At 69.0% G+C, this 54,742-nt stretch carries 53 protein-coding genes and 1 tRNA gene (2 of these 54 running past the window's edge); 25 read left to right on the top strand and 29 right to left on the bottom strand.

Annotated elements, in window-relative coordinates; genetic code table 11:
- Nucleotides 1–87, bottom strand: the start of a protein-coding gene (locus H8R02_RS08600; protein ID WP_187080974.1) for a hypothetical protein. It extends 633 nt beyond the left edge of the window; 87 of the gene's 720 nt are visible here — the first part of the coding sequence; its start codon is at nucleotides 85–87; its stop codon lies off the left edge, out of view.
- A 134-nt stretch (nucleotides 88–221) separates the two neighbouring features.
- On the opposite strand from H8R02_RS08600, the gene H8R02_RS08605 reads away from it, so the two are divergent.
- Complete coding sequence (locus H8R02_RS08605; RefSeq protein ID WP_187080975.1) at nucleotides 222–923, top strand: SDR family oxidoreductase; 702 nt, start codon at nucleotides 222–224, stop codon at nucleotides 921–923.
- Nucleotides 924–938: 15 nt separating this feature from the next.
- Here H8R02_RS08605 and H8R02_RS08610 read toward each other — a convergent pair.
- The 8 genes from H8R02_RS08610 to H8R02_RS08645 all read right to left on the bottom strand — a co-directional run bounded on the left by H8R02_RS08610 (nucleotide 939) and on the right by H8R02_RS08645 (nucleotide 7,242).
- A tRNA-Lys gene (locus H8R02_RS08610) sits at nucleotides 939–1,014 on the bottom strand.
- A 49-nt stretch (nucleotides 1,015–1,063) separates the two neighbouring features.
- Nucleotides 1,064–1,846 (bottom strand): tRNA threonylcarbamoyladenosine dehydratase, encoded by a 783-nt coding sequence (locus tag H8R02_RS08615; protein ID WP_187080976.1) that lies wholly within the window; start codon nucleotides 1,844–1,846, stop codon nucleotides 1,064–1,066.
- A complete protein-coding gene (locus tag H8R02_RS08620; RefSeq protein ID WP_187080977.1) occupies nucleotides 1,843–2,934 on the bottom strand; it encodes a YeeE/YedE family protein in 1,092 nt (363 codons plus the stop codon). The genes H8R02_RS08615 and H8R02_RS08620 overlap by 4 nt, the downstream gene beginning before the upstream one ends.
- 59 nt (nucleotides 2,935–2,993) lie before the next feature.
- A complete protein-coding gene (gene ybgF / locus H8R02_RS08625) occupies nucleotides 2,994–3,776 on the bottom strand; it encodes a tol-pal system protein YbgF (RefSeq protein ID WP_187080978.1) in 783 nt (260 codons plus the stop codon).
- Nucleotides 3,776–4,300, bottom strand: coding sequence for a peptidoglycan-associated lipoprotein Pal (pal, locus tag H8R02_RS08630; RefSeq protein ID WP_187080979.1), 525 nt, complete (start codon nucleotides 4,298–4,300; stop codon nucleotides 3,776–3,778). Before pal ends, ybgF begins: the two co-directional genes overlap by 1 nt.
- Nucleotides 4,301–4,331: 31 nt before the next feature.
- On the bottom strand, nucleotides 4,332–5,615 hold the full coding sequence (gene tolB / locus H8R02_RS08635; protein WP_187080980.1) for a Tol-Pal system beta propeller repeat protein TolB: 1,284 nt from the start codon (nucleotides 5,613–5,615) through the stop codon (nucleotides 4,332–4,334).
- 17 nt (nucleotides 5,616–5,632) lie between these two features.
- The gene (locus H8R02_RS08640; protein WP_187080981.1) at nucleotides 5,633–6,478 is read right to left on the bottom strand and encodes a glycosyltransferase family 2 protein; all 846 of its coding nucleotides are present in this window, start codon (nucleotides 6,476–6,478) and stop codon (nucleotides 5,633–5,635) included.
- Nucleotides 6,475–7,242 (bottom strand): glycosyltransferase family 2 protein, encoded by a 768-nt coding sequence (locus H8R02_RS08645; protein ID WP_187080982.1) that lies wholly within the window; start codon nucleotides 7,240–7,242, stop codon nucleotides 6,475–6,477. The genes H8R02_RS08640 and H8R02_RS08645 overlap by 4 nt, the downstream gene beginning before the upstream one ends.
- 2 nt (nucleotides 7,243–7,244) lie before the next feature.
- On the opposite strand from H8R02_RS08645, the gene msbA reads away from it, so the two are divergent.
- The 3 genes from msbA to H8R02_RS08660 are packed head-to-tail and all read left to right on the top strand — an operon-like array spanning nucleotide 7,245 to nucleotide 11,304.
- Nucleotides 7,245–9,050 carry a lipid A export permease/ATP-binding protein MsbA gene (gene msbA, locus H8R02_RS08650; protein ID WP_435531267.1) on the top strand — a complete coding sequence of 602 codons (1,806 nt, stop codon included), beginning with the start codon at nucleotides 7,245–7,247 and terminating at the stop codon, nucleotides 9,048–9,050.
- Nucleotides 9,047–10,252 carry an O-antigen ligase family protein gene (locus tag H8R02_RS30770; protein WP_187080983.1) on the top strand — a complete coding sequence of 402 codons (1,206 nt, stop codon included), beginning with the start codon at nucleotides 9,047–9,049 and terminating at the stop codon, nucleotides 10,250–10,252. Before msbA ends, H8R02_RS30770 begins: the two co-directional genes overlap by 4 nt.
- A complete protein-coding gene (locus tag H8R02_RS08660; RefSeq protein WP_187080984.1) occupies nucleotides 10,249–11,304 on the top strand; it encodes a glycosyltransferase family 9 protein in 1,056 nt (351 codons plus the stop codon). Before H8R02_RS30770 ends, H8R02_RS08660 begins: the two co-directional genes overlap by 4 nt.
- Here the strand turns inward: H8R02_RS08660 and rng are convergent.
- On the bottom strand, nucleotides 11,301–12,764 hold the full coding sequence (gene rng, locus H8R02_RS08665; protein WP_187080985.1) for a ribonuclease G: 1,464 nt from the start codon (nucleotides 12,762–12,764) through the stop codon (nucleotides 11,301–11,303). The two genes, H8R02_RS08660 and rng, sit on opposite strands and share 4 nt — an antisense overlap.
- 63 nt (nucleotides 12,765–12,827) lie before the next feature.
- On the opposite strand from rng, the gene H8R02_RS08670 reads away from it, so the two are divergent.
- Complete coding sequence (locus H8R02_RS08670) at nucleotides 12,828–13,856, top strand: PAS domain-containing protein (RefSeq protein WP_187080986.1); 1,029 nt, start codon at nucleotides 12,828–12,830, stop codon at nucleotides 13,854–13,856.
- On the opposite strand, the gene H8R02_RS08675 is transcribed toward H8R02_RS08670, so the two are convergent.
- Genes H8R02_RS08675 through H8R02_RS08705 form a run of 7 tightly spaced genes read right to left on the bottom strand, consistent with a single transcriptional unit; the run spans nucleotide 13,853 to nucleotide 18,983 of the window.
- Nucleotides 13,853–14,449, bottom strand: a complete 597-nt coding sequence (locus tag H8R02_RS08675; RefSeq protein WP_187081118.1) for a Maf family protein — start codon at nucleotides 14,447–14,449, stop codon at nucleotides 13,853–13,855. The genes H8R02_RS08670 and H8R02_RS08675 overlap by 4 nt on opposite strands.
- On the bottom strand, nucleotides 14,442–14,909 hold the full coding sequence (gene rlmH, locus H8R02_RS08680) for a 23S rRNA (pseudouridine(1915)-N(3))-methyltransferase RlmH (protein WP_187080987.1): 468 nt from the start codon (nucleotides 14,907–14,909) through the stop codon (nucleotides 14,442–14,444). Before rlmH ends, H8R02_RS08675 begins: the two co-directional genes overlap by 8 nt.
- Entirely contained in the window at nucleotides 14,906–15,481 is a 576-nt protein-coding gene (gene rsfS / locus H8R02_RS08685; RefSeq protein WP_187080988.1) for a ribosome silencing factor, read from the bottom strand. The genes rlmH and rsfS overlap by 4 nt, the downstream gene beginning before the upstream one ends.
- Nucleotides 15,481–16,071 carry a nicotinate (nicotinamide) nucleotide adenylyltransferase gene (nadD, locus tag H8R02_RS08690; protein WP_187081119.1) on the bottom strand — a complete coding sequence of 197 codons (591 nt, stop codon included), beginning with the start codon at nucleotides 16,069–16,071 and terminating at the stop codon, nucleotides 15,481–15,483. The genes rsfS and nadD overlap by 1 nt, the downstream gene beginning before the upstream one ends.
- Nucleotides 16,068–16,982 carry an oxygen-dependent coproporphyrinogen oxidase gene (hemF, locus tag H8R02_RS08695; RefSeq protein WP_187080989.1) on the bottom strand — a complete coding sequence of 305 codons (915 nt, stop codon included), beginning with the start codon at nucleotides 16,980–16,982 and terminating at the stop codon, nucleotides 16,068–16,070. Before hemF ends, nadD begins: the two co-directional genes overlap by 4 nt.
- Nucleotides 16,975–18,261: a phosphoribosylamine--glycine ligase gene (gene purD / locus H8R02_RS08700; protein WP_187080990.1), complete on the bottom strand. Its 1,287-nt coding sequence runs from the start codon at nucleotides 18,259–18,261 to the stop codon at nucleotides 16,975–16,977. Before purD ends, hemF begins: the two co-directional genes overlap by 8 nt.
- Nucleotides 18,258–18,983, bottom strand: a complete 726-nt coding sequence (locus H8R02_RS08705) for a YebC/PmpR family DNA-binding transcriptional regulator (RefSeq protein ID WP_187080991.1) — start codon at nucleotides 18,981–18,983, stop codon at nucleotides 18,258–18,260. Before H8R02_RS08705 ends, purD begins: the two co-directional genes overlap by 4 nt.
- Nucleotides 18,984–19,034: 51 nt before the next feature.
- Between H8R02_RS08705 and H8R02_RS08710 the strand changes: the two genes are divergently transcribed.
- Complete coding sequence (locus H8R02_RS08710; RefSeq protein WP_187080992.1) at nucleotides 19,035–20,540, top strand: helicase HerA-like C-terminal domain-containing protein; 1,506 nt, start codon at nucleotides 19,035–19,037, stop codon at nucleotides 20,538–20,540.
- A gap of 7 nt (nucleotides 20,541–20,547) precedes the next feature.
- On the opposite strand, the gene H8R02_RS08715 is transcribed toward H8R02_RS08710, so the two are convergent.
- Nucleotides 20,548–21,072, bottom strand: coding sequence for a PaaI family thioesterase (locus H8R02_RS08715; RefSeq protein WP_187080993.1), 525 nt, complete (start codon nucleotides 21,070–21,072; stop codon nucleotides 20,548–20,550).
- Entirely contained in the window at nucleotides 21,065–22,240 is a 1,176-nt protein-coding gene (locus tag H8R02_RS08720; protein WP_187080994.1) for a radical SAM protein, read from the bottom strand. The genes H8R02_RS08715 and H8R02_RS08720 overlap by 8 nt, the downstream gene beginning before the upstream one ends.
- A gap of 119 nt (nucleotides 22,241–22,359) precedes the next feature.
- Between H8R02_RS08720 and H8R02_RS08725 the strand changes: the two genes are divergently transcribed.
- The 6 genes from H8R02_RS08725 to H8R02_RS08750 are packed head-to-tail and all read left to right on the top strand — an operon-like array spanning nucleotide 22,360 to nucleotide 28,780.
- The gene (locus H8R02_RS08725; protein WP_187080995.1) at nucleotides 22,360–23,319 is read left to right on the top strand and encodes a threo-3-hydroxy-L-aspartate ammonia-lyase; all 960 of its coding nucleotides are present in this window, start codon (nucleotides 22,360–22,362) and stop codon (nucleotides 23,317–23,319) included.
- Between the two features lie 18 nt (nucleotides 23,320–23,337).
- On the top strand, nucleotides 23,338–24,582 hold the full coding sequence (locus tag H8R02_RS08730) for a GTP cyclohydrolase II (RefSeq protein WP_187080996.1): 1,245 nt from the start codon (nucleotides 23,338–23,340) through the stop codon (nucleotides 24,580–24,582).
- On the top strand, nucleotides 24,579–25,856 hold the full coding sequence (locus tag H8R02_RS08735) for a URC4/urg3 family protein (protein ID WP_187080997.1): 1,278 nt from the start codon (nucleotides 24,579–24,581) through the stop codon (nucleotides 25,854–25,856). Before H8R02_RS08730 ends, H8R02_RS08735 begins: the two co-directional genes overlap by 4 nt.
- 7 nt (nucleotides 25,857–25,863) lie before the next feature.
- On the top strand, nucleotides 25,864–26,496 hold the full coding sequence (gene upp / locus H8R02_RS08740) for a uracil phosphoribosyltransferase (protein ID WP_187080998.1): 633 nt from the start codon (nucleotides 25,864–25,866) through the stop codon (nucleotides 26,494–26,496).
- Complete coding sequence (locus tag H8R02_RS08745; protein WP_354004886.1) at nucleotides 26,493–27,653, top strand: tetratricopeptide repeat protein; 1,161 nt, start codon at nucleotides 26,493–26,495, stop codon at nucleotides 27,651–27,653. The genes upp and H8R02_RS08745 overlap by 4 nt, the downstream gene beginning before the upstream one ends.
- Nucleotides 27,650–28,780, top strand: a complete 1,131-nt coding sequence (locus tag H8R02_RS08750; protein ID WP_187080999.1) for a HupE/UreJ family protein — start codon at nucleotides 27,650–27,652, stop codon at nucleotides 28,778–28,780. Before H8R02_RS08745 ends, H8R02_RS08750 begins: the two co-directional genes overlap by 4 nt.
- On the opposite strand, the gene H8R02_RS08755 is transcribed toward H8R02_RS08750, so the two are convergent.
- Together H8R02_RS08755 and H8R02_RS08760 are read right to left on the bottom strand one after the other, a co-directional pair.
- Entirely contained in the window at nucleotides 28,777–29,868 is a 1,092-nt protein-coding gene (locus H8R02_RS08755; RefSeq protein WP_187081000.1) for a class I SAM-dependent methyltransferase, read from the bottom strand. The genes H8R02_RS08750 and H8R02_RS08755 overlap by 4 nt on opposite strands.
- 9 nt (nucleotides 29,869–29,877) lie before the next feature.
- Complete coding sequence (locus H8R02_RS08760; RefSeq protein WP_187081001.1) at nucleotides 29,878–30,270, bottom strand: CesT family type III secretion system chaperone; 393 nt, start codon at nucleotides 30,268–30,270, stop codon at nucleotides 29,878–29,880.
- Nucleotides 30,271–30,407: 137 nt separating this feature from the next.
- On the opposite strand from H8R02_RS08760, the gene H8R02_RS08765 reads away from it, so the two are divergent.
- Nucleotides 30,408–31,898 (top strand): M81 family metallopeptidase, encoded by a 1,491-nt coding sequence (locus H8R02_RS08765; RefSeq protein ID WP_187081002.1) that lies wholly within the window; start codon nucleotides 30,408–30,410, stop codon nucleotides 31,896–31,898.
- Here H8R02_RS08765 and H8R02_RS08770 read toward each other — a convergent pair.
- Genes H8R02_RS08770 through H8R02_RS08790 form a run of 5 tightly spaced genes read right to left on the bottom strand, consistent with a single transcriptional unit; the run spans nucleotide 31,895 to nucleotide 38,542 of the window.
- The gene (locus tag H8R02_RS08770) at nucleotides 31,895–33,409 is read right to left on the bottom strand and encodes a M81 family metallopeptidase (RefSeq protein ID WP_187081003.1); all 1,515 of its coding nucleotides are present in this window, start codon (nucleotides 33,407–33,409) and stop codon (nucleotides 31,895–31,897) included. The two genes, H8R02_RS08765 and H8R02_RS08770, sit on opposite strands and share 4 nt — an antisense overlap.
- Nucleotides 33,410–35,047 carry an ABC transporter ATP-binding protein gene (locus tag H8R02_RS08775; RefSeq protein ID WP_187081004.1) on the bottom strand — a complete coding sequence of 546 codons (1,638 nt, stop codon included), beginning with the start codon at nucleotides 35,045–35,047 and terminating at the stop codon, nucleotides 33,410–33,412. It abuts the gene before it with no gap.
- Nucleotides 35,044–35,985, bottom strand: coding sequence for an ABC transporter permease (locus H8R02_RS08780; RefSeq protein ID WP_187081005.1), 942 nt, complete (start codon nucleotides 35,983–35,985; stop codon nucleotides 35,044–35,046). Before H8R02_RS08780 ends, H8R02_RS08775 begins: the two co-directional genes overlap by 4 nt.
- Before the next feature lie 6 nt (nucleotides 35,986–35,991).
- The gene (locus tag H8R02_RS08785) at nucleotides 35,992–36,933 is read right to left on the bottom strand and encodes an ABC transporter permease (RefSeq protein ID WP_187081006.1); all 942 of its coding nucleotides are present in this window, start codon (nucleotides 36,931–36,933) and stop codon (nucleotides 35,992–35,994) included.
- A gap of 13 nt (nucleotides 36,934–36,946) precedes the next feature.
- Nucleotides 36,947–38,542 carry an ABC transporter substrate-binding protein gene (locus tag H8R02_RS08790; protein WP_187081007.1) on the bottom strand — a complete coding sequence of 532 codons (1,596 nt, stop codon included), beginning with the start codon at nucleotides 38,540–38,542 and terminating at the stop codon, nucleotides 36,947–36,949.
- Nucleotides 38,543–38,642: 100 nt separating this feature from the next.
- Here H8R02_RS08790 and H8R02_RS08795 point away from each other — a divergent pair, with 100 nt between their 5' ends.
- Nucleotides 38,643–39,893, top strand: a complete 1,251-nt coding sequence (locus tag H8R02_RS08795) for an amidohydrolase family protein (RefSeq protein ID WP_187081008.1) — start codon at nucleotides 38,643–38,645, stop codon at nucleotides 39,891–39,893.
- A 180-nt stretch (nucleotides 39,894–40,073) separates the two neighbouring features.
- A complete protein-coding gene (locus H8R02_RS08800) occupies nucleotides 40,074–41,102 on the top strand; it encodes an IS110 family RNA-guided transposase (RefSeq protein WP_187081009.1) in 1,029 nt (342 codons plus the stop codon).
- Nucleotides 41,103–41,401: 299 nt separating this feature from the next.
- Here the strand turns inward: H8R02_RS08800 and H8R02_RS08805 are convergent, their stop codons facing one another.
- Nucleotides 41,402–42,151 carry a GntR family transcriptional regulator gene (locus H8R02_RS08805; protein WP_187081010.1) on the bottom strand — a complete coding sequence of 250 codons (750 nt, stop codon included), beginning with the start codon at nucleotides 42,149–42,151 and terminating at the stop codon, nucleotides 41,402–41,404.
- A gap of 87 nt (nucleotides 42,152–42,238) precedes the next feature.
- On the opposite strand from H8R02_RS08805, the gene H8R02_RS08810 reads away from it, so the two are divergent.
- The 9 genes from H8R02_RS08810 to H8R02_RS08850 are packed head-to-tail and all read left to right on the top strand — an operon-like array spanning nucleotide 42,239 to nucleotide 51,911.
- On the top strand, nucleotides 42,239–43,609 hold the full coding sequence (locus H8R02_RS08810) for an acyclic terpene utilization AtuA family protein (RefSeq protein WP_187081011.1): 1,371 nt from the start codon (nucleotides 42,239–42,241) through the stop codon (nucleotides 43,607–43,609).
- 10 nt (nucleotides 43,610–43,619) lie between these two features.
- The gene (locus H8R02_RS08815; RefSeq protein ID WP_187081012.1) at nucleotides 43,620–43,925 is read left to right on the top strand and encodes a DUF4387 domain-containing protein; all 306 of its coding nucleotides are present in this window, start codon (nucleotides 43,620–43,622) and stop codon (nucleotides 43,923–43,925) included.
- 28 nt (nucleotides 43,926–43,953) lie between these two features.
- Complete coding sequence (locus H8R02_RS08820) at nucleotides 43,954–44,940, top strand: Bug family tripartite tricarboxylate transporter substrate binding protein (RefSeq protein ID WP_187081013.1); 987 nt, start codon at nucleotides 43,954–43,956, stop codon at nucleotides 44,938–44,940.
- Nucleotides 44,940–47,642, top strand: a complete 2,703-nt coding sequence (acnA, locus tag H8R02_RS08825) for an aconitate hydratase AcnA (RefSeq protein ID WP_187081014.1) — start codon at nucleotides 44,940–44,942, stop codon at nucleotides 47,640–47,642. The genes H8R02_RS08820 and acnA overlap by 1 nt, the downstream gene beginning before the upstream one ends.
- A gap of 26 nt (nucleotides 47,643–47,668) precedes the next feature.
- Nucleotides 47,669–48,628, top strand: a complete 960-nt coding sequence (locus H8R02_RS08830) for a Bug family tripartite tricarboxylate transporter substrate binding protein (RefSeq protein WP_187081015.1) — start codon at nucleotides 47,669–47,671, stop codon at nucleotides 48,626–48,628.
- Nucleotides 48,629–48,630: 2 nt separating this feature from the next.
- Nucleotides 48,631–49,503 (top strand): isocitrate lyase/PEP mutase family protein, encoded by an 873-nt coding sequence (locus tag H8R02_RS08835; protein ID WP_187081016.1) that lies wholly within the window; start codon nucleotides 48,631–48,633, stop codon nucleotides 49,501–49,503.
- The gene (locus H8R02_RS08840) at nucleotides 49,500–50,900 is read left to right on the top strand and encodes a 3-isopropylmalate dehydratase large subunit (RefSeq protein ID WP_187081017.1); all 1,401 of its coding nucleotides are present in this window, start codon (nucleotides 49,500–49,502) and stop codon (nucleotides 50,898–50,900) included. The genes H8R02_RS08835 and H8R02_RS08840 overlap by 4 nt, the downstream gene beginning before the upstream one ends.
- The gene (gene leuD / locus H8R02_RS08845) at nucleotides 50,900–51,496 is read left to right on the top strand and encodes a 3-isopropylmalate dehydratase small subunit (RefSeq protein WP_187081018.1); all 597 of its coding nucleotides are present in this window, start codon (nucleotides 50,900–50,902) and stop codon (nucleotides 51,494–51,496) included. Before H8R02_RS08840 ends, leuD begins: the two co-directional genes overlap by 1 nt.
- Before the next feature lie 19 nt (nucleotides 51,497–51,515).
- Nucleotides 51,516–51,911: an FKBP-type peptidyl-prolyl cis-trans isomerase gene (locus H8R02_RS08850; RefSeq protein WP_187081019.1), complete on the top strand. Its 396-nt coding sequence runs from the start codon at nucleotides 51,516–51,518 to the stop codon at nucleotides 51,909–51,911.
- On the opposite strand, the gene H8R02_RS08855 is transcribed toward H8R02_RS08850, so the two are convergent.
- Nucleotides 51,912–52,187 carry a GlsB/YeaQ/YmgE family stress response membrane protein gene (locus H8R02_RS08855; RefSeq protein WP_187081020.1) on the bottom strand — a complete coding sequence of 92 codons (276 nt, stop codon included), beginning with the start codon at nucleotides 52,185–52,187 and terminating at the stop codon, nucleotides 51,912–51,914.
- Between the two features lie 102 nt (nucleotides 52,188–52,289).
- Between H8R02_RS08855 and H8R02_RS08860 the strand changes: the two genes are divergently transcribed.
- Nucleotides 52,290–53,666: an MATE family efflux transporter gene (locus tag H8R02_RS08860; RefSeq protein ID WP_222622401.1), complete on the top strand. Its 1,377-nt coding sequence runs from the start codon at nucleotides 52,290–52,292 to the stop codon at nucleotides 53,664–53,666.
- Between the two features lie 51 nt (nucleotides 53,667–53,717).
- Here the strand turns inward: H8R02_RS08860 and H8R02_RS08865 are convergent, their stop codons facing one another.
- Nucleotides 53,718–54,742 carry the 3' portion of an amidase gene (locus tag H8R02_RS08865; protein ID WP_187081021.1) on the bottom strand. It continues 433 nt past the right edge of the window, so only the last 1,025 of its 1,458 coding nucleotides appear in the window; the start codon falls outside the window, past its right edge — the gene reads right to left on this strand; the stop codon is at nucleotides 53,718–53,720.

The raw sequence follows: 54,742 nt of genomic DNA on the forward strand, positions 1-54,742 counted from the left end.
GGCCGCGAGCGTGCGGCCGTCGACGCCGCGGTCGTAGAACGTGGCCCGGCAGGTGCTGCGCCACAGGCTCAGGAGCGGGTGGAGCATGGGGTCAGGCCGTGGTGGACATGCGGGCCATTGTTTGCGGGCGGCGGGGGGCGGTCAAGCCGGTATACGCGGGATGGGGGCCGTGCGCAACGATGCCGCGCTGTATTCTCGTGAACTTTTCCGGGGGTTTGACGATGGACCAGAAGGTAGCGATCGTGATCGGCGGCGGCAGCGGCATGGGCGCGGCCGCGGCGAGGCGGCTGGCCGCCGACGGCTTTCGGCTCGGCATCCTTTCTTCGTCCGGCAAGGGCGAGGCACTCGGCAAGGAGCTCGGTGGCATCGGCATGACCGGCACCAACCAGTCGAACGAGGACCTCGCACGGCTTGTCGATGCGGTCGCGGCGCGCTGGGGGCGCATCGACGTGTTGGTCAACAGTGCGGGGCACGGCCCGCGCGGCGGCCTGCTCGAAATGAGCGATGAAGAGTGGCACAGGGGCATGGACGTCTACCTGATGAACGTGGTGCGCGCCACGCGCCTCGTCGTGCCGGCCATGCTTGCGCGCAAGTCCGGCGCGATCATCAACATCTCCAGCGCCTGGGCGTTCGAGCCCACCCCGATGTTCCCCACGTCCGGCGTGTTCCGCGCCGGCCTCGCCGCATTCGCCAAGCTGTTCGCCGATACGCACGCGAAGGACAACATCCGGATGAACAACGTGCTGCCGGGCTGGATCGACAGCCTGCCGGAGACCGAGGAGCGCAGGCAGGCGATACCGATGCAGCGCTACGGCACGAGCGACGAAGTTGCCGCGACCATCGCTTTCCTCGCGTCGGACGGGGCTGCCTACATCACGGGGCAGAACATCCGCGTGGATGGGGGATTGATGCGCGCGGTGTAAGTGCCGCGCGGCAAATGGTAGGACGTGCAGGATTCGAACCTGCGACCAACGGATTAAAAGTCCGCTGCTCTACCAACTGAGCTAACGTCCCGACCTCAGCCGCATGCATTGCACATGCAGCAAAGCCCGCGATTATAGCGTCAAGTTTTCACCTTCCCGGCCGCGATGCGGTCCAGCAGCCAGCCGGCCGCGCATTGGCCGAAGGTGGCGGTGACGCTGACGACCGATCCATAGCCGTGGCAGTTGAGGCTGCCGTCGCCCGCGTCGATGTTGCACGAGGGGTCCGGCGGGGCAACCGGCTCGCGGCTGAAGACGCAGGCCACGCCGATCTTCTTGCCCTCCTTCGGCGCACCGTGGAACTTGCGCAGCCGGTAGCGCACCTGAGCGAGCAACGGGTCGTGCGTCGTGGCCGCAAGGTCGTCGATGTCCACCTGGTGCGCCAGGCGCTTGCCGCCCGCGGCACCGCAGGCAATGAACGCCGCCTTCGTGCGCAAGGCCCACGCGGCGATCGCCGCCTTGGCCTTCACTTCGTCGCACGCGTCGACGACGGCATGCACACCCTCCGGCAGCAGCTGCGGCCAGTTGTCCGGCTCGGCAAATTCCTCGATGCCGGTCACCTTGCAGCCGGGGTGGATCTGCGCGATGCGCTGGCGCATCGCTTCGGTCTTGGCCATGCCAACCGTGCTCGCCAGCGCATGCACCTGCCGGTTGATGTTGGATTCGGCGACGTGGTCGAGGTCGATCAACGTGAGCGCGCCCACGCCACTGCGTGCCAGCGCCTCGGCGGCCCATGAGCCCACACCGCCGATGCCGACCACAGCGATGTGCGCCCGCCGGATGCGCGCGGCACCTTCCATGCCATAGAGCCGCTCGAGCCCGCCGAAACGGCGCTGCAGGTCGGCGGCTTCGTCGAGGTGCGTCATGCGCGCCACTCCTGGTACTTGTAGGCCGCGAAGGCACCGAGCACGATGGCGATGACGGCGACCACACTGGTCGCGCTGAGCGTCGACAGGCCGCTCAAGCCCTGCCCGATCGTGCAGCCCATGGCAGTGACGCCGCCGACGCCCATCAGAGCGCCACCCGCGAGATGGTTGGCGACGTCCTCGGTGCTGCCGAAGCCTTCCCACTTGAAGCGCTTCATCGCGAGGGCCGTCGCGAGCGAGCCCGCGACGACGCCGATCACGGAAACGATGCCGATGGTGACCACCTTGGCCTTGTCGCTGAAGAACAGCAGCCAGTCGAGCGTGTACGCCACCGGCGCGACGAAGCTCAAGGCTTCGGCGCGGCCCGAATTGGTGGCGAGAAAGGTCTCCTCGAGCGTTTCGGGGTGCTCCGCGAGGTGGCCGAGGTGGCCGCTGGTCCACCACATCGCCGCGATCACGCCGCCGATGCCGAGGCCGGCGAGGACGTTGTCGAAGTTGCGGAAGCCGCGGCCGGCGAGCGACCACGCGACGAGCCCTCCGCCCACGAGCAGCGCCAGCACCATGCCGGCGGACACGGGTGCCACACCCGCGATTGACGCGGCAGCTTGCGGCAAGGTCGCTGGCACGCTGTATTCGATGGCGGCGCGGTCCACCGTCGCGACGCGCACGACCGCGGTGATGCCCTTCAGCGTGGCGAACGCCGATACCCCGAGGACCACGAAGACGACCGCCGATTTCAGGTTACCGCCGCCGATGCGCACCAGCGTCTTGCTGCCGCAGCCCGAGCCCAGCACCATCCCGAAGCCGAACATCGCGCCGCCCACGAGGGCGGAGAGCCACAGCCAGCGATTGCCCGTGTAGAGCGTCTTGGCCGGGTCGATGAGGCCGGCGAAGGCGAGCGCCCAGAAGCCCAGCATCGCCACGCCCGCGGCCATCGCCCATTGGCGCACGCGCGTGTAGTCGCCCATGGCGAAGACGTCGGTGACCGCGCCCATGGTGCAGAAGTTCGTGCGCTGCGAGATCGCGCCGAATGCGAAAGAAAAAATGAAAGCCAACAAGAGGACCTTGTTGGCCAGGGAAGCAACCATGCAAAGATTTTGTCATGCCGGGCTCGACCCGGCATCCATGGTGGCGTTGTGCCGCGCCGCTAGCGCAGCCGGGCCAGCCGCTCCTTCGCCGCGTTCGCCGCCTCCGACTGCGGGTACGCCTTCACCAGCTCGTCCAGCGTGCGCCGCGCCCCGGCGTTGTCCTTCAGCTCGATCTGGCAGTTGGCGATCGACAGCACGGCCTCCGGCGCGCGCGGGTGGTCCGGCGACTGCTGCAGCAGCGCGCGGAAGTTCGCGATGGCGCCGCGGTAGTCGCGGTTGGCGTATTGCGAGTTGCCCAGCCAGAACAGCGCCGTCGGCCGGTAGCCGCTGGACGGGTAGCGCTTGAGGAACTCGCCGAACAGGCTTTGCGCCGCGACGAAATCGCCCTTGCGGAAAGCCGCGAGCGCGGTGTCGAAGTCGCGCTGCTCCGCGGGGTCCACCATGATCTCGCGCCCGTCGACGTTCACCTTGGCGGGCTCGAACTTGCGCAGCCGCTCCTCGGTGGCCATCGCCAGGTCCTTCTGGCGGCGCTGCGCCTCGGACAAATCGCGCGCCAGCGACTCGTTCTCGCCGCGCAGCCGCGCGACGTCGCTGCGCAGCATCTCGATCTGGCTTTGCAGCTCCAGCAGGCTGCGGCGCAGCGTCGCGGTCTCGTCGGCGTGCCGGCGCAGCTCCTGGTCGTTCGCGAGGCGCTGCTGCTCCACGCGGGCGCGCAGGTCGAGGATGGCCTTGCGGGCCTCGTCGTCCTCGAACAGCGCCGCGCGCGCGGGCACCGTTGCGAGCGCGGCCAGCGCGAAGGTGGCGGCCGCAACCGGCCGCAGCAGGCGGGAGGTGGTGTTCATCATCGATAAGCGATCTCGGCCCGGCGGTTCTGTGCCCAGGCCCGTTCGTCACTGCCGGGCACCGCCGGCTTCTCCTTGCCGAAGCTCACGGCCTCGACCTGCTGGTCGCCCACGCCCAGGATGCCGAGCGCGCGGCGCACGGCCTCGCTGCGGCGCTGGCCCAGAGCCAGGTTGTACTCGCGCCCGCCGCGCTCGTCGGTGTGGCCTTCGATGACGATGCGCCGGCCGTTGTTCTGCTTGAGGAAGCGCGCGTGCGCCTCGATCAGGTTCTGGAACTCGGGCTTGATGACGTAGCTGTCGTAGTCGAAGTACACGATGCGCGCGACGTTCTGCGGGCCTTGCGCGGACGAGGCCGCGTCGTCGGCGCGCACGGGCGCCACCTGGCTTTGCGTGGTGCCGCCGGTGCCGCCCGGGGCGACGGCGCTGCCGGTGCGGTTCTCCACCGGCACGTCGTCGAGCTTGACGCTCGAGCAGCCCGCCAGGGCCGCGGCCAGGGCGATGCCAAGGAAAACACGATGCTTCATTGCAGATGACTCCTGGAGTTTCATTTCTGTGTCACTTTTGGAAGGGGCCCCAGTCCGGCTCGCGGATGTCGCCGCCCTGCCCCGCAAGGCGGGCCTTGATCTTGCCGTCGACGGTGGTGGTCATGAGCGCCTCTCGCCCACCCTGCCGCGTGGCGTACACGATGAGCTTGCTGTTGGGCGCGAAGCTGGGGCTCTCGTCGGCCGTGGTGTCGGTGACCGTGGCCACGTTGCCGCTGGCGAGCTCCATCACCTGGAGTTTGAAGTTGCCGTTGATGCGGGAAATGTAGGCGAGCCATCTTCCGTCGGGGCTGATGGCCGGCGAAATGTTGTAACTCCCTGTGAAGGTCACGCGCTGCGCGTCGCCGCCCTGCGCGGGCACGCGGTAGATCTGCGGCGCACCGCCCCGATCGCTCACGAAGAAGATGGTGCGGCCGTCGGGCGAGTACACGGGCTCGGTGTCGATGCTGCCCGACTGCGTGAGGCGGCGCGGCTCGCCGCCTTCGGCGCTGATCAGGTACAGCTGCGAGCCGCCGTCGCGCGTGAGCGTCACAGCCAGCGTGCGCCCGTCGGTGGACCATGCGGGCGCGCTGTTCGAGCCGCGGAAGTTGGCGATCAGGCGCCTGCGGCCACTGTAGACCTCGTGCACGTACACCACGGGCTTGCGCGACTCGAACGAGACGTAGGCGAGGCGCTGGCCGTCGGGCGACCACGCAGGGGAGATGATCGGCTCGTTGCTCGCGAAAGCGGACTGCGCGTTCTCGCCATCGGAGTCCGCCACCCACAGGTTGTAGCGCGGCCCGCCCTTGGTGACGTATGCGATGCGCGTGGCGAAAGCGCCCTTGTCGCCGGTGAGTTTTTCGTAGATCAGGTCGGAGAGGCGATGCGCGGCCAGGCGCAGGTCGCCGGCGGCGACGACGTAGCCATGCACCAGCAGCTCCTGCCCGCGCACCACGTCCCACAGGCGGCAGCGCACGTCGTAGCGGCCGTCCGCGAGGCGCTGCACGCTGCCCACGGCCAGCGAGTCCGCGCCTTTCTGGCGCCACGGGCTCAGGTCGGGGCGGCTGGTCTCGTCGAGGTTGGTGCCGGCAGCGTCGATGGGGCGGAACTGGCCGCTGCGCTCGAGGTTGGCCTGGATGATGGCGCCGATCTTCTGCGGCGCTTCGGCGTCGCCGCGGAAGGGCGCGATGGCAATGGGCAGCTGCGTGGTGCCCACGCCCGTGACTTCCACGCGGAACTGCGCGAAGGCCGGAACCGCAGCCAGGCCGCCGAGCGCCGCCACAACGCCGCGCCGGCGCCAGAGTTGTTGTTCAGTCATGGTGCTTAGGGTTGGATTCATGGATTGAGTTCAGTCACCACGGGTTTGCCTGCATCGGCCGCTTCGGCCAGGCCCGCCTGGGCACGGATGATGCCGCTTTCCATGCGGTGCAGGACGCGTTGCCGGTTCGGGCCTTCGCTCGCGCGGCTCTGCTCGCGGTGCCACAGGTGCAGCACCTCGGTGGCAAGCCAGCCGTTGCGGCGCACGAGCTGCGCATTGTGCAGGCGCAGGACCAGGTCCGCGTCCTCGTGGCCCCAGCCGGAAAACGTTTCGTCGAATCCGTTGACCTTGCAGAAATCTTCCTTCCACACACCGAAATTGCAGCTGCGAATGCCCTTCCACCGGAAACGTTTCTCGTCGCGTCCCGGTGCACCGGGCCAGCGCACGAGATGCGACAGCTTGTTCACGTGCCCGGCCGCGCGCAGGCGCAGCCAGCCGCCCGCCCCGATGCCCGAAGGGTCCAGCTCGCCGGCCGTCACCTGCCGCGTGAGCGGCTCGTCCAGCAGCACGCGGCTGCCGTTGACGAAGCAGCCCGGCCGGGCGAGCGCTTCATGCATTTGGACAAATCTTACCCCGGGGACGCAGTCGCCATCCATGAAGACCAGGTAATCGGCGCCGGCCGCCTGCGCGCCAAGGTTGCGGGCGCGCGAGGCGGTGAAGCCGACGTCGGGGTGCCAGACGTGGCGCACCGGGCAGTCGAACGCGGGCAGGCCTTCGCGCATGGCATCCACGTGCTCGGGCCGCGAGCCGTCGTCGGCCACGATGACCTCGTGGTTCGCGCCGCATTGCGGTGCCAGCCCCCGCAACACGGCGAGCAACGCATCCGCGCGGTTGTACGTGAGGACGACGAACGCGGTCTTCATCGACCCCGTTGCTGCAGCAGCCACAGCTTCAGGTACCGGTAGTAGGTGCCTTCGGCGTTCGACACGGCGAGCATGAAGCCTCTGCGGCCGTCAAGGAATCCGAGCTGCAGCAGGTACGTGCGGATGAAGGCCCACACCCCGCTCGCCACTGCACGCCCGAGGGAGCCGCGCTTGCCCTGCTGCAGCATGCGCTGCGCACCGGCGGTCGAATAGCGGTCCAGCTTGCCCAGCACCGACTCGAGGTCCGGGAAGCTCTCGTGCAGCAGGTCATTGCGCAGGCGCGCCGGTGCCGATTGCGCAACGAGCCGCTCGTGCACCACGTCGTCCGAGAAACGCGCGGTGCCGCGGCGAAACAGGCGCGTCACGTAGTCCGGGTACCAGCCGGAGTGCGCCATGTACTGGCCGCAATAGCTGGAGCGCCGCGGGATGTCGTAGGCGTCGGCGGTGGGGGCATGAAGCACCGCGAGGATCTCCTCGCGCAAAGCCGGCGTGACGCGTTCGTCGGCATCGATCGACAGCACCCAGGGCTGCGTGGCCAGCTCCAGCGCGCGGTTCTTCTGCGCCCCGAACCCGGGCCAGTCCTGCGTGGTGACGACCTTCGCGCCCGCGGCTTCGGCGATCTCGCGCGTGCGGTCGGTGCTGCCGCTGTCCACGACGATGCGTTCGGCCGCGAAATCCACCGACCCCAGGCAGGCGGCGATGTTGGCCTCTTCGTTGCGCGTGATGAGGATGGCGGCGAGCGGCGCGGAGGATAATCCGTGCATGAATGCCGATGATACCTGCCGTGCCTGAAGCCTCCGTCGGCACGGCAGCGCCCGTGCCCGCAACGCCCGCCCCCACCCCCAGCCTCGTTTCGCGCATCCGCCGCGTGTTCCCGTACATCGCGTCGGTGCGCCGCTACTGGGTCGTGGTGCTGCTCGCCACCGTCATCGGCGCGGCGACGGAGCCGGCCGTGCCCGCGCTGATGAAGCCGCTCCTGGACAAGGGCTTCGGCGCGCAGGCCTTCAGCCCGTGGCTGGTGCCGGCTTTCCTCCTGCTTTTGTTCGGCATCCGCGGCCTCTCGGGCTTCATCGCCGACGTGGCGCTGGCCAAGATCGCCAACGAGGGCATGGTGCAGGTGCGCCGCGCGCTGTTCGGGCGGCTGCTCGATGCGCGCATGGAGATGTTCGCGAAGGAAAGCGCGAGTTCGCTGTCCAACAGCATCGTGCAGGAAGTGCAGACCGGGTTCAGCCTGATCGTGAACGCGCTCACGGCGCTGGTGAAGGACAGCCTCGCGCTGGTCGCCCTCCTCGGCTACCTGCTGTACATCAACTGGCAGCTCACGCTGATCGTGGGCTTCATGGCGCCGGCGGTGGCTTGGCTGATGCGCACCGCATCTCGTCGCCTCTATGGCCTTGCAAAAAGTAGCCAGGCCGCCACCATCGACCTCGCCTACGCGGTCGAAGAAAACGTGCTCGCCAACCGCGTCGTGCGCCTGCACGAGGCGCAGGAGGTGCAGGCCGGCCGCTTCGACAAGCTCAGCCTGCAGCTGCGCCGCCTCGCGATGAAGTCCGCGGTGGCGCAGGCGCTCATCACGCCCACGATGCACATGCTGGCGGCGGCGGCCCTGTCTGTGGTGATCTGCATCGCGCTTTGGCAAAGCGGCGACCACATGACGGTGGGCTCCTTCGCCTCGTTCGTGGCGGCGATGCTGATGCTGATCGCGCCGACCAAGCGCTTGTCCGAAGCGACGAGCCCGATTGCGCGCGGCCTCGCGGCGCTGGAGCGTTCGTTCGACCTCGTCGAGCATTCGCCGCGCGAGCAAGGCGGCACGTTCGCCGTCGACCGCGCGCAGGGCCAAATCGAGCTGCGCAACGTGAGCGTGCAGTACGCGGGCGCCAACCGCGACGCGCTCGCCGACTTCTGGCTGGACATCCAACCCGGCGAGACGCTCGCGCTCGTCGGCCCCTCGGGCTCCGGCAAGACCACGCTGGCCAACCTGCTCCCGCGCTTCGTGCAGCCTACCGGGGGGCAGGTGCTGCTGGACGGGCACGACATCGCCGGCTGGGACCTGCGCGCGCTGCGCCGCCAGTTCGCGATGGTCAGCCAGGACGTGGTGATGTTCAACGACACACTGGCGGCGAACGTGGCGCTCGGCGCGCAGGTGGATCGCGCCCGTGTGCAGCAGTCGCTGGAGGCGGCCAACCTCGGTCCCCTGGTTGCGCAACTGCCGCAAGGCATCGACAGCCCGGTCGGCCATAACGCCACGGCGCTCTCGGGCGGCCAGCGCCAGCGCCTTGCCATCGCCCGCGCGTTGTACAAGGACGCGCCGATCCTGATCCTCGACGAGGCCACGTCGGCGCTCGACACGGAGAGCGAACGCGCCGTGCAAGAGGCGCTGCGCCGCCTGATGGCCGGCCGCACGACGATCATCATCGCGCACCGGCTCTCCACCATCGAGCATGCCGACCGCGTCGCCGTGCTGGACCACGGCCGGCTCGCGGAGCTCGGCACGCACGCGCAGCTGCTTGCCAGTGGCGGGCTGTACGCGCGCCTGCATGCGCTGCACGGCGGCGAAGGGTTGCTGGAGTGAGCGCCGCGGGGCCGCTGCACGAAGCAGGCGTCGCGCTGCCCGCCGCCGCAGGCCCGGCCGGCGCGGCCACGCCCGCATCGCGCGCCTGGCAGCAGGCGCTGGGCGCCGCGCTGTTCGCCCTCGGCGTCTTCCTGCCCTGGTCCACCGCGGGCACCAGCATCAGCATCGGCGTGCTGATGGTGCTGTACCTGCTCACCCCGCGCAGGGCGTACGCGGCCACGCCCTGGCGCGAACCGGCCGTCGCGGTGGGCCTCGTGCTGCTCGCCTACATCGCGCTGCGCACCGTGGCCGCCGAGGGCTGGGCGCTGGAAACGGTCAAGTTCGCCAACCGCTACCACGAGCTGCTGATGATCCCGCTGCTGGGGGCGCTGATGACGCTGTCGCAGCGGCGCAATGCATTCCTTTACGGCCTGCTGCTGGGCGGCCTGGGGTTGGCCATCGCCCACTGGCTGCCATTGCCCGAGCCCATGCACACGAAACTGGAGTTGCGGCGCATCTCGGCGGGCTTCGGGCTGGCCGTCTGCGCGTTCATGCTCTACGAGGAAACGCGGCTCGGCCGGCTGCCGAAGCTCGCGGGGTATTTCAGTGCCGGCTTCCTCGCGGCCACCATCGTGCTGGCGGTGGGCGCGCGCACCGGCTACCTGATGCTGCTGCTGCTGGGCGCCTGCGCGGCCTGGCGCACCGCGCCGAAGCGGATGCGCTGGCCGGTGCTGGCCGGGCTCGTCGTTGTCGCAGTCTCGGCCTTCCTGCTGCTGTCCAGCGTGCGCGAAAAGCGCGGCGACATCGCCATGTCCAACAAGATCCGCACCGAGATGGTCCAGAACACGATGGAGGTGGTGCGGGAGCACTGGCTGCTGGGCACGGGCTGGCGCGGCTACCGCAAGGCGTACAGCGAAGCGGCGGCGGAACGCGGCGCGCCGCCCGACTCGCACTGGGCCGAGAGCGACAACCCCCACAGCGAATACCTCATGCAGGCCGCCGGTGGCGGCCTGCCCGCGCTGGCGCTCTTCATCGCCTGGCTGGCGATCCCGATCCTCGCGCCGTGGCGGCGGCACGAAGGCACCGATTCGCAGACGGGCGTGCTCGCGTGCATCGCCATCGCCTTCGCGGTGGGATGCATCTTCAACTCGATGCTGCTCGATTTCATCGAGGGCCACCTGTATGGCGCCATGTTCGCGTGGCTGATGGCGCAACGGGAATGAAGAGCATCCTCGTCGTGGTCACGCGCCAGATCGGCGACGTGCTGCTCACGACACCGCTGGTGCGGCAGGCTCGCGTGCTGTGGCCCGATGCGGCGATCGACGTGCTGGGTTTCGCGGGCACGCTCGGCATGCTCGCCGGCAACCCGGACGTACGCGAGGCGATCGCCGTGCCCGCGAAGCCCGGGTTCGGCGGCACGCTGGCGCTTGCGCGGCGGCTGTGGCGGCGGTACGACCTCGCGCTGGTCGCGGACCCCGGCGACCGCGCGCACCTCATCGGCCTGGTGGCCGCACGCGAGCGAGCGGGCCTCCTGCCGGCCCGGAACAGCAGCAACTGGTGGAAGCGCAAGCTGCTCGCGCATGCCGTGACGAGCGGCGGGGACCTGTCGAGCGAGCATGTCGTCGCGGAGAAGCTCCGCCTGCTGCAACCGTGGGGCGCGCCGGTTTCGACACCGCAGGTCGTCGGCCCTTCGAGCGCCTCCCTGCCTGCTGCCCTGCAGGCGAAGCTGCAACCCGGCTACGTCGTTGTGCACACACCCTCGATGTGGCCGTACAAGCAATGGCCGCTGTCCCACTTCCGCGACCTGATCGCGCGTCTTGCCGCAGCCGGGCGGCAGGTCGTGTTGACCGGCAGCGGCAGCGACACCGACCGCGCCGCCGTCGCCGCGATGCATGGCGCCGCACCCGACTCCTTGCTCGTCGACGCCGGCGTGCTCACCTTCAACCAGCTCGCCGGCCTGATCCGCGGCGCGGCGCTCTACATCGGGCCGGACACTTCGGTGTCGCATCTCGCCGCGGCCTGCGACGTCCCCGTGCTCGCGATCTTCGGCCCGACGAACCCGCAGCGCTGGGCGCCCTGGCCGGGTGTGCCGCAATCGTTCGAGCGCGTTGCACTCTCGCAGACTCTCGGGAAGGTCACGTTGATCCAAGCCGACCTGCCTTGCGTGCCATGCGGCAAAGCCGGTTGCGAAAACCACCGCGCCAGCCGCAGCGACTGCCTCCCCGCGATCACGCCCGAGCGCGTCGCCGAGCAGGCACTGCGGATGCTTTCCTAGAGCAGCACGATGTCGTACTGCTCCTGCCCCATCGCCGTCTCGCTCTGCAGCGAGATCGGCTTGCCGATGAAGTCGGACAAACCGGCCAGGTGCGAACTCTCCTCGTCGAGGAACAGCTCCACCACCTTCGGCGAAGCGACGACGCGGTACTCACGCGGGTTGAACTGCCGCGCCTCGCGCAATATCTCCCGCAGGATGTCGTAGCAAACGGTGCGCGCCGTGCGCACCGTCCCCTTGCCCTGGCACGCCTCGCACGGCTCGCACAGCAGGTGCGCGAGCGACTCGCGCGTGCGCTTGCGCGTCATCTCCACCAGCCCCAGTTGCGAGAAATTGCCCGCCATCGTCTTGACGCGGTCGCGCGCCAGCTGCTTGCGGAACTCCCCCAGCACGGCCTCGCGGTGGTCCTCGCGCTGCATGTCGATGAAGTCCACGATGATGATGCCGCCCAGGTTGCGCAGGCGCAGCTGACGCGCGATGCCGTGCGCGGCTTCGAGATTCGTCTTGAAGATCGTGTCGTCGAAATTGCGCGAGCCGACGTACCCGCCCGTGTTGACGTCGATGGTGGTCAGCGCCTCGGTCTGGTCCACGATGAGGTAGCCGCCCGACTTCAGGTCCACGCGCCGCCCGAGCGCCTTGGCGATTTCCTCGTCGATGTTGTACAGGTCGAAGATCGGCCGCTCGCCCTTGTACAGCTGCAGCTTCGCCGCCGCGGCCGGCATGTACTCCTGCCCGAAACCGAGCAGCAGCCCGTACTGCTCGCGCGAGTCGATGCGGATCGCCTGCGTGCCTTCGCACACCAGGTCGCGCAGCACGCGCTGCAGCAGGTTCAGGTCCTGGTGGAGGATGGACCCCGGCGGCAGCTTCATCGAAGCCTCGCGGATGCGCGCCCAGGTCTTGCGCAGGTACGCGATGTCCTCGGCCAGTTCCGCGTCCGAAGCATCCTCGCCGTTCGTGCGCAGGATGAAGCCGCCGCCCGGCTCGCCCACCAGCTTGACGAGCCGCGAGCGCAGCGCCTCGCGCTGGTCGGAGGGGATCTTCTGCGAGATACCGATGTGGTCGTCCTGCGGCAGGAAGACGAGCAGGCGCCCCGCGATCGAGACCTGCGTCGACAGCCGCGCGCCCTTCGTCCCGATCGGGTCCTTGATGACCTGCACCATGAGCGACTGGCCTTCGAACACCTGCTTCTCGATCGGCACCGGCTGGCCATGGCGCGGCGGCTCGCCGTCCACCGGCTTCTGCCACACATCGGCGACGTGCAGGAAGGCCGCGCGTTCCAGGCCGATGTCGATGAAGGCGGACTGCATGCCGGGCAGCACGCGCGCCACCTTGCCGAGGTACACGTTGCCGACGATGCCGCGTTCCAGCGTGCGTTCGACGTGCAGCTCCTGCACGGCGCCGCTTTCGACGATGGCCACGCGCGTCTCCTGCGGCGACCAGTTGACGAGGATGTCCTGCTGCATCGGCTGGAGAATAACCCAGCAACACACGAGCGCGGCATGGGCGGCTAAACTGCCTTCCGCTGTATGACCTCCACCGCATCCGCGCCGGCGTTCCTCCAGGGCGGGGGTGCCATGGGCGAACGAATCCGCAACTTCGACTGGGCCTCGCACCCGCTGGGCGAACCCACAGGCTGGCCCGAAGCCCTGAAGATGGCCATGAGCCTGTGCCTCGGCTCGAGCTTCCCCACCGCCATCTACTGGGGCCCCGAACTCTTCACGCTGTACAACGATGCGTGGTCGCCGATCCCGGCGGACCGCCACCCCGCTGCGCTGGGCCGGCCGGCCCGCGAACTCTGGTCCGACATCTGGGACGTGGTCGGCCCGCAGTTCGAGCAGGTGTGGACGACGGGCGAAGGCATCGCGCTGTACGAGCAGATGCTGCCCATGGAGCGCCACGGCGAGCCGCAGGAGACGTGGTGGAACTACAGCTTCACCGCGCTGCGCCATGCGGACAACAACATCGGGGGCATCTTCAACCAGGGCAACGAGGTCACGGCCCTCGTGCTCGCGCGGCGGCGCCGCCAGGCGGAGATCGAGCGCTGGCGAGAACTGTTCCGCCAGGCGCCGGCGCCCGTGGCTTTCGTCACCGGCGAGGACCACGTGTTCGAGGTCGCGAACGACGCCTACCGCGCGCTCGTGGGCGGCCGCGACATCCTCGGCCGCCCGGTACGCGAGGCGCTGCCCGAAGTGGTGGACCAGGGTTTCCTTTCGCTGCTTGACCAGGTCCGCGGCTCGGGGCAACCGTACGTGGGCAATTCGGTCTCCGTGAAGCTGCAGCATTCGCCCGAGGAGCCGGCCGAGGACCGCGTGCTCGACTTCGTCTACCAGCCCGTGCGCAATGCCACGGGTGCGGTCGACGGCATCTTCGTGCTGGCCACGGACGTGACGGAGCGCGCCAAGGCCGAAGCCGCGCTGCGCTTGACCAACTGGCAGCTCAGCGAAGAGCGCGCCCGGCTCGCCTCCACCGTGGAAGCCGAGCGGCGCGCGCGCGAGGCGCTGCGCAAGATGGCCGACTCGATGGAGGCCTACATGCGCTCGCAGCGCGAGGCCTAGAAGCCGAAGGCGCGCAGCAGTTGCGCCGTCTCGTGCATCGGCAGGCCCATGATCCCCGAGTACGAACCGCTGATGTGCGAGATGAACGCCGCCGCGCGTCCCTGTACGGCGTACGCGCCGGCCTTGCCCATCGGCTCGCCGGTGGTGACGTAGGCGCGGATCTGCGCCGGTGTCATCGGCGCGAAGGTCACGCGTGAATCGCTCAGCGCTTCGAGGCGCTTGCGGCCGCCCTGCACGGCGACGGCAGTGAGCACGCGGTGCGTCGCGCCGGAAAGCTCGCGCAGCATGCGGGCTGCGTCCTTCTCGTCGGCGGGCTTGCCGTAGATCTTCCGGCCGCGGGCGACCGTGGTGTCGCTGCAGAGTACGGGTGCGGGTGGCAGGCCGCGGCGCTGAAGGCGCTCGAGGGCGGCATCGAGTTTCAGGCCGGTGACGCGCTTGACGTAGGCCGCGGGTGCTTCGTTGCGAAGCGGTTCTTCAAGGCTCTCGGTGTCCTCGTGCGCGTCCGGCAGCAGCAGCTCATGCTTCACGCCAAGCTGCTCGAGCAATTGCCGCCTGCGCGGTGACTGCGAGGCGAGGTAGATGAACTCACTCACGGTGGTACGGGTGGTTGGCATTGATCGACCACGCACGATACAGCTGCTCGGCGAGCAGGACGCGCACCATCGCGTGCGGAAGCGTCAGGTCCGAGAGCCGGATGCGTTCATGCGCCGCGCGCTTGAACTCCGGGTCGAGCCCATCGGGCCCGCCGATCACGAGCGCCACGGCATCGTTCTCGAGTTGCCACGCCTTGAGCTTCCCGGCAAGGGCCACGGTGGTGAGCGAGGTGCCGCGCTCATCGAGCGCCACGACACGCGCACCCTTCGGGATCGCCGCTTCGATGCGCTCGCGTTCGGCCGCCAGCAACGTGGCCAGCGCCTTCGAGCCGCGCGGCTCGGTCTTCACGGCCTTGAGTTCCAGCTTCGACTCGGGCGGGAAGCGCTTGGCGTAGTCGTCCCAGGCCACCTGCGCCCAGTCGGGGACGCGCTGGCCGACGGCGACGACGACGAGCTTCAAGTCCTCTTCTTCGCGGGGGCCTTCTTGGCGGCAGGCTTCTTGGCCGCGGCCTTCTTCGCCGGTGCGGCCTTCGCCGCCTTGGCCGCCGCATCCATCGCCTTCTGCGCGCTCTTGGCCGCGCTGCTGCGGCGCAAGGTCGGCTCCTTGGCACCCTTCTTCGCCGGCGCGGCAGCCTTCTTCGCCGCAGGCTGCGCGGGCTTGGGCGCGCCCAGCTTCAGGCGGATCGGCTTCTCACCCCAGATCTCCTCGAGGTGGTAGTACTGGCGGATGGCGGGCTGCATGATGTGCGCCACGGCGGGGCCGCAGTCCACGATGATCCACTCGCCGTTTTCCGCGCCCTCGATGCGCGGCTTGGGGAAGCCCGCCTCGCGCACCGCATCGACCACGCTCGAGGCGAGCGCCTTGGTCTGGCGGTTGGACGTGCCGGAAGCGACGATCACGCGCTCGAACAGCGGCGAGAGGTGCTCCGTATTGAAAACCTGGATGTCCTGCCCTTTGACGTCCTCCAGGCCATCGACGATGGCACGCTGCAGGCGTTGGGTGTCTTTCTTGGCGGCGGCTTCCTGGGTCATCAAAGGGGCTGGTAAAGGTGATGGTGGGCAATATAGCGGGCAACGCCGGGGGGGACCAGATCGCCGATGTCCTGCCCCAGCGTCAGCCGATGGCGGACTTCCGTGGCACTTTCGGGATGGTCGGGCAGCCGCAGCTGGACCGAACGGACGCCTGCCGGCAAGGCCAGCGGCGGCTGGGCCGCGGCCGAATATTGCCGGCTCGCTACGCAAATTGTAGCAAGGCGCGCGATGGCCTCCCATTCGCGCCATTTCGTGAAGCCGGCGGCCTGGTCCTCGCCCATCACCAGGTGGAGCACGGCCGAGGGTTGTTCCGCGTGCAATTCGCGCAACGTGTCGACGGTGTAGGTGGCGCCGCCGCGCCGGATTTCGCGGTCGTCGACGACGGCGCGCGGCACCTCGGCAAAGGCTTCGCGTGCCATCGCAAGGCGGTGCTGCGCATCCGTGGGCGCACTCGCGCGGTGGTACGCCCCGCCGGTCGGGCAGATGCGCAGCTCGTCGAGAGACAGCTGCTCGACGGCGGCGCGCGCGAGCGCGACGTGGGCGATGTGCGGGGGATCGAAGGCGCCGCCGAACAGGCCGAGGCGGGTCACAGCCAATCGCGCCGGACGATGAACTTGCTGTACAGGTCGTGCTCGGGCGTGCCCGGCTGCGGCTGGTACTGGTACGCCCAGCTCGCCAGAGGCGGCATCGACAGCAGGATGGATTCGGTGCGGCCGCCCGACTGCAGCCCGAAATGCGTGCCGCGGTCCCACACGAGGTTGAACTCGACGTACCGGCCGCGCCGGTAGAGCTGGAAGTTGCGCTCGCGCTCGCCGTAAGGCGTGTCCTTGCGCTTCTCCAGGATGGGCAGGTAAGCATCGAGGAAGGCATCGCCAACCGAGCGCTGCATCGCGAAGCTCTGCTCGAAACCCAGTTCCGAGAAGTCGTCGAAGAAGATGCCGCCGATGCCGCGCTGCTCGTTGCGGTGCTTCAGGAAGAAGTACTCGTCGCACCACTGCTTGAAGCGCGGGTACTTGTCCTCGCCGAACGGATCGAGCGACTGCTTGCAGGTGCGGTGGAAATGCACCGCGTCTTCCTCGAAGCCGTAGATCGGCGTGAGGTCCATGCCGCCCCCGAACCAGAAGGCGGCCTCGCCTTGCGCCGGTTGCGCGTGCAGCATGCGCACGTTCATGTGCACCGTGGGCGCGTACGGGTTGCGCGGGTGGAACACCAGCGACACACCCATCGCCTCGAACGGCGCGCCCACCAGGTGCGGCCGGTGCTGCGTGGCCGAAGGCGGCAGCTTGCCGCCGCGCACGTGCGAGAAGCCGCAGCCCGCGCGCTCGAACACGTTACCCTGCTCCACGATCATCGTGACGCCGTCGCCCTGCAGTGGCTCGTCCGCGCCCTTGGACCACTTGTCCACCGTGAAGGGCTTGCCGTCGATGGCCGTGCACGCATCGACGATGCGCTGCTGCAGGCCCACGAGGTAGCTGCGGACTTCGGCGACGCGGTCAGTCATGGCTCTTGACGGCTCGATGCCCGATGTCGCGCCTGTACTGCGCGCCCTTGAACTTGATCGCATCCGCCACTTCGTACGCGCGATGCTGCGCCGCCTTCACGCCGTCGGCCAGCGCCGTCACGCACAGCACGCGGCCGCCGGAGGTGATGGTCTTCCCATCCTTCGGCGCCGTGCCCGCATGGAACACCACCACGTCCTCGGCGGCCTTCGGCAGGCCGGTGATGACGTCGCCCTTGCGCGGGTTCATCGGGTAGCCCTCGGCGGCCATCACCACGCCCAGCGCGGTGCGGCGGTCCCAATCGAGCTGCACGGTGTCGAGCGTGCCGGAGGTGGCCGCCATCATCACGTCGTACAGGTCGCTCTTGAGCCGCATCATGATCGGCTGCGTCTCGGGGTCGCCCATGCGGGTGTTGAATTCCAGCGTCTTCGGGTGGCCGTCCTTGTCGATCATCAGGCCCGCGTAGAGGAAGCCGGTGAACGGGATGCCGTCCTGCTCCATGCCCTTGATGGTCGGCAGGATGATCTCGCGCATCGCGCGGCCGTGCACCTCGGGCGTGACCACCGGCGCGGGCGAGTACGCGCCCATGCCGCCGGTGTTGGGGCCTTCGTCGTTGTCCAGCAAGCGCTTGTGGTCCTGGCTCGTCGCGAGCGCCACGACGTTGTGGCCGTCGCAAAGGACGATGAAGCTCGCCTCCTCACCCTGCAGGAACTCCTCGATCACGACGCGCGCGCCGCCCTCGTTGTGCTGCACGCCGAGCTTGTTGTCGACGAGCATGAAGTCGATGGCTTCGTGCGCCTCGTCCTTCGTCACCGCGACGACGACGCCCTTGCCCGCGGCGAGCCCGTCGGCCTTGACGACGATGGGCGCGCCCTTCCTGTCGACGTAGGCGTGCGCCGCGGCCGCATCCGAGAACGTCTCGTATTCGGCCGTGGGAATGTTGTGGCGCTTCATGAACGCCTTGCTGAAAGCCTTGGAGCTTTCCAGCTGCGCCGCCTTCTGCGTCGGACCGAAGATGCGCAGGCCGTGCGCGCGGAATTCGTCCACCACGCCGGCCGCCAGCGGCCCCTCCGGACCGACCACGGTGAGCGCGATCTTCTCGGCCTGCGCCCATTCGCGCAGCTTCACGTTGTCGGTGATCGGCACGTTCTCGAGCGCGGGGTCCAGCGCCGTGCCGCCGTTACCGGGAGCCACATAGACCTTCTGCACTTTTTCGGACTGCGCCAGCTTCCAGGCCAGCGCGTGCTCACGGCCGCCGCCGCCGATGACGAGGACTTTCATTCGTTGATGGCGGCGTTGTGGAAGACGTCTTGCACGTCGTCGAGGTCTTCGAGGGCGTCGAGGAGTTTCTGCATCTTCTGCGCATCTTCACCCGACAGCTCGATGGTGTTCTCGGCGCGCATGGTGACTTCGGCAACTTCCGGTTTCAGCCCGGCTGCTTCCAGCGCGTTCTTCACCGCCTCGAACTCGGCCGGGGGGGTGATCACCTCGATGGCGCCGTCTTCATCGGTGATGACGTCCTCGGCGCCGGCTTCCAGCGCCACTTCCATGACCTTGTCCTCGCTGGTGCCCGGCGCCAGGATGAGCTGGCCGCAGTGCTTGAACTGGAAGGCCACCGAACCGGCCGTGCCCATGTTGCCGCCGAACTTGCTGAACGCGTGCCGCACTTCGGCCACCGTGCGCACCTTGTTGTCGGTCATGGTGTCGACCACGATGGCCGCGCCGCCGATGCCGTACCCCTCGTAGCGGATTTCCTCGTAGGTGACGCCCTCGAGGTTGCCGGTGGCCTTGTCGATGTTGCGCTTGATGGTGTCGGCGGGCATGTTGGCCGCCTTGGCCTTGTCCACCGCCAGCCGCAGGCGCGGGTTGGCGGACATGTCGCCGCCGCCCTGGCGCGCCGCCACCATGATCTCCCGGATCACGCGCGTCCAGATCTTGCCGCGCTTTTCATCCTGCCGGCCCTTGCGGTGCTGGATGTTGGCCCATTTGCTGTGTCCTGCCACTTGCGTGTTTCCCTTTATATTGGCGCTGACCTCCATTCTACTTTTGACCCCATGGCCGAACCCCTGCTGATCGCCAAGAACGCCACCAACGAATGCGTGCTGCTGCCCGCCCTGGCCAACCGGCACGGGCTGATCACCGGCGCCACCGGCACCGGGAAGACCGTGACGCTGCAGAAGATGGCCGAAAGTTTCTCGTCCATCGGGGTGCCGGTGTTCATGGCCGACATCAAGGGCGACCTCACCGGCATCAGCCAGCCGGGCGCCATCTCCGGCAAGCTGGCCGACGTCATCAAGGAGCGCAAGCTGCCCCTGCCGGAGCCGCTGGCCTGCCCCACCACCCTGTGGGACGTGTTCGGCGAGCAGGGCCACCCGGTGCGCGCCACCGTGGCCGACATGGGCCCGCTGCTGCTGGCGCGCATGCTCAACCTCAACGACACGCAGGCCGGCGTGCTGACGATCGTCTTCAAGATCGCGGACGCCAACGGCATGCTGCTGCTGGACCTGAAGGACCTGCGCGCGATGCTGCAGTACGTCGGGGAGAACGCGGGCCAATTCACCACCGAGTACGGGAACATCAGTGCGGCCAGCGTGGGTGCCATCCAGCGCGGGCTGCTGCAGATCGAGTCGCAAGGCGGCGAGAAATTCTTCGGCGAGCCGATGCTCAACATCCAGGACCTCTTGCAGACCGACGGCGGCAAGGGGATCGTCAACATCCTCGCCGCCGACAAGCTGCTGAACTCGCCGCGCCTGTACGCGACGTTCCTGCTGTGGATGCTGTCGGAGCTGTTCGAGACGCTGCCCGAGGTGGGCGACCTGGACAAGCCCAAGCTGGTGTTCTTCTTCGACGAGGCCCACCTGCTGTTCGACGACGCGCCCAAGGTGCTGGTCGAGCGCATCGAGCTCGTCGTGCGGCTCGTGCGGTCCAAGGGCGTCGGCGTGTACTTCGTGACGCAGAACCCGCTGGACATCCCCGACAGCGTGCTCGCCCAGCTGGGCAACCGCGTGCAGCATGCCTTGCGCGCCTTTACGCCGCGTGACCAGAAGGCCGTGAAGGCCACCGCCGAGACGATGCGGCCGCGCAAGGGCCTGGACATCACGGCCGCGATCACGGAGCTGGCGGTCGGCGAAGCGCTGGTGAGCTTCCTCGACGAGAAGGGCCGGCCGAGCGAGACCGACCGCGCGTATGTGGTGCCGCCGGGCAGCCGCATCGGCCCGATCACGACGGAGCAGCGCCAGGCGCTCCTCGCAGGCTCCGTGGTCGCCGGCGTCTACGAAAAAACGGTGGACCGCGAATCGGCTTTCGAGAAACTCAAGTCCCGGGCCACGCAGGCGCCCTCGGCGAACTCCTCGGCCGGTGGCGGCGCGACCGACAAGGCCACGGGCTCCGATTTCGGCGGCCTCAAGGACATCCTGCTCGGCTCTACCGGCCCGCGCGGCGGCAAGCACGAGGGCATCCTCGAAGCCGCGGCGAAATCCGCGGTGCGCACCATCGGCAGCAGCGTCGGCCGCGAGATCGTGCGGGGGGTGCTGGGGAGCTTGCTGGGGGGCAAGCGGTAGGCGGCGATCAAGCCGAGGCCAGCCACGCAAGCGAACGTTCGCGTGCCTCGGCACGCGCTGACCCAGACCGCGCGGCACAAACATATCCGCTTGCTCGCGCACAAGGCGTGCCCTCGCGGTCGGTGATCACGGCTTCGACGGTCACGAACGCCGAGGACGTGTGCACGGCCCAGCCCCAGGCGGTGGGCGCACCCCTCACGGCGTTGAACAGCTTGATCGACACATCCACGGTGCCGGCACGCTCGCCAGGCAACTGGAGCACGCCGGCGACGCCGAGCGCGCAGTCGAACATGGCCGCAAGGATGGCGCCATTGATAGCCGAGCCGCCGCCCTTCGAGGCATCGCCGACGCCACCGCGGTGATACGGCAGCACCTCCGGGACCCAGACACGCACGAGGTCGGGCCGCGACAGGTCGGCGGTCATGCCGAACTGACGCATCACGGGCCAGTCGTTGAATTGCTGTTCCCAGGCTTGCCGCTCGGGCGCCTCCAGGGGGATGGCGAGCCGCAGGGGCGGGGGAAATTCATGCATGGGCGATCTCCTCGGTAGGTGTGCGGGCGGTGCGATAGACGCTCCAGCTGTATTGCGACCAGAAGCACTCGGCCAGCTCGATCCACTCCCGCAGCTTCGCGAGGCTGGCGGTGTAGTGATGCAGGTTCACGAGCATCCAGCTCGATATCGCCTGGCTGTCGCGGCAGCCGTCGCAGCGCCCCGACGTGCAGCAGAAATTGACGGTCTGCAGGTCCGCGGCATAGGCATTGAAGAGGCCGAGCGTGGGATTGCCGTTCGCACGTCGCTGGGCATGCGCCGGGTGGTCGCGGCTGACCGACGGGCAGCTCGCGTAGCCGAACTCCCCCCAGGCCGTGCGGCCGGTGACGAGCGCTTCGATGTAGGCCGGGTGCGAGATCACCGTGCCCGGGTAACGGTCCCGCACGTACAGCATCTCGTCGAGCAGGGCATCGGAAGCGCCCGGTGCGTCCGGCGTACTGTCGCCGCTGTACAGGCCGAACTGGACCGGCAGGCCGTGGCGCTCGGCCTTGCGCACAGTCTCCTCGATGTAGGCCACACCCTGTCGCGACACCGTGAGCAGCACCAGCGCGCGAGGGTCGTTGCGGTAGTTGCGCAACGCTTCGTCAAACAGCCCGCTGAACGTCGCCCCGTTGGGCTTGATGGCGCGCAGCTCGTCATCCAGCGGCCCGCCGCCCCAGACGCTCAGGGCGATCGAGACCTTCTCGAAGCCTTCACGCGGAAGAGGCTTCAGCCCGTTGGTGGCGATGGTCACGTTACGCATGTGCCGCACGAACACCGCGAGCCGTTGCGGGACCAGCGTCGGCTCGCCGCCGATCACGAGCGCCGTGTTGATGTGCCGCTGCGCGACCTGCGTGGCCACGAAGTCGTCCAGCCGGTCGAGGTCGGCGAGCTCCTTCGTCGCCTTGTCCATGCCGGCCTCGAAGAACCAGCAGCCCTTGCAGCGGATGTTGCACGCATGGGTGAGGTGGTATTCGCTGGCGCGCACGCGCAACTGCTGCGAAAGGGCGCGCGCCAGCCGCGCCGCCAGCCGCGGGTGGTCCTGCACGAGCCGGTGCGCCCGGGCCCGCGCGGCGTCGGCGATCTCGCGCGCGGCGGTGCGTGTGGTCTCGGGCGGAACGGCCCGCAGCCAGCGGATCGGCTGCGGGTCGCCATCGAAGTGGGTCGTCATGGCATCTCCCTTGAGGACGCCGCGATCCTAGGGCGGCGCAAGGCCGCGCGCACCCCATACATAAGACTCTTGCAAAGGGGGACGAACCTGAACCCATTCCTCCCGCTACAGTCATGCCCATGACCCGCATCCCCACCTACGACGACGTCGCCGCGGCCGCGCGGCGCCTGCAGGGCCAGGCCCACAAGACCCCCGTTTTCACCTCGCGCACGGCCGACACGCAGCTCGGCGCGCAGCTGTACTTCAAGTGCGAGAACTTCCAGCGCATGGGCGCGTTCAAGTTCCGCGGCGGCTTCAACGCCCTCTCCTGCTTCACGACGGAACAGCGCAAGCGCGGCGTGCTGGCGTTCTCGTCGGGCAACCACGCGCAGGCCGTGGCGCTGTCGGCGCGCATCCTGGGCATCCCCGCCGCCATCCTGATGCCGCAGGACGCACCCGCGCTCAAGGTGGCCGCCACGCGCGGCTACGGCGCGGAGGTGATCCTGTACGACCGCTACAAGGAGGACCGCGAAGCACTCGGGCGCAAGCTCGCCGGGGAACGCGGCATGACGCTCGTGCCGCCGTACGACCACCCCGACGTCATCGCCGGCCAGGGCACGTCGGCCAAGGAACTCTTCGAGGAAGTAGGCGAGCTCGACCACCTGTTCGTTTGCGTCGGCGGCGGCGGCCTCATCAGCGGCTGCGCCCTCGCCGCCCGCGCGCTCTCGCCGAAGTGCAAGGTGTGGGGCGTGGAGCCCGCGGCCGGCAACGACGTGCAACAGTCGTTCGCGGCCGGCAAGCGCGTGAAGATCGAGGTCCCGCGCACCATCGCCGACGGCGCGCAGACGCAGTCGCCGGGCGAGATCACCTTCGAGGTCATCCGCAGCAACGTGGACGGCATCTTCACCGCGACCGACGAGCAGCTCGTCGAATGCATGAAGTTCTACGCGGAGCGCATGAAGATGATCGTGGAGCCGACCGGCTGCCTGTCGCTGGCGGGTGCGAAGGCCAGCGGGCTGGACCTGAAGGGCGCGCGCGTGGGCATCGTCATCAGCGGCGGCAACATCGACCTGCCGCGCTTTGCCGAACTCGTCGGCTGATTCGCGCTAAATTGGGGGATGCCCGACACATCCCCGCGCCACATCCGCCTCACCTCGCACGCGGGCGGCTACGGCGCCCTGCCCATCCGCTGGGGCGCCCCCACGGCTGCCGAGCGCGGGCCGATCGTCGGCACGACCAGCAAGCCCAGCCACCGCAACGTCATCGGCACGCACAGCGGCTCGTACAGCGTGTACCGCGCGCTCGCCGTGGCCGCGGGCGCGCTCAGCCGTGAGCACAAGCCGGACCTGACGAACACGTCGCCGACGGATTTCATCGGCCCGTATCCGCAGTGGACCGATCCGGCCAGGATCGTCAGCCTCGACCCGTGGGGCGCGCGCGTCGCCGAAGTGTTTGCCGGCGAGATCGCGGCGGGCTACGACATCCGCCCCACCATCGCCGTCACGAAGGCACACGTCATCCTGCCCGAGGTGATCGACGCCCTGCAGAAGGGCCGGCTCAAGGCGGACGGCACCGTGCTCACACCGGGCGGCGCCGCGATGGTCACCAAGGCCGCGATCGAACCCGTGTGGTGGCTGCCCGGCGTGGCGCAGCGCTTCGGCTGCAGCGAGGCGGACCTGCGCCGCGTGCTCTTCGAGGAAACCGGCGGCATGTACCCCGAGCTGGTCACGCGCAGCGACCTCGAGGTCTTCCTGCCACCCATCGGCGGGCTCACGGTCTACATCTTCGGAAACCCGCAGGACCTTGCGAATCCGCAAGTCGAACTCACCGCGCGTGTGCATGATGAGTGCAATGGCTCCGACGTCTTCGGCTCCGACATCTGCACCTGCCGCCCCTACCTCACGCACGCCATCGAGGAGTGCATCGCGGGCGCGCAGCGCGGCGGCGTGGGCCTGGTCGCCTACAGCCGCAAGGAGGGCCGCGCCCTGGGCGAAGTGACCAAGTTCCTCGTCTACAACGCGCGCAAGCGCCAGGCGGGCGGCGACACGGCCGACCAGTACTTCGCGCGCACCGAATGTGTCGCCGGGGTGCAGGACATGCGCTTCCAGGAGCTCATGCCGGACGTGCTGCACTGGCTGGGCGTGAAGAAGATCCACCGGCTCGTCTCGATGAGCAACATGAAGTACGACGCCATCACGCAGTCGGGCATCGAGGTGGGCGAGCGGGTCAACATCCCCGACGAGCTGATCCCGGCCGACGCCAAGGTGGAGATGGAGGCCAAGGTGGCGGCCGGCTATTTCACGCCGGGGCACGTGCCGGATACCGACGAACTCAAGCAAGTGAAAGGCAGGGGCCTCGAATGACACTCGACACCGCATGGCACCACCACCAGCAGGAGGCGGAACAGGCGGCCGCGCAATTGCGCACCACCACCACCATCCGCGAGCGCTGCGGCCAGCTGCTCGAACGCGCGCGGCGCGGCGAATCGACCTGGTTCGAGCTGGACGAAGCGAAGCTCGACGACGCGGCGCACCAGGTCGCGGAGGTCACGCGCCGGCGCTTCCCCAAGCTGCACAGCGTGCCCTTCCACAGCCGCTGGCGGCATTTCGAGGCGGGCGGCGTGGACCGGCGCAAGCAGCTCGATGAACTGCTCCATGCGAAGACGCACGTGCAGCGCGCGCATGCCCTGATCGACCTGGCCGTCGTGAGCGTGCTGCTCGACGCCGGCGCGGGCCCGGACTGGGCGTACACCGAGCCCGCGACCGAGGAGACCTTCACGCGCTCCGAGGGGCTGGCCGTCGCGAGCTTCCACGCCTTCACCAGCGGCCTGTTCTCCAGCGACAAGGAGCACCCGCTGCAGGTGGACGCGCACGGGCTGCGCGGCCTGTCTACCGACCACCTCGCCCCCGCCTTCCAGGTGCGCGAGGACAACCCGCTCGTCGCGCTGGAGAACCGCGCGATCCTCCTGCGGCGCCTCGGCGAAGTGATGCTGGAGCAGCCGGAGACTTTCGGGCCCGAGGTGTGCCGGCCCGCGGGCATCTTCGACATGATCCTGGGCATCGGCGGCCCCGACATCCCGCGGACAGCCGACGTGGCAGCGCACGACATCCTGTCGCACCTGCTCATGGGCCTGGCGCCCATCTGGCCGGCGAGCAACAGCATCCGCGGCGTGCCGCTGGGGGATTGCTGGCGGCACTCGGCGGTGCGCGGCCCGGGCCTCACGGACGGGTGGGTGCCCTTCCACAAGCTCACGCAGTGGATGACCTATTCGCTGCTGGAGCCTTTCATGTGGGCCGGCTGCACCGTGCACGGGCTCGACCAGCTCACCGCCCTGCCCGAGTACCGCAACGGCGGGCTGCTGCTCGACACCGGCGTGCTGAAGCTGCGCGATGCGGGCGTCGCGGCCAACGTGTGGCAGCCCGGCGACGAGGTGGTCGTGGAGTGGCGCGCGCTGACGCTCTCGCTCCTCGACGAGCTCGCCCCGCGCGTGCGCAGCCGCCTTCACCTGGATGAGCGGCAGATGCCGCTGGCGAGCGTGCTGGAGGGCGGCACCTGGGCGGCCGGGCGCGAGCTGGCCTACCAGCTTCGCAACGGCCTGCCGCCGCTGCAGGTGGCGAGCGACGGGACGGTGTTCTAATTTCGGGATGAACGCCAACGTCCACGTCATCGACCACCCCCTGGTGCAGCACAAGCTCTCGCTGATGCGCAACAAGGAGGCCTCCACCAACAGCTTCCGGCGCCTGCTGAACGAGCTGGCGATGCTGATGGCCTACGAGGTCACGCGCGACATGCCGATGCAGGAGGTGGAGATCGAGACGCCGCTCGAGAAGACCAGGACCAAGGTCATCGACGGCAAGAAGCTCGTGTTCGTGTCGATCCTGCGCGCGGGCACCGGCATCCTCGACGGCATGCTGTCCGTCGTGCCCGGCGCGCGCGTGGGCCACATCGGCCTTTACCGCGACCCGAAGACGCTGACGGCGGTGGAGTACTACTTCAAGATGCCGGACAAGATGAACGAGCGCGACGTGGTGGTGGTCGACCCGATGCTGGCCACCGGCAACTCCGCCGTCGCCGCGGTGGACCGCCTCAAGGAGCTCGGCCCCAAGTCGATCAAGTTCGTGTGCCTGCTCACCTGCCCCGAGGGCGTGGCGGCGATGAACAAGGCGCACCCGGACGTGCCCGTGTACACGGCGGCCATCGACCGCCAGCTCAACGAGCACGGGTACATCCTGCCGGGGCTGGGCGACGCGGGCGACCGGATCTTCGGCACGAAGTGAAGCGCTTCGCGATCGCGCTGCTCGCGGCCGCTGCTTTCGCCAACGTCCACGCCGCGCCCTTCACGCCGAAGGGCGACGACGAGGTCGTCGAGAAGCTGCCCGCCAACACGGACCCCGCGGTGCGCGGCGTGGAGTCGCTGCGGCGCCAGCTCGCGGCGCGCCCGAACGACAACGTACTGAGGCTGGACATCGCGCGGCGCTACTTCGACCTCGCGATGGCGCAGGGCGACCCGCGCTACGTGGGCTATGCCATGTCGGCTCTTGCGCCCATGGAGAAGTCGCCGCCGGCGGATGCCCGCTACTGGTTCGTGCGCGGCCTGCTGCTGCAGTACAGCCACGACTTCGACGGCGCATTGAAGTCGCTGCAGCGCGCGAGCGAGATCGACCCGAAGGACCCGGACCCCATCGCCTGGCGCGCCGCGGTGCGCATGGTGCAGGCGCGCTATGCCGATGCGCTGCAGGAATGCGAGAAGCTCGCGCCGGTGGGGCAGCGCCTCGTCGCGATGGGCTGCGAGTCCTACGTGCAGGCGAGCACGGGGCAATTGCGGCAGGCGTACGAAGGCTTGCGCGCGGGCTTCATGACCGACCCGGCGGTCGACCCCGGCATCGCACTCTGGCTGCACACGCGGCTGGCCGAGATGGCCGTGCGGCTGCAGCGCTGGAACGATGCCGAGCAGCACTTCCGTGCGGCGTTGCGGCAGGGGCGCATCGACCAGTTCGCGCTGGCGGCCTATGCGGACTTCCTGTTGATGCGTGGCCGGCCACGCGAGGTGCTCACCTTGCTGGAAGGCTGGGAGCGTTCCGACGTGCTGCTGCTGCGGCTCGCGCTCGCGGGCAAGGCCGCGAACGACCCGCGTGCGGCCGACTGGGCGAAGCAGTTGCGCGAGCGCTTCGAAGCGGCTGCGAAGCGCGGCGACCGGCTGCATGAACAGGAAGCAGCGCGGTTCGAGCTCGACATCGAGAACAAGCCTGCGGAAGCCCTCGCCCTGGCGAAGCGCAACTACGAGACGCAGAAGGAGCCGCGCGATGCGGAAATCCTGATGCGCGCCGCCGTCGCCGCGAAGCAGCCTGCCGCCGCGAAGCCCGCGCTCGACTGGCTCAAGGACAGCGGCTACGAGGACGAGCACCTGCAGCAGCTGGCGAAGGCTCTCCAATGAAGGCGTGGCTGGCTGCACTCCTGCTCGCGTGCGCATCGTTCGGCGCATGGGCGCACAAACCGAGCGACTCGTACCTCACCGTCAAGGCGCAGGAGCAGCGCGTCGAAATCCGCTGGGACCTCGCCCTGCGCGACCTCGACTACCTGCTGCAGCTGGACCGCGACGGCAACGGCGAGCTCACCTGGGGCGAGGTGCGCCAGCGCGCTGACGACATCACCCGCTACGCCGTCGAACACCTCGCCGTGACAGGCAACGGCAAGGACTGCGCGCTCAAGGCCTCCGCGCCGCTACAGCTGGACCACCACAGCGACGGCACCTACGCGGTGCTTTCGCTCGCCGCCGACTGCCCGAACCTGCAGCAAGGCCTGAAGCTGCGCTACTCGGCGCTGTTCGACGTGGACCCCACGCACCGCGGCCTCGTGCAATGGATCGCGCCCGGCGCGGCGACTTCGCAGGCGCTCGTCTTCTCGTCCACCTCCGCCGAGCAGCCGCTGCAGCTCGAAGCGCCCAGCGCGTGGCAGACGCTCAAGCAGTACGTGGAGGAAGGCACCTGGCACATATGGATCGGCTTCGACCACATCCTCTTCCTGCTGTCGCTGCTGCTGCCCGCCGTGCTGGTGCGCGCCGCGGGCCAGTGGGAGCCGGCGCCCAGCCTGAAAGCGTCGCTGTGGGAAGTGCTGAAAGTGGTGACGGCCTTCACCCTCGCCCACTCCATCACGCTCAGCCTCGCCGTGCTCGGCGTGGTGAGCCTGCCTTCGCGCTTCGTGGAGTCCACGATCGCGGCCTCAGTGGTGGTCGCGGCGCTCAACAACCTGCGCGGCACGATCGACAGGCGGCGCTGGGTGATGGCCTTCGTGTTCGGGCTGGTCCACGGCTTCGGCTTCGCTTCGGTGCTGGCGGACCTCGGGCTGCCCGCCAACGCGCTCGCACTGGCGCTGGTCGGCTTCAACGTCGGTGTGGAGCTGGGCCAGCTCGCCATCGTCGTGGTGTTCGTGCCCATCGCCTTCAGCCTGCGGCGCACCAAGTTCTACCGCGTCGGCGTGCTGACCTTCGGCTCGCTGCTGGTGGCGGCCATCGCGGCGTGGTGGTTCGCGCAGCGGGCGTTCGACTTCCAGGGGCCGTTCTAGCGCTCCTGCTTGACGAACGATGCCGTGACTTCCACGTGGAGCGGCAGCTCGGCCGCGCCTCCGTGCCTGGTGCGCAGGCGCTGCGCCGCCGCCTCGATGGCGATTTCGATTTGCGCGGGGCGCTCGGGCTGCGCCAGCGATGCGATGTTGTGCTCACCGAACTCGAGCTCTTCCTGGTGCAGCCGCGTCGTGCCATTGCCTGCGGGGACTTCCGCCGCCAGCGTGACGCTCACACCCCAGAGCCTCAGCTTGTTCTTCAAGGCCTCGTCCGCGAGGTCTTCCAGCGTTTCCAGCCGCCACCGCTGCGGGCAGCCCGGCCATGGCTCGGTGTTGCGCTGGCTGGTGTGGAAGATGCTCACGACCGCCCAGCCCCCGGGCGAGACAGCCCGGCCGATGGCCGCGATCTCCGCCTTGGCCTGGCTGCCCGACAGGTAGGGCAGCAGGCGGCGACAGTGCACCCCGCGCACGGACCCGTCCTTCAGGCCCGCCGCCGCCACGCTGGTGCCCTCCCGCGCTTCTATGTCGAGACGGCGGCCGGCGCCGCTCGCGTTGGCCTTGTCCACGGCCACGCGGGTTGCCGCCACCACGTGCGGCGCGGCGTCGACGGCAATCACGGGGTATTCCAGGCGGGCGAGGTGGACGGCGCGCAACCCGTTGCCGGAGCCGAGGTCCACCACAGGCCCCATGTGCGTCCCGGCGCCGAACGCCATCAGGCCCCTCGCGCACTTGGGGACCTTCGGGTCGACGGGCTTGCCGTCCTTCACGTCGGCGGCCCAGGCCACGACCTCGCCCACCTCACCCGCGTCCGGCGCACCGCCAGGGCCGGGGTAGCGGGCCCGGGCCTCCTGCGCGAACTTCGTGGCCGCCACTGCGCTGCCGGCAGTGCCCACCGCGCCGTTCGGGCGCATGAGCGTCGGGTCGAACTTCATGTCGCCTGCACCGGTGGCCGGCGAATCGAACGATCGGCTTTCGGTCAGCGTGCCGGGCGGAACGGGCCGCACCGTGGAAAGCGAGCGAAACGCGGCGTGGGCGACGTTCGCGCCCGTGCGCGCGGCGGCGGCGGCGGCCGCGGTGGAAGTGCGTTGCATGGAGGCTCCTCAGGCGTTGCAGATCTGGTGGTAGGCCCGCACCGCGGCGGGCAGCTGGTCATGCAGCAGGTCGGAAAGTTCCGTGCCGGAGAGCCCCCCGGCCACGCGCATGCGATAGGCAACGTGGCTGCCGCTGGGGTGAAGCCCGAAGAAACCGACGAGCTGCGGCCCCGCGTCCAGGTTGAACCGCAGCAGGCGTTCGTAGAGCGGCGCGTCGTCGCCGGGCCAGGTGTGGCCCATTTCGATGAAGATGTCGAGCCCGGCGCCCTCGCGCGGCACGAGGCCCACGAGGTGGCCGTCGATCTCGAGGTGGCGGCTCTCGATCGCTTCGCCGGCCGCCTGCGGGGCGCCGCGGCACTCGCAGAAGTCACGCACCATTCGTTCGTAGTGGTTGTAGTCCATGGAAGGTCCGAGGCGCCACGCGCCACACAGGAGACTCGGTAACTGCGGGCGATGCGCCGTTCCCCTCGTGCGGGTTAACACCGGTGTTCGACTTCCGGTGCGTCTTCTGGTACCTTGCCCCGCGAAGGAGTTCGCGCATGAAGCTCGTCATCGCCCAGATGAAGCACGAGACCAACACGTTCTCGCCGGTACCCACGCCGCTGGAACGCTTCGGGTTCGAGGGCAACCCGCCGCCTCGCGGCGAGGAAGCGGTGGCGGCGTATCGCGGCACGGGCTCGGCGATCGCGGCCTTCATCGAGCTGGCCGAAGCAGCGGGCGCGCAATACGTGGTCCCGGTGGCCGGCAGCGCCTGGCCGAGCGGCCCGGTCGAGGACGCCGCGTTCGAGGCCATGTCCGCCCTCATCTGCGATGCCGTGGCGCAAGGCTGCGACGGCGTCCTGCTGGACCTGCACGGCGCGATGGTGACGCAGACATACGAGGACGGCGAAGGCGAGCTGCTGCGCCGCATCCGCGCCGTGGCGCCCGACGTGCCGGTCGGCGTCGCGCTGGACATGCACACCAACCTCTACGACGGCATGGGCGACCACAGCACCGTGATTGCCGGCTACCAGACCTATCCGCACATCGACATGCACGGCACGGGCCTGCGGGCCGGGCGCGCGTTGCTGGCGATGCTGCAGGGCCGCGCCAAGCCGGCCATGGCGTGGGGCCGCGCCGACATGCTGCCGCACGTCATGCGGCAAGGCAGCGACGACGAGCCGAACCGCTCGCTGCAGGCGCGGTGCCGCGAGATGGAGGCACAGGGTGCGCTTTGCGCGAGCGTGTTCGTGGGCTTCCCGAATGCGGACATCAAGTACGCGGGCCTGTCCGCGGTTGTCGTGACGGACAACGACCCGGCGCTCGCGCGCAAGTGGACCGACGAGCTGCTCACGCTCGCGTGGCAACGCCGCGAGGAGTTCGTCTACAGGATCGAGCCGCTGGCCGAGTCGATGGCGCGCGCCCTGGCGCTGGCCGCCACCAAGCCACCGGGCACCGGGCCCATCGTGCTGCTCGACCACAGCGACAACTGCGCGTCCGGCGGGACGATGGACACCATGACCGTGCTCGGGGCGATGCTCGATGCCGGCCTGACCGATGCCGTGGCGTTCGCGATCTTCGACCCGGAGGCGGTGAAGAAGATGATGGCTGCGGGCGTGGGTGCGACGATCACGCTGCCTTTGGGCGGCAAGCTCGACATGCCGGGCATCGGGTTGAAGGGCGAGCCGCGCGTCGTCACCGGGCGCGTGCGGCGGCTGTCGGACGGGCAGTACCGCAACCGCGGGCCGATGTCGACCGGCGAGCGTGGCAGCATGGGGCCGTGCGCGGTGCTCGAGGTGCAGGGCGTGCAGGTCGTTGTGATCAGCGACCACGTGGAGCCGAACGACCTCGCGCCGTTCACCGCGGTGGGGATCGCGCCGGAGACGATGAAGTTCGTGATGCTCAAGAGCCGGATCCACTGGCGGGCGGGGTTGCGCTCTCTTGCGCACGCCGTCGTCGAATGCGCGGGCACCGGCGTTTGCACGTCGGACTACTCGCTGCTGAAATTCAAGAACGTGCGCCGGCCGATCTACCCGCTCGACGCGATCTAGGGCGCCCTGCGGATCTCCGGCGGCAAATGCCGCCACGGCAAGTCCGACGGCTCGGCCGCCATCGGCCCCGCCGCCTTCGCCACCAGCACGTGGCTCGCAATCGGTGTGAAATCCGCGCGGAAGTGGTTGCTGCTCTTCGCGACGATGATGCGCTGCTGCTCCGCCTGGATACCCACCATCCGCAGCAACTCGCGGTCCATCAGCTGCTTCTTGCCGCTGACGACCGCGATTTGCACGCCGTCGATCTCCAGGCACGCACTCGGGCCGAGCGCCACGCTCAGGCCGGTCATCATCGGCCCCTTGATCGTCACGCGGCCGTTGCTCACCGCGCGCACCGTGAAGCGCCCTTGCACGGGCGGGTCGCTCGGCTGGCCGGTGAACGTCGGCACGGCACGGCCCAACGCCAGGTCGAGCGTGGCGCCGACACCGGCATCGCACGCGGTGCGCGCCGCGTCGGCATCGAACATGAGGCCGAGCGCCACCTGCCCCGGATAGCGGCGCCCTGCCCCCTGCGCCAGCAGCGCGTGCAGCATGCCGGTGGTGTTGCTGTCGCCGCCCGCGCCCGGGTTGTCCTGCGTGTCGGCGACCACGACGGGGCGGTCGCTGTGCTCCGCAAGCGCCATCGCGCGCGCCACCGCGTCGCGCGCGGGCAGGATGTCCTGCCGCCACTGTGTTGGCTCGGCGGCGCGAGCGTAGAGTGCCTCGACGGCCTCGCGCGTGCGCGGCTCGTCGTGGCCGTGCCCCCACACCATCGGTGCGCACTCCGCGAAGTCCGACGCCGGGAAGCCGGGGCAGAAACTCAGCAAGGTGCCGTAGCGGCGGTCCAGCGCGGCGAGTTCCTCGTAGATGCCCTGAGCCGGCTGCAGCCAAGTGCTCTGCGCATTCAGCGGGATCAGGTAGGGCACGCGCCGCGAATGCATCGGCTCGCGCCGCCCCGCATGCAGCCGCCGCTTCAGCAACTCCGCGGCCCGTGCGCCGGTCTCCGCCATGTCGACGTGCGGGTACGTGCGGTACGACACCATCGCATCCGCTTCGGCCAGCATGCGCCGCGTGACGTTCGCGTGCAGGTCGAGGCTGGCGACGATCGGCAGCTTCGGGCCGACGATGGCCCGCAGGCGCCCCAGCAACTCGCCTTCGCTGTCGGCGGCATGCTCTGCGACAGCCGCGCCGTGCAGGTCGAGGTAGATGGCGTCGAGCCCGCCGGCCTGCGCGCAAGCGGCCTTCACGTCCTCGCAGATCGTCGCCGCGATGCGCTCGAACGCGTCCTTCGTCACGTAGCTCGAAGGGATCGCCCCGGCCCAGCACGAGGGCACGCACTCCCATCCGAAGGACCGCGCCGCGTCGAGGAAGCCCGCGACCGGGATGTTGATGCCGCGCAGCCGCTCCACCATCGCCGCGCCGCGCGTGAACTCCGGAAAGGAGTCGCCGCGCGTGAACGCCGCCCAGTCCGCGAGGCTGGGCGCGAACGTATTGGTCTCGTGCTGGTAACCGGCAACCAGGATGCGCGTCATTCAACTCCTCCCGAAAGCAAACCCACGGCCCGGCGCGGCCGCGAACAAGGCTTGCGTGTACTCATGTTCCGGCCGCGCGAACACGCGGTGCGCGGGCCCGGACTCCACGATACGCCCGTTGCTCATCACGACCAGCTGGTCGCACACCTGCGACGCCACCCGCAGGTCATGCGTGATGAACAGCATCGCCAGGTTCAGCCGCCCGCGGATTTCCGCCAGCAGCTGCAGCACCTGCGCCTGCACCGACACGTCGAGCGCGCTCACCGCCTCGTCGGCGACCAGCAGTTCGGGGTCCATCATCAGCGCCCGCGCGATGCAGATGCGCTGCCGCTGCCCGCCCGAGAACTGGTGCGGGTAGCGGTCCATCGCCGAGGGGTCCATGCGCACCAGCCCAAGCAGCTCACGCGCCCGCGCGAGCGCCGCTTCGCGCGACAGCCCGTAGTTCATCGGCCCTTCCACCATCGCCTGCGCCACCGTGCGGCGCGGGTTGAGGCTGCGGTACGGGTCCTGGAACACGATCTGCACCCGCTTGCGCAGCGGCTGCAGCGCGCGCGGCGGCAGCATCGCGATGTCGTCGTGCGCGGCGCCCTCGCCCGGCCGCCCCAGCAGCACCTGCCCGCCGCTCGGGTCGATGAGGCGCACGATGCAGCGCGCCACCGTGCTCTTGCCCGAGCCCGACTCGCCGACGATGCCCAGCGTCTGCCCGCGCCGGATCTCGAAGCTCACGTCCTGCGCCGCGTCCACCCTGCGGCGGCGGCCGAACCAGTTGCGGCTGTCGTAGGTCTTGGCCAGGCCCTTGACCGACAGCACGATCGGCGCGTCGCCGTCCAGGTCGCGTTGCTGCAGGTTGAGCGTCGGCACGGCCGCCACGAGCATCTGCGTGTAGGAATGAACCGGGTGCTGCAGCACGCGCTGCTTGTCGCCGATCTCCACGAGCTCGCCCAGCCGCAGCACGGCCACGCGGTGCGCCACCTCCGCGACCACGCCGAAATCGTGCGTGATGAAGAGCACGCCGGTGCCGCGCCGCGCCTGCAGGTCGAGAACCAGCTTGAGGATCTGCGCCTGCGTGGTGACGTCCAGCGCCGTCGTCGGCTCGTCGGCGATGAGCAGCACCGGGTCCAGCACCAGCGCCATCGCGATCATGATGCGCTGGCGCTGGCCGCCCGAGAGCTGGTGCGGGTAGCTCGCGATGATGCGTTCCGGCTCGGGCAGCATCACCTCCCGGATGATGTCCAGCACCTTGGCGCGGCGCTGCTCCGGCGAGAGTGACGTGTGCTCGCGCAGCACCTCGTCGACCTGGTCGCCGCAGGTCATCACCGGGTTCAGGGCCGTCATCGGCTCCTGGAAGATCATGCCCATGCGCGTGGCGCGCAGCTCGCGCAGGCGCGACGCCGGCACGTGCGTGATGTCCTCGCCCTCGAGCCGGATGCGGCCGGACTGCACCGGCAGGCCGCGCGGCAGCAGGCCCATCACCGCCTGCGCGAGCACGCTCTTGCCCGAACCCGATTCGCCCACGAGGCACACGATCTCGCCGCGGCCGACGGTGAAGGACACGTTGCGCACGGCCGTGGCGCGGTCGGCGCCGGCCGGCAGGCCGACGCTGACGTCTTCGATGGAGAGGACGGGTGTGTCGCTCATACCCTTTGCGCCATCTTGGGGTCGAGCGTGTCGCGCAAGCCGTCACCGAGGATGTTGACCGCCAGCACCGTCACCGCGAGGAAGATGCCCGGGAAGAAAATGTTGTGCGGGTACTGGTTGAACTGCGCACGGCCCTCGGCCATCACGTTGCCCCAGGTCGGGATCTCCGGCGGCAGGCCCACGCCGAGGAAGGAAAGGATGGCTTCCGTGAGGATGCCCGACGCGCAGATGAAGGTGCCCTGCACGATCAGCGGCGCCACGGTGTTGGGCAGCACGTGCCGCCGCATGATCGCGAGCGTGCCGGTGCCCACCGAGATCGCCGCTTCCACATACGGTTCTTCGCGGATCGTCAGCACGAGCGAGCGCACGAGCCGCGTCACGCGTGGTATCTCCGGGACCGCGATCGCCACCACAACCGTGAGCAGCCCGCCCTTCCACATCGCCACCAGCGCGATCGCGATGAGGATGGCCGGGATCGCCATCAGCCCGTCCATCACGCGCATCAGCACGCTGTCGACGCTGCGCACATAACCGGCCGCGAGACCGAACGCCACCCCCACCGCCAGCGCGAGGATGGCCGTGCAGATGCCCACGATCAGCGACACTCGCGTGCCGTAGATCACCCGGCTGTAGATGTCGCGCCCGAAGCTGTCGCTGCCGAAGATGAAGCGATGCGGCCGCGTCTCGCCTTCCAGCGTGGTGATCTCGCCCGTCGCGCCGGGCACGAGGTCGCGGCTGCCGGGGTCGAACAGGCTCGGGTCCACCGTGCCGAGCAGCGGCGCCGACAAGGCGATCACGGTGAGCAGCAGCAGCACGATGCCGCCGATGCGCACCGACAGGTTGCGCGCCGCGCGCTGCCACGCATTCGGGCGGTCCGCCTCCGGCGCGGCCTCCACCGACAGCGGCGCGTGTTCTTCCTGCGAAAGCTGGGCGCTCATGGGGTCCTAATAGCGGATACGCGGGTCGAAGAACACGTAGCTCAGGTCGATCACGAGGTTGATGAGCACGTACGCGAGCGAGAAGAAAAGGATCACGCCCTGGATCGTCGGGAAATCGCGCGCCAGCACTGCGTCCACCGTCAGGCGCCCGAGGCCGGGAATCGCATACACCGACTCCGTCACGACCACACCGCCGATCAGCAGCGCGATGCCGATGCCGATCACCGTCACGATCGGCACCGCCGCATTCGTGAGCGCATGCCGCAGCAGCACCTTGCGCTCCGGCAGCCCCTTGGCGCGCGCGGTGCGCACGTAGTCCTCGCCGAGCGTTTCCAGCACCGAAGCGCGCGTCACGCGCGCGATGAGCGCGATGTAGATGATGCTCAGCGTGATCGCGGGCAGCACGAGGTGGTACAGCCACGGCCCAACGCCCTCGGCGACGCGCCGGTAGCCCTGCACCGGCAGCCACCCCAGCTTGAGCGACACCAGCCAGATCAGCAGGTACGCCAGCACGAACACCGGCACCGAGAACCCGAGCACCGAGAACCCCATGAGCGCGCGATCGAGCCAGCCGCCGAAGCGCCACGCCGCGAGCACGCCCAGCGGCACGGCCACCAACACCGCAATGACGATCGTGAGCGACGCGAGCGACAGCGTCGGCTCCAGCCGCTGGCCGATGAGGGTGGTGACCGGCGTCTTGTAGTAGTAGCTCTGGCCCAGGTCGCCGGTGAGCAGGTTGCCGAACCAGATGAAGAACTGCTCGGGCACCGACTTGTCCAGGCCCAGGCTCGTGCGGATCCGCGCGATCTGTTCTGTGCTGGCTGCGTCTCCCGCCAGCACCGCCGCCGGGTCGCCCGGCGTGAGCCGCAGCATCAGGAAGACGAACACCGACACGACCAGCAGGACCGGCACCGTGGCGAGCAGGCGCCGGCCGAGGAACTGGATCATGGCGGTGGCGGGCTCAGTTCGGCGCGGACTTCTTGAGGTTCCAGTAGATGTTGCCGTTGGTGACGAACCATCCGCTGATGTTCTTCGTCGCGGCCATCGGCTGGTCGTACTCGCCCAGGGGGGCGTGCGTGCCGATCTCGAAGGCGCGCGCATGCAGCTGGTCGGCCAGCTTCTTCTTGGTGGCCTCGTCGGTGGCGCGCATGAACTCGTTGCGGATCGCCTGCATCTTGTCGTCCAGCGCCCAGCCGAACCAGCCGCTCTTGTCGCCGCGCGTGTCCATCATCGGGTTGGAGATCGGGCTCCACACGTCGAAGGTCTGCCAGGCGGTCATGAACATGTGCCAGCCGCCCTTGTCCGGCGGGTCCTTCTTGGCGCGGCGGCCCACCAGCGTCTGCCAGTCCATGGCCTGCAGGTCCACCTTGAAGCCGGCCTGCCGCAACAGCTGCGCGCCCACGTCGGGCAGCTTCTGGATCGAGGCCAGGTCCGTGGGTTTCATCAGCACGATGGGCGTGCCGTCGTAGCCGCTGGCCTTGAGCAGGTCCTGCGCCTTCTTCATGTTGCTCTTGAACTGGATGTCGCTGCCCGCGGTGCTGCCGTACGGCGTGCCGCAGATGAACATGCTCGCGCACGGGCGGTACAGCGCCTTCACGCCCACCTGCGCCTTCAGGAACGGCTCCTGCGTGAGCGCGGCCAGCGCCGCCTGCCGCACCTTCGCGTTGTCGAAGGGCTTGTGCAGGTGGTTGAAGCGCGCGATGTACTGCAGCCCGCGGGTGGCGTACGAGGGCACCTGCAGCGTCGGGTCCGACTTGACCGCGTCGTAGAAGTCGAAGGGCAGCGCCTCGATGATGTCCACCTCGCCCTTCTTGAGCGCGCTCACCTGCGCCTGCGCGTCGCGCAGCGCGAGGTTCCACTCGACGCGGTCGACGTACACGTGCTTGCCGCCCGTGGTGCCCGACGGCGGCTCGCTGCGCGGCACGTACCTCGGGTTCTTGACGTACACGGCCTTGTCGCCGGGCTTGAACTCGTCCTTCCTGAAGATGAAGGGGCCGGAGCCGATGTGCTCCTCGATCTGCTTGAAGGCATCGGTCTCCGCGATGCGCTTGGGCATGATGAAGGGCACGTTGGAGCTGGGCTTGCCCAGCGCCTCCAGCATGAAGCCGTTGGCCTCGTTGAGGAAGATGCGGAAGGTGTCCGGCGTCGGCGAGTCCATGCGCAGCACGAACTGCATCAGCGCGGAGCCCATCGCGTCGCGCTTGCCCCAGCGCTGCAGGCTGGCAATGACGTCTTCGCCGGTCACCGGCTTGCCGTCGTGGAACTCCAGGCCCTTGCGCAGCTTGAAGGTCCACAGGCGCTTGTCGGGGCTCTCGGTCCAGGTCTCGACCATCTGCGGCTTGACCTTCGCTTCCGCGTCCGTGCCGAACAGCGTGTCGTAGATCATATAGCCGTGGTTGCGGCTCATGTACGCGGTGGTCCAGATGGGGTCGAGGATGGCGAGGTTGGAGTGCGGCACGATCCGCAACACGTTCGCCTGGGCCCAGGCCGCTCCGGCGCCGAGCAGGGAGGCGGCCACGGCCGCCGAGAGGAAGAAGCTGCGACGAGACTTAGTCATCAGGTACTCCTTTCGTCGGCTCATTCTGCGCGGGCAGCCACGCCCGCCACTCCGGGGAAACCCGCTGGCGCGGCGGCGTTGGTGCTACAACAGGGTGCAAATGCTGGACCTTCTCATCACCCATGCGGCGCTCCCGGACGGGCGCCGCGACATCTCGGTTGCCGTGCAGGGCGGCCGCATCGTCGAGGTCGCGCCCGGCCTGGCCGCGCCCGCGCACGAGACGCTGGACGCCGGCGGCCGGCTGCTCGCGCCGCCCTTCTGCGACCCGCACTTCCACATGGACAGCGTGCTCACGTACGGCAACCCGCGGGTGAACGAGAGCGGGACGCTGCTGGAGGGCATCGCGCTATGGGGCGAGCTCAAGCCGTCGCTGAAGCACGAGGACATCTTGCAGCGCGCCCTGCGGTATTGCGAGATGGCCGTCGCCAAGGGCCTGCTCGCGATCCGCAGCCACGTGGACACGAGCGATCCTTCCCTGCTGGCGGTGGACGCCCTGCTCGAGGTGAAGCGCAAGGTGGCGGCCGTCATCGACCTGCAGCTCGTTGCCTTCCCGCAGGACGGTGTGCTGCGCTCCCCGGGCGGCGCGGAGAACCTCGAGCGCGCACTCGACAAGGGCGTGGACATCGTCGGCGGCATCCCGCACTTCGAGCGCACGATGGCCGAAGGCGCCGCGAGCGTGAAGCTGCTGTGCGAAATCGCCGCCGAGCGCGGCAAGCTGGTCGACATGCACTGCGACGAGACCGACGACCCGATGTCGCGGCACATCGAGACGCTGGCTTTCGAGGCGCAGCGGCTCGGGCTGCAGGGGCGCGTGACTGGCAGCCACTGCACCTCCATGCACAGCATGGACAACTACTACGTGAGCAAGCTGCTGCCGCTGATTGCGGAAAGCGGCGTGTCGGTGATCGCCAATCCGCTGATCAACATCACGCTGCAGGGGCGGCACGACACGTACCCGAAGCGGCGCGGGATGACGCGTGTGCCGGAGCTGATGAATGCAGGCGTGACGGTCGCATTCGGCCATGACTGCGTGATGGACCCGTGGTATGCAATGGGGTCGGGCGACATGCTGGACGTGGCGCACATGGGGCTGCATGTGGCGCAGATGACGAGCGTGAAGGGCATCCGCGCCTGCTTCGACGCGGTGACGGTGAATGCCGCGAAGGTGATGCATCTCGACGGCTACGGCATCGCGCCGGGCCGCGAGGCGAGCTTCGTGCTGCTGCAGGCCGATGACGTCGTGGAGGCCATCCGGCTGCGCCCGACTCGGCTCAAGGTGTGGAAGCGCGGCCAGTTGGTCGCCGAAACACCCGAATCGTCCGCGCGCCTCCACGTGTCATTGCGGGCTTGACCCGCAATCCATGCCGGCGTGTCGTCACGCAACCATGGATGCCGGGTCAAGAATGGAATGGACGCCTCCTGCCGGGTGAACTCGGCTGCCGAGGCCCGGAGGGGGAACCTCCGGGCTTACGGCATCAAAGTGCCCAAGGCAGGAAGATCACTCTTCCTGAAACAGGCCGGAGGTTCCGCCATGGATGCTACTGCGTTGACTCCCGTCGGGCTAGATGTCGCCAAGAACGTGTTCCAGCTGCACTGGGTGGAGCCGGCCACGGGTGAGGTTCGCAACGTTCGGATCAAGCGCGCGAAGCTGCTGGAGCACTTTGCCAACCGCGGCTGCTGCCTGGTGGCGATGGAGGCATGCGGCGGCGCGCAGTACTGGGCGCGTGAGCTGATCGGGCTTGGCCACCAAGTCAAGCTGTTGCCAGCGAAGGCCGTCAAGGCGTTCGTGACGGGCAACAAGAGCGATGCGATCGACGCGCGAGCCATCTGGATGGCGCTGCGTCAGGGGCAGATCAAACCAGTCGCCATCAAGAGCGAAGCGCAGCAGGCGGTGCTGGCTCTGCACCGCATGAGGCAGCAGCTGGTGAAGGTGCGCACGATGCAGATCAACGAGCTGCGCGGGCTGCTGACCGAGTACGGTGAGGTGTTCGCTCGTGGCCGTGCACCTCTGGCGCGCGGCATAGCCGCAGCCCTGGAGCGGCTGACCGCGCGGCTTCCCCAGGTGGTACTGGACACGCTGCTGCAGCAATGGCAGCGCGTGGGCCAGCTGGACGAGCAGATCGGGCAGATCGAGCGGCGCCTGCAGTCGCTCTACCGCCAGGATGCGGCGGCGCAGCGAATCGCAAGGATTCCCGGCATCGGGCTACTGACGGCCACGGCTGCCAGCGCTGCGATGGGCCAAGCCAGTGCGTTCCGCTCAGGCCGTGAGTTCGCCGCGTGGCTGGGCTTGGTGCCGGCACACACCGGCACCGGCGGCAAGACCCGCATGCTGGGCATCAGCAAACGTGGCGACACGTACTTGCGCACGCTGTTCATCCACGGTGCTCGCAGTGTCGTCACCCATACCAAACACCCCGACGACTGGCTGCGCGAGCTGTTGGCGCGCCGGCCCCGCAACGTAGCGGTGGTGGCCGTAGCCAACAAGATGGCCCGCACGGCTTGGGCGCTGCTGCGATACGAGCGCGACTGGCAGCCAGGCTGGCCGAGCCAGCGCGCATAGACCCTCACTTCATCGCACCGAGAAAGGAGGTCCTCACGGGTTGCAACGGGAACCATGATCGATGGCAAATGGCAGAAGCCGTGGCTTGCCAAACCTGAATGCCGGGCAGGGCATCAACAGTCCTCGTCAAGAATGAGGTGCAAGCCAGCGAACATCCATCGGGGCCAGCGACCGCTCAGCGCGCTCGCACCACAGGCCGGATATAGATCTGCAACTTCGCCCCCAGGCGCCGTCAGTCAACTACCCCCGCTTGAAAACCCGCAGGCGTCCATATAGCCCGGCATGACGGCGTTCGCACCTCATCGATACGCGATCCAGACCTTCGTGGCGTCGTCCGCGCGCGACATGTTCATCCGCACCTCGAACCGGTCCGCGCGATACCAACCCAGCATGTACTGCAGCGGCGCCCCAGCATCGCCCCTGATCACGCGCGCCAGCTTGAGCACCGGCGCGTCCAGCGCGATCCCCAGCGCCTGCGCCACCTCATAAGGCACGCGCTCGCTCGAGACCACCTGCTCCGCGACGCGGATCGCGAAGCCATGGTCCTCCAGCAGTTGCACGAAGGCCTTGCGCTCCAGCGCGGCGCGGCTGAGCGCATGCGCGATGGCAGGGGCGACGAATGCTTCCGTGTACGTGAGCGTGCCGGCGGCGTCCGAACGAAGCCGCACCACGCGCAGCACCTTGGTACCGGGCGCCACGGCCAGGGCATCGGCAACGACGGGTGTCGCGTCGACATGCCGGTAGAACAGCACCTTGCGCTTGTCGCGCCGCCCGCGGTCGAGAAAGCTGTCCACGTGCTCGCGCAGCAACCGCCTCGGCTTGCCGGCCGCGGTGGCGGCGAGCGTGCCGCGCCGCTCGCTGCGGATGACCAGGCCCTGGTCCTCCAGCCGCTTGAGCGCGCTGCGGATCGTCACGCGCGCCGCGCCGAACTCGGCCGCCAGCACGCGCTCGCCCGGCAGCCCCTCGGCGCCGTAGTGGCCGTCGCGGATGCGCGACGCCAGCGTCATCTCGATCACGTGGTAGCGGGCCACCGGCTTGCCGTGCGGCATCAGGGTTTTCCTTGGTCTCTCTTGGTCTGAGTGATAGGACCAGTGGTTCCATTGTAGGCAGGGGTGGCCGACACCAGAATCTCCGGCATGGACAGACTGCGCAACACCATCAACATCCTCGTGCCCACGGGCGCGGTGGGCATCGGCGTGAGCGAGAAAGAGGTCGCGGCCGGCATCGCCGCCGGCGCGCACGCGATCGCCTGCGACGCGGGCTCCACCGACAGCGGCCCGGCCTACCTCGCCACCGGCGTGGCGAAGTACTCGCGCGACGCGGTGAAGCACGACCTCGCGATCATGATGCGCGCACAGGCGAAGGCGAAGATTCCGCTGCTCATCGGCTCCTGCGGCACGTCGGGCTGCGACGCCGCGCTGGACTGGACGCGGGACATCGCGCTGGAGATCGCGCGCGAGGAAGGCCTGCACCCGAAGATCGCCCTGCTCTACGCCGAGCAGCCGGCGCAGCTGATGGCGCAGCGCGCCCGCGAAGGCAGGATCAAGCCACTGGCGCCCTTCAACACCGCGAACCCGGAAGACTTCACGGCCTGCGACCACATCGTCGCGCTGATGGGTCCGGAGCCCTTCATCGCGGCGCTCGAACAAGGCGCGAACATCGTGCTCGGCGGCCGCGCATCCGACTCCGCCGTGCTCGCCGCCTTCCCGGTCATGAAGGGCGCGGGCGCCGGGCCTTCGTGGCACGCGGCAAAGGTGGCCGAGTGCGGGTCGCTCTGCACGACCACGCCGCGCGCCGGCGGCGTGATGGTGCGCATCGGCCAGAACGCATTCGAGATCGAGCCGCTGACGCCCGGCAACCGCTGCACGCCGCGCACCGTGTCAGCCCACCTGCTGTACGAGAACAACGACCCGTTCGAGCTGGTCGAACCCGGCGGCATCGTCGACGTGACCCACGCGACTTACGAGCCCGTCGACGACGCCATCGTGCGCGTCAACGGTTCGCAGTTCCGCCCCACGCCGTACACGATGAAGCTCGAAGGCGCAGCCGGCAGCGGCTACCAGACCATCATGCTCGTCGGCATCCAGGACCGCGCGGTGCTCGCCGAGATCGACCGCTTCGTGCACAAGATGCAAGAGGTGCTCACGGCCCGCGTGCGCCAGACCATGGGCGAGCGGGCCGGCAACTTCGACATCTCCATCCGCCCCTACGGCTGGAACGCCGTGACCGGCGCGCCGGTGCCCGCCGGCAGCGCGCCGCCGCGCGAGGTGGGCCTGCTCTTCGTCGCCACCGCGGCCACGCAGCAGGTCGCCACGCAGATCGCCAAGACATGCAACCCGTGGTTCTTCCACCTGCCGCTCAACGAGGAGCGCGAGCTGCCGAGCTACGCCTTCCCCTTCTCGCCGGCCGAGATCGAGCGTGGCCAGGTATTCGACTTCAAGCTCAACCACGTCGTGCAGGTGGCCGACGGCCACGAGCTCGTGCGGACCGTGTTCGTGCAGGCGTAAGGAGACGAAGATGCCCAAGCTCACCGACGTCTGCCGACACATCCGCTCCAAGAACGCGGGGCCGTTCTGGATCACCGTGGACCTGGAGTTCCGCGACCGCGCCGCGTACGACGCGTACGCGCATTCGCAAGCCTTGCAACCCGCCGCCATCGCCGCTGTCTTCGGCGTCGACTCGGCGCTGGTGCAGCACCACCCTGTCCCCGACCTGCTGGTGCTGAAAGTGTCCTACCCGCGCCAGCGGCCGCAAGGCGGCCTGCTGGAGCGCGACATGCACGGCGGGCAGCAGTACGTCCGCCTGCTGGACCTGGAAGTCTGAAGTTCCGAAGTACGAAAAAGGAGACAACATGCAGTTCACCCGTCGCACCCTCACCCTCGCCCTCTCGCTCGCCACCTGCGCTGCCGCCCTCGGCATCGCCGCGCCCGCCTTCGCACAATCGAAGTACCCGGCCAAGCCCGTGAAGTTCGTCGTGCCGTTCGCCCCCGGCGGCGGCTCGGACACCTTCTCGCGCCTCGTCGCGCAGAAGCTCACCGAGCAGCACGGCTACACCGTCGTCATCGACAACAAGCCGGGCGCGGGCGGCAACCTCGGGGCCGAAGCCGCGCTGCGCGAGCCGGCGGACGGCTACACCTTCCTCGTCATCTCCGGCAGCTACGCGGGCAACGCCATCGTCAACAAGCCCTCGTTCGACCCCATCGGCGCCATCGTGCCGGTGGTGCAGTTCACGCGCGAGGCGATGGTGCTGGCCGTGGGCCCGAACACGCCGTACAAGACGCTGCAGGAGTTCATCGCCGATGCGAAGAAGGACCCGAGCAAGATCTCCTACGGCTCGTCCGGCACCGCGGGCCTCGCGCACCTGGCCACCGAGTACTTCAACTACCAGGCCGGCATCCAGATCACGCACGTGCCGTACAAGGGCACGGGCGCCGCGCTGGTGGACCTCGCGGGCGGCCAGATCCAGATGATGCTGGGCGGCACGAGCTCCTTCGCCTCGCTCGCCAAGTCCGGCAAGGTGCGCATGCTGGCCGTGGGTGCGCCGCAGCGGCTCGCGTCGTTCCCCAACCTGCCGACGTTTGCCGAGCAGGGCCTGCCGAACTACCGCGCGGACCTTTGGCACGGCCTCGTCGCCGCCAAGGGCACGCCGCCGGAGATCATCGCCAAGGTCAACGCCGACATCAACGCGGTGCTGAAGTCGCCCGAGATGCAGGCGCGCTTCGCGCAGGACGACGTGGGCGTCGCGGGTGGCACGCCGCAGCAGTTCGCCGAGACGATCAAGGAAGACATGGAGCGGTGGCGCAACGTGATCAAGCAGGCCAACATCAAGATCAACTGATGTCTTCTGTCGAGAGACGTCCGCAGCAGGCCTTCCTGCAGCCGGTGGGCACGACCGGGTTGCGCGGCTACAGCCTCGCGGCGGCCGCGGGCGGCGAGGCGGCCGTCGCGCGGCTGCCGTATTGCCTGCGCGTACTCGCCGAGAACGTGCTGCGCCACATCGGCACCAACGGCGTCACGCAGGACGACTTCGCGCGGCTGGTGAACTGGTCGCCCGCGCAGGCGGAAGCGGTCGAGGTGCCCTTCCACCCCGCGCGCGTGCTGATGCAGGACTACACCGGCATCCCGTCGCTCGTGGACCTGGCGATGCTGCGCGACGGCATGCGCGATGCGAGCGGCGACCCCACGCGCGTGAACCCGCGCATCCCCGTGGACCTCGTCATTGACCATTCACTGATCGTCGATGCGGCCGGCTCGGCGGATGCGGAGCGCATCAACATGGCGCGCGAGTTCGAGCGCAATGCCGAGCGCTTCGCGCTGGCGAAGTGGGCGCAGCAGGCCTTCCCCAACCTGCGCGTGGTGCCGCCCGGGCGCGGCATCCTGCACCAGGTGAACGTGGAGCACATCGCGCAGGTGGTGCGGGCCGAAGACGGCATCGCCTTCCCCGACACGATGGTCGGCACCGACAGCCACAGCACGATGGTCAACGGGCTGGGCGTCCTGGGCTGGGGCGTCGGCGGCATCGAGGCCGAGGCGGCGATGATGGGCCTGCCGCTCGTGACAGCCGTGAAGCGCGTGGTGGGCGTGAAGCTCACCGGTGCGCTGCGCGAAGGCGTGACGGCGACGGACCTGGTGCTCACGCTCACGCAGTTGCTGCGCAAGGCGGGGGTTGTGGATGCGCTGGTCGAGTTCTTCGGCCCCGCGCTCGACACGCTCGGCGTTGCGGATCGCGCGACCCTGGCGAACATGGCGCCCGAGTACGGGTCGAACTGCGCGCTGTACCCCGTCGACGCGCTCACCATCGAGTACCTGAGGCTCACCGGCCGCGAGGCGCAGCGGGTCGAGGCGTATGCGCGCTTCCAGGGCTTGTGGCGCGACGCGTCGACGCCGGAGCCGCTTTACACCGACGTCGTGCAGCTGCACCTGGCGGAAGTCGTCCCCAGCGTTGCAGGTCCTCGCAAGCCGCATGAGTTGCGCGCCCTGGACACTGTCGCTGCACTGCATGCCTCCGGTGCCGGTGCTGCAGCCGGAGCGGCTCGCGTGCCCGGCGCTTTCGACGCAACGCGACGCGTCGATGCCGTATCCGACGGCGCCGTCGTCATCGCCGCCATCACGAGCTGCACGAACACGTCGAACCCATCCGTCATGCTCGCCGCGGGCTTGCTGGCCCGCAATGCGGTCGCGCGCGGCCTGCGGACGCGGCCGTGGGTGAAGACCTCGCTCACGCCGGGCTCGCGCGCGGTCGGCGAGTACCTGCGCGCGGCGGGTCTGCAGGACGCGCTCGATGCCCTGGGTTTCAACATCGCCGGCTACGGCTGCGCCACCTGCGGCGGCAACTCAGGCGAACTCGCCCACGATGTCGAGGCCGCGATCCGCGCGCAGGACCTTGCCGTGTGCTCGGTGCTTTCGGGCAACCGCAACTTCGAAGCCCGCGTGCACCAGCTCGTCAAGGGCAACTACCTCATGTCGCCGCCGCTCGTGGTGGCGTACGCGCTGGCGGGCCACATGGGCGTGGACCTCACGCGAGAACCGCTGGGCACGGACCGCGACGGCAAGCCGGTGATGCTGCGCGAACTCTGGCCTTCCGACGACGAGGTGCAGCAGGCCGTGCAGCGCTTCGTCGGCCGCGAAGTGTTCGAGCGCGGGTACCGCAACCTGTTCGAAGGCGCGGAATCGTGGCAGCAGCTGCGCGTGGCCGGCAGTGAACTCTTCCCTTGGGACGCCCGCAGCACCTACATCCGCAAGCCGCCGTACCTCGACGCGGACCTCGCAAAGGGCAGCGGCCCGATCGAGGGCGCCCGCGCCCTGCTCGTGCTGGGCGACGGCATAACGACGGACCACATCTCGCCCGCGGCGGCCATCGCGCCGCAATCGCCGGCCGCGCAGTACCTGCGCTCGCATGGCGTGAAGGATGAGGACTTCAACGCGTACGGCTCGCGCCGCTCCAACCACGAAGTGATGGTGCGCGGCGCCTTCGCCAACATCCGCCTGCGCAACGAGCTGGTGGACCGCGAAGGCGGCTGCACGCGCATCGCGGGCACGAGCGAAGTGACCACGGTCTACGAAGCCGCCGAACGTTATCGCGAGCAAGGCACACCGCTCGTGATCGTCGCCGGCAAGGACTACGGAGCGGGCTCCTCGCGCGACTGGGCGGCGAAGGGCACGCGCCTGCTGGGCGTGAAAGCCGTGATCGCCGAGGGCTTCGAGCGCATCCACCGCTCCAACCTCGCGAACATGGGCGTGCTGCCGCTGCAGTTCATGGGCGGGCAGACGCGCAAGACGCTCGGGCTCGACGGCAGCGAGCAGTACTTCATCGACACGGCTTTGGCCGCACCGGGCGCGACGATGCAAGTGACGATCCGCCGCAGCAGCGGCACGACCATCACCATCGATTGCCGCTGCCGCCTCGACACGGCGAGCGAAGTCGAAGTCTGGCGCGCCGGCGGAATGATGCCCTTCGTGCACAACCGCCTTTCCGTCATTCCCGCGCAGGCGGGAATCCAAAGCGTTCAACGCCTTGGATCCCCGCCTCCGCGGGGATGACGCGCCGCAAGGAGACCGACCGAACCATGCAAAGACGCACCTTCCTGGCCGCCGCGGCCGCCACTTCGTCGTGGGCGGCACTCGCGCAATCGGCCTTCCCCAACCGCCCCCTCACCTTCGTCGTGCCCTTCGCGGCCGGCGGCGGCGGCGACGTGGTGGCGCGCATGCTCGCCAAGGAGCTGGGCGACCGCATCAAGCAGCCCATCGTGGTGGAGAACCGCGTCGGCGCCGGCGGCAACATCGGCTCGGCCTACGTCCTGAAGTCGAAGCCCGACGGCTACACGCTGCTCAACATGTCGAGCACCTACCCGATCCAGGCCGCGCTCACCAAAGTCCCGTTCGACCCGATCGGCGACATGCAGCCGATCATCATGGTGTCGCGCGACCCGGCGGTCGTGGTTGTCAACACGAATTCGCCGCTGAAGAACGCGAAGGACCTCGCACAGGCCGCCAAGGACAAGCCCGGCAAGCTGTCGTACGGCTCCGCGGGCGTGGGCTCCATCGCGCACGTCGGCATGGAGGAGCTCGCGTTCAACATGGGCGTGCAGATGACGCACGTGCCGTACAAGGGCTCGTCGCAAGCCTTCAACGACGTGATGTCGGGGCAGGTGGACATGATGCTCACCAGCGCCACCTACGCCTCGCCCTTCATCCGTTCCGGCCGCGTGCGCGCGCTGGGCGTCGCGAGCGCGCAGCGCATGGCGTCGATGCCGGACGTGCCCACCTTCGCCGAACAGGGCTGGCCCGACTACCTGCTGGTGGACTGGAAAGCCGTTGCGGCACCGAAAGGCGTGCCGCCGGAGGTCGTCGCCTTCCTCAACCGCGAACTCAACGAAGTGCTCCGCTCGCGCAACGTCAGCGAGAAGTTCACGGCCGAGGGCACCACCGCCGTGGGCGGCACGCCCGAACAGATGATGGACATCGTGCGCTCCGACGTGGAGCGCTGGCGCGCCCTTGCCAAGCGCGCGAACCTCAAGATCGAATGAACATGAGCGAAGACAACCTCAACCAGCGCATGCGCCGCATGCTCAAGCCCGGCGCGGGCCTGATGATGGCCGGTGCCGGCAACGCGCTGGCCGCCCGCTTCATCGAAGCCGCCGGCTTCCCGCTGATGATGGTCAGCGGCGCCGCCGTCGCCAACAACTACCTCGGCATGCCGGACATCGGCCTCGTCTCGGTGACGGAGCTCGCCGACCACGTGCGCGCGATCCGCGAAGTGGTGAACATCCCCATCCTCGCCGACGCCGACACGGGCTTCGGCAACGCGCTCAACACGCGCCGCACGGTGCAACTGCTGGAGCGCGCCGGCACCAACGCGATCATGCTGGAGGACCAGACCTATCCGAAGCGCTGCGGCCACTTCGACGGCAAGGACGTGATCGGCAAGGACGAGATGGTCGCCAAGCTGAAGGCCGCGGTGGATGCGCGCGTGGACCCGGACCTGATGATCCTCGCGCGCACCGATGCGCGCGCCGTCGAAGGCTTCGAAGCCGCTCTGGACCGCGCGCGTGCGTACCAGGAGGCCGGCGCGGACTTCCTCTTCATCGAGGCGCCGCTGAACGAGCAGGAACTGCTGTCGATCCCGAAGGCGGTCCCCGGCATCCACTTGTGCAACATGGTGATCGGCGGCAAGACGCCACTGCTGCCGCGCGAGCAGCTCGCCGAGGCGGGCTATGCCTGCATCTGCTACGCCAACGCGGCGCTGCAGGCGTCGATGCTCGCGATGCAGCAGGTGCTGGGGCGATTGAACGAACAGGGCTCCATCGCCGGCCTCGAGAACCAGCTCATGATGTTCGCCGACCGCCAGAAGGTGCTGGACGCGGCGAAGTACCGCGAGCTGGAGCAGCGGTACAAATCATGAGGACCTTCCTCGACAAGGTCTGGGATGACCACGTCGTCTGCCGCCTCGGCGACGGCATGGACCTGCTGCAGGTCGACCGGCTCGTGCTGCACGAGCTCTCCGGCAGCCAGGTGGTGACGGCGCTGCGCAAGGCGGGCCGCGTGCCGGCCAGCAAGCAGCAGGTGTTCACGATCATCGAGCACCTCATCTCCACCTACCCGGGCCGCGGCCCCACCGACTCGGCCTCGAAGAGCGGGCCCGTGATGATCCAGGCGACGCGCGATGCGTCGCGCGACTGGGGCCTGAACTTCATCGACTACGACGACCCGCGCCAGGGCATCGCACACGTCGTCGCGCCCGAGCGCGCCATCGCCTTCCCGGGCGCGACGCTCGTCTGCTGCGACAGCCACACGAGCACGGTGGGCGGCGTGGGTGCGCTGGCATGGGGCATCGGCGCGAGCGAGGCCGAGCACGTGCTGGCGACGCAGGCGCTGGCGCAATCGAAACCGAAATCGATGCGCGTCAATTTCAATGGCAAGCTGGCGCCGGGTGTGACGGCCAAGGACATGGTCCTGGCCCTGATCGGGCAAGTCGGTGCGCAAGGCGGCATCGGCTACGCCGCCGAGTACGCGGGTCCTGCCGTGGCCAGCCTGCCCATCGAAGGCCGTATGACCCTGTGCAACATGTCGGTCGAGTTCTCGGCCAAGTACGGTTTCGTGCCGCCGGACGAAAGCACGATCGAGTACCTGCACGGCCGCGAGTTCGCGCCCAAGGGCGAAGCGTGGGACCGTGCTGCCGCTTACTGGCGCAACTTGCGCACCGACGAAGGCGCGGCATTCGACCTCGAGGTGGACGTCGATTGCAACGCGCTCGTTCCGCAGGTCACGTGGGGCACGAGCCCGCAGCAGGTCGTGGCGATCGACGCGCGCGTGCCGCTGCCCGAGGACACGGGCGATACCGAGGCGCGCGCACTCGCCATCAAGGCGCTCGACTACATGCAGCTCGCGCCCGGCACGCCGCTCGCGGGCATCCCCATCGACGTGGCGTACATCGGCTCGTGCACCAATGCGCGCCTGTCCGATCTGCGCGCTGCCGCCGCCGTCCTGAAAGGCCGCAAGGTCAAGCCCGGCGTGCAGGCGGTGTGCGTGCCCGGCTCCACCACCGTCAAGCGCGATGCGGAAGCCGAGGGGCTCGACCGCATCTTCAAGGACGCGGGCTTCGAGTGGCACGAATCGGGCTGCGGCTTCTGCAGCGACATCGGCGAAGGCCGCTTCGCGGGGCGGCGCGTGATCAGCACCACCAACCGCAATTTCGAAGGCCGGCAAGGCCCGAAGGCGCGCACGCACCTTGCGAGCCCCGCGACGGTGGCCGCATCGGCGGTCGCGGGCTGCATTGCGGACGCGCGGAGGCTCGCCTGATGGAAGCGCTTCGCACAGTCACCGGTGTGGCGGCCCCGCTGCTGCGCATCAACATCGACACGGACCAGATCATCCCGACGCTGTTCCTCGGCGGCACGGACGCGAAAGGCTACGGCGCGCACCTCTTCCACGGCTGGCGCTTCCTGGCCGACGGCTCGCCCAACCCCGAGTTCGTGCTGAACCAGCCGCCTTACGACCAGGCGCAGGTGCTGCTGGCCGACCGCAACTTCGGCTGCGGCAGCTCGCGCGAGCGCGCGCCCAAGGCGCTGCGCGAGTTCGGCTTCCGCGCGATCATCGCGCCTTCGTTCGGCGGAATCTTCTTCAACAACTGCTTCCGCAACGGCATCGTGCCGGTGGAGCTGCCGATCGAGAACGTTCGGCACCTTGCGTCGTTGGGCGGGGCGCAGGTCACCGTGGACCTCGAGCAGCAGGTTGTGATTGCCGCAGACGGCTCGCGCTTCGCGTTCAAGTCGCCGGAAACACTGCGACAGATGCTGCTGGCTGGTGTCGACGAGATACAGCTGACGCTCGAGCGCGGCGCGGAACTGGGGGCGTTCCGGGACCGGGACAGGGCCAAGCGCCCCTGGGCTTACTGACACATGCCATGATCCCGCCATGCGCTTCATCCTCCCCGCCCTCGCCGCCGTCGTCGTCGGCTGCGCGACGCCCCTGACTCCGCCCGTCACGACCACGAGCGGCCTCACGTACCAATCACTGAAGGAAGGCTCCGGCCCATCGCCCACCGCCGCCGACACCGTGCGCGTGCACTACCGCGGCACCTTCACCGATGGCCGCGAATTCGACAGCTCGTACAAGCGCGGCGAACCCGCGGAGTTCCCGCTCGGCCGCGTCATCAAGTGCTGGACCGAAGGCGTGGCGATGATGAAGCCGGGCGGCAAGGCGCGCCTGACCTGCCCGCCGGCCATCGCATATGGCGAAGCGGGCAAGGGCCCGATCCCGCCGAACAGCACGCTGCTGTTCGAGGTGGAGCTGCTCGGCGTGACGCGCTGATCAGCGCGCCTTGCGCGTGCGGTGGGGCTTGAGCGGGCCGTTGGCCTTGCGGAACAGCGCCAGCAGCAGCACCATACCGCCGCCGCACACCGCCGCCAAGCCCATGGCCAGGCCGTTGAAGCCGTCCGTGACCGCGGGCAGCCTCAGTGCGTTGTAGAGGAGTTCGCCGCCGAGGAAGGCGCCGAAGATGCCGACTGCGATGTCTTCGATGCGGCTGCCGTGGGTGGCGTTGCCGGCCAGCGTTCCCGCCAGCCAGCCCATGGCCGCGCCAAGCACGGCCCAGAGGTAGGGGTTGATAGAAGCTTTCGTGACCCGTGCGGCGCACGGGTATTCCGACTGTGACAGGTTCCTGCCGCCGCGCTGCACTATATTTTTCGGATGACGAGTACCGAAGCGCTACCGGCGGCGGCTGCAACGCAAACACGCGAATACCGCATGCTGCACGGGCCGGTGCTGCCGGTGCTGTCGCGGCTTGCGCTCCCCAACATTCTCGCGATGGTCGCGGCAGCGGCCACGGGCATCGCGGAGACGATGTACGTGGGCCTGCTCGGGCGCGACGAACTCGCCGCGATGGCGCTCGTGTTCCCGCTGACGATGCTGATGCAGACGTTCTCGGCGGGGGCGATGGGTGGCGGGGTGTCCTCGTCCATCGCGCGTGCCTTGGGTGGCGGCCACCTCGATGCGGCGCAAGGCCTCGCGCGGCACGCAGTCGTCATCGCACTCGCGGCCGGGATGATCTTCGCGCTGCTGTTCGTCGGCTTCGGCGACCCGCTGTACCGCTTGCTCGGCGCGCGCGGCGAAGTGCTGGCGCAGGCGCACCGCTACGCGAACGTGCTGTTCCCGTGCATCGTGACGGTGTGGCTCGGCAACACGCTGATCTCCGTGATTCGCGGCACGGGCAACATGCACGTGCCCTCGGCGACCATCCTTGTCGTTTCCGTCCTGCAGATCGCGCTCGGCGCCGTACTCAGCATGGGGCTGCTCGGTGTGCCGAAGCTGGGCATGGCCGGCGTGGCGCTCGGCCAAGTGCTCGCTTACGGGGCGGCCGCCGTGTGGTTGCTCGTGTACCTCACGGACCCACGCCGGCGCGTGAGCCTCTCGCGCTCCGGCTGGCAGCTCACCTGGCTGCGTTTCCGCGAGATCCTGCGAGTCGGCGGCCTCGCGCTGCTCTCTCCCCTGCAGATGGTGGTGACGGTGCTGGTGATGACGGGCTTCATTGCAAGGCTCGGCGTGGACGCGCTCGCGGGCTACGGCATCGGCGCGCGCCTCGAATTTCTTGCCATCCCGATTGCGTTCGGCGTGGGGGTCGCGTCGCTGCCGATGGTGGGCATGGCCATCGGCAAGGGCAATGTCGCCCGTGCCCGCGAGGTGGCGTGGGTGGGTGGTGCGCTGTCGGCGGGCATCGTCGGCGCCATCGGGCTCATCGTCGCGATCTGGCCTGCGCTTTGGTCGGCGATGTTCACCAGCAAGGCGGAAGTGCTGCACTATGCGGCGCTTTACCTGCGCAACGCGGGGCCGATGTACGTGTTCTTCGGGCTGGGCCTCACGCTCTACTTCGCGTCGCAAGGCGCGGGCAAGGTGCTCGGGCCGGTGCTCGCGGGGACCTTGCGTCTCGTCGTCATCTGCATTGGCGGTTGGCTGCTGACGGCGATGAATGCACCCGAGGGCTGGTACTTCGCGCTAGTGGGCGTCGGCATGGCGGCGCACGGCCTCGCGACCGCCGCGTCCGTCAAGGCGACCCGCTGGGGCACGTAGCGGACGCGCACAAGGCTGTCATGCCGGGCTCGACCCGGCATCCATGCTCGCCTACCGAAACGCCGCCGGCGGCACGAACCCCCCGCGCATCTCCTCGATGCGCGCCGCAAGCCACAGCGTCGTGCGGTCCCGCATCTCCGCGCCGATCAGCTGCGCACCGATCGGCAAGCCCTCCTCGCTCACGCCGACAGGCACCGCCGTCGCCGGCAGGAACGAGCACGTCGCCAGGCCGGCCCAGAACAGCTGCGAGAAATACGGCACGTCGCGCCCATCGACATTCATCGTGCGCGCAGCCGGCGGCTCGTTGTGGTCGTGCCGGAACGCAGGCGTGGCCGTCACGGGCGTGATCATCACGTCGTACTTCTGGAAGAACGCATGCCAGGCCCAGCGCAATTGCTCGCGCCGGTTCGCCGCGTCGTACACCGTCTTGAACATCGGCACCATCGCGCGCGCGGAGTTCGCCTTGTCGCTGTCGTCGCTGGGTGACAGCGCCGCGGCCTGCGCGCACAACTGCTCGAAGTCCGCGCGACGCGCACCCATGTTCGCAAACAGCAGTGTGTTGTAAACCTCGTGCGCGGCACGCGCATCGAACTCGGGCCGCGCAGCTTCATCGACGACCGCGCCTTCGGCCCGCAACATCGCCACGACCGAGCGGATCGCCGTATCGACACTGCGCGCCACCGGCGCCAGCGGCTCGTCCAGCCACACGCCGACGCGCAAACCCTTCAGCGATTGCGGCGGCGGCGGGAAGTCGTAGCGCACACCTGCGCGCGTCAGTTCATCCGGCCCCGCGGTGACGTCCAGCGCCACCTGCAAATCACGCGCCGAACGCGCCAGCGGCCCGATGACCGACAGGTCCACCTCCGCGATCGGCACGCGCGGCAGGTGGTGCCCGCGCTTGGGCACGACGGTCCACGTCGGCTTGTGCCCGTATACGCCGCAGTACGCCGCCGGGTTGCGGATGCTGCCGCCGATGTCGCTTCCGAACTCCAGCGACGTCAGCCCCGCGGCAAGCGCGGCCGCGCCGCCACCCGACGACCCGCCGGGCCCGCGCGTGAGGTCCCAAGGGTTGTTGG

This window comes from Ramlibacter albus, assembly GCF_014297445.1.
GTDB classification, from domain to species: domain Bacteria; phylum Pseudomonadota; class Gammaproteobacteria; order Burkholderiales; family Burkholderiaceae_C; genus Ramlibacter; species Ramlibacter albus.

What these genes read in the sequence shown, in the direction of transcription:
- H8R02_RS08605 (WP_187080975.1), top strand. Translation starts at nt 222, where the DNA reads ATGGACCAGAAGGTAGCGATCGTGATCGGCGGCGGCAGCGGCATGGGC.
- H8R02_RS08615 (WP_187080976.1), bottom strand. Translation starts at nt 1,846, where the DNA reads ATGACGCACCTCGACGAAGCCGCCGACCTGCAGCGCCGTTTCGGCGGG.
- H8R02_RS08620 (WP_187080977.1), bottom strand. Translation starts at nt 2,934, where the DNA reads ATGGTTGCTTCCCTGGCCAACAAGGTCCTCTTGTTGGCTTTCATTTTT.
- ybgF (WP_187080978.1), bottom strand. Translation starts at nt 3,776, where the DNA reads ATGAACACCACCTCCCGCCTGCTGCGGCCGGTTGCGGCCGCCACCTTC.
- pal (WP_187080979.1), bottom strand. Translation starts at nt 4,300, where the DNA reads ATGAAGCATCGTGTTTTCCTTGGCATCGCCCTGGCCGCGGCCCTGGCG.
- tolB (WP_187080980.1), bottom strand. Translation starts at nt 5,615, where the DNA reads ATGACTGAACAACAACTCTGGCGCCGGCGCGGCGTTGTGGCGGCGCTC.
- H8R02_RS08640 (WP_187080981.1), bottom strand. Translation starts at nt 6,478, where the DNA reads ATGAAGACCGCGTTCGTCGTCCTCACGTACAACCGCGCGGATGCGTTG.
- H8R02_RS08645 (WP_187080982.1), bottom strand. Translation starts at nt 7,242, where the DNA reads ATGCACGGATTATCCTCCGCGCCGCTCGCCGCCATCCTCATCACGCGC.
- msbA (WP_435531267.1), top strand. Translation starts at nt 7,245, where the DNA reads ATGCCGATGATACCTGCCGTGCCTGAAGCCTCCGTCGGCACGGCAGCG.
- H8R02_RS08660 (WP_187080984.1), top strand. Translation starts at nt 10,249, where the DNA reads ATGAAGAGCATCCTCGTCGTGGTCACGCGCCAGATCGGCGACGTGCTG.
- rng (WP_187080985.1), bottom strand. Translation starts at nt 12,764, where the DNA reads ATGCAGCAGGACATCCTCGTCAACTGGTCGCCGCAGGAGACGCGCGTG.
- H8R02_RS08670 (WP_187080986.1), top strand. Translation starts at nt 12,828, where the DNA reads ATGACCTCCACCGCATCCGCGCCGGCGTTCCTCCAGGGCGGGGGTGCC.
- rsfS (WP_187080988.1), bottom strand. Translation starts at nt 15,481, where the DNA reads ATGACCCAGGAAGCCGCCGCCAAGAAAGACACCCAACGCCTGCAGCGT.
- hemF (WP_187080989.1), bottom strand. Translation starts at nt 16,982, where the DNA reads ATGACTGACCGCGTCGCCGAAGTCCGCAGCTACCTCGTGGGCCTGCAG.
- purD (WP_187080990.1), bottom strand. Translation starts at nt 18,261, where the DNA reads ATGAAAGTCCTCGTCATCGGCGGCGGCGGCCGTGAGCACGCGCTGGCC.
- H8R02_RS08710 (WP_187080992.1), top strand. Translation starts at nt 19,035, where the DNA reads ATGGCCGAACCCCTGCTGATCGCCAAGAACGCCACCAACGAATGCGTG.
- H8R02_RS08715 (WP_187080993.1), bottom strand. Translation starts at nt 21,072, where the DNA reads ATGCATGAATTTCCCCCGCCCCTGCGGCTCGCCATCCCCCTGGAGGCG.
- H8R02_RS08720 (WP_187080994.1), bottom strand. Translation starts at nt 22,240, where the DNA reads ATGACGACCCACTTCGATGGCGACCCGCAGCCGATCCGCTGGCTGCGG.
- H8R02_RS08725 (WP_187080995.1), top strand. Translation starts at nt 22,360, where the DNA reads ATGACCCGCATCCCCACCTACGACGACGTCGCCGCGGCCGCGCGGCGC.
- H8R02_RS08730 (WP_187080996.1), top strand. Translation starts at nt 23,338, where the DNA reads ATGCCCGACACATCCCCGCGCCACATCCGCCTCACCTCGCACGCGGGC.
- H8R02_RS08735 (WP_187080997.1), top strand. Translation starts at nt 24,579, where the DNA reads ATGACACTCGACACCGCATGGCACCACCACCAGCAGGAGGCGGAACAG.
- upp (WP_187080998.1), top strand. Translation starts at nt 25,864, where the DNA reads ATGAACGCCAACGTCCACGTCATCGACCACCCCCTGGTGCAGCACAAG.
- H8R02_RS08750 (WP_187080999.1), top strand. Translation starts at nt 27,650, where the DNA reads ATGAAGGCGTGGCTGGCTGCACTCCTGCTCGCGTGCGCATCGTTCGGC.
- H8R02_RS08755 (WP_187081000.1), bottom strand. Translation starts at nt 29,868, where the DNA reads ATGCAACGCACTTCCACCGCGGCCGCCGCCGCCGCCGCGCGCACGGGC.
- H8R02_RS08760 (WP_187081001.1), bottom strand. Translation starts at nt 30,270, where the DNA reads ATGGACTACAACCACTACGAACGAATGGTGCGTGACTTCTGCGAGTGC.
- H8R02_RS08765 (WP_187081002.1), top strand. Translation starts at nt 30,408, where the DNA reads ATGAAGCTCGTCATCGCCCAGATGAAGCACGAGACCAACACGTTCTCG.
- H8R02_RS08770 (WP_187081003.1), bottom strand. Translation starts at nt 33,409, where the DNA reads ATGACGCGCATCCTGGTTGCCGGTTACCAGCACGAGACCAATACGTTC.
- H8R02_RS08775 (WP_187081004.1), bottom strand. Translation starts at nt 35,047, where the DNA reads ATGAGCGACACACCCGTCCTCTCCATCGAAGACGTCAGCGTCGGCCTG.
- H8R02_RS08780 (WP_187081005.1), bottom strand. Translation starts at nt 35,985, where the DNA reads ATGAGCGCCCAGCTTTCGCAGGAAGAACACGCGCCGCTGTCGGTGGAG.
- H8R02_RS08785 (WP_187081006.1), bottom strand. Translation starts at nt 36,933, where the DNA reads ATGATCCAGTTCCTCGGCCGGCGCCTGCTCGCCACGGTGCCGGTCCTG.
- H8R02_RS08790 (WP_187081007.1), bottom strand. Translation starts at nt 38,542, where the DNA reads ATGACTAAGTCTCGTCGCAGCTTCTTCCTCTCGGCGGCCGTGGCCGCC.
- H8R02_RS08795 (WP_187081008.1), top strand. Translation starts at nt 38,643, where the DNA reads ATGCTGGACCTTCTCATCACCCATGCGGCGCTCCCGGACGGGCGCCGC.
- H8R02_RS08800 (WP_187081009.1), top strand. Translation starts at nt 40,074, where the DNA reads ATGGATGCTACTGCGTTGACTCCCGTCGGGCTAGATGTCGCCAAGAAC.
- H8R02_RS08805 (WP_187081010.1), bottom strand. Translation starts at nt 42,151, where the DNA reads ATGCCGCACGGCAAGCCGGTGGCCCGCTACCACGTGATCGAGATGACG.
- H8R02_RS08810 (WP_187081011.1), top strand. Translation starts at nt 42,239, where the DNA reads ATGGACAGACTGCGCAACACCATCAACATCCTCGTGCCCACGGGCGCG.
- H8R02_RS08815 (WP_187081012.1), top strand. Translation starts at nt 43,620, where the DNA reads ATGCCCAAGCTCACCGACGTCTGCCGACACATCCGCTCCAAGAACGCG.
- H8R02_RS08820 (WP_187081013.1), top strand. Translation starts at nt 43,954, where the DNA reads ATGCAGTTCACCCGTCGCACCCTCACCCTCGCCCTCTCGCTCGCCACC.
- acnA (WP_187081014.1), top strand. Translation starts at nt 44,940, where the DNA reads ATGTCTTCTGTCGAGAGACGTCCGCAGCAGGCCTTCCTGCAGCCGGTG.
- H8R02_RS08830 (WP_187081015.1), top strand. Translation starts at nt 47,669, where the DNA reads ATGCAAAGACGCACCTTCCTGGCCGCCGCGGCCGCCACTTCGTCGTGG.
- H8R02_RS08835 (WP_187081016.1), top strand. Translation starts at nt 48,631, where the DNA reads ATGAGCGAAGACAACCTCAACCAGCGCATGCGCCGCATGCTCAAGCCC.
- H8R02_RS08840 (WP_187081017.1), top strand. Translation starts at nt 49,500, where the DNA reads ATGAGGACCTTCCTCGACAAGGTCTGGGATGACCACGTCGTCTGCCGC.
- leuD (WP_187081018.1), top strand. Translation starts at nt 50,900, where the DNA reads ATGGAAGCGCTTCGCACAGTCACCGGTGTGGCGGCCCCGCTGCTGCGC.
- H8R02_RS08850 (WP_187081019.1), top strand. Translation starts at nt 51,516, where the DNA reads ATGCGCTTCATCCTCCCCGCCCTCGCCGCCGTCGTCGTCGGCTGCGCG.
- H8R02_RS08860 (WP_222622401.1), top strand. Translation starts at nt 52,290, where the DNA reads ATGACGAGTACCGAAGCGCTACCGGCGGCGGCTGCAACGCAAACACGC.